The sequence below is a fragment of the Bradyrhizobium lablabi genome (assembly GCF_018131005.1).
In the GTDB taxonomy this organism is placed as follows: domain Bacteria; phylum Pseudomonadota; class Alphaproteobacteria; order Rhizobiales; family Xanthobacteraceae; genus Bradyrhizobium; species Bradyrhizobium lablabi_D.
On the sequence record NZ_JAFCJK010000007.1, the window covers coordinates 110,385 to 165,785 of the forward strand.

General features: G+C 63.2%; 58 protein-coding genes and 1 tRNA gene (1 of these 59 cut by a window edge). 22 read left to right on the forward strand and 37 right to left on the reverse strand.

Annotated elements, in window-relative coordinates; genetic code table 11:
• Positions 1 to 242 precede the first annotated feature (242 nt).
• Together JQ553_RS21940 and JQ553_RS21945 are read right to left on the reverse strand one after the other, a co-directional pair.
• Positions 243 to 830, reverse strand: coding sequence for a DUF177 domain-containing protein (locus JQ553_RS21940; protein ID WP_212502096.1), 588 nt, complete (start codon positions 828 to 830; stop codon positions 243 to 245).
• Complete coding sequence (locus JQ553_RS21945) at positions 827 to 1,378, reverse strand: ubiquinol-cytochrome C chaperone family protein (protein ID WP_212502097.1); 552 nt, start codon at positions 1,376 to 1,378, stop codon at positions 827 to 829. Before JQ553_RS21945 ends, JQ553_RS21940 begins: the two co-directional genes overlap by 4 nt.
• Before the next feature lie 122 nt (positions 1,379 to 1,500).
• On the opposite strand from JQ553_RS21945, the gene JQ553_RS21950 reads away from it, so the two are divergent.
• From JQ553_RS21950 to JQ553_RS21975, 6 genes are all read left to right on the forward strand, one after another.
• Positions 1,501 to 1,977, forward strand: a complete 477-nt coding sequence (locus JQ553_RS21950; protein WP_212502098.1) for an outer membrane protein assembly factor BamE — start codon at positions 1,501 to 1,503, stop codon at positions 1,975 to 1,977.
• Positions 1,978 to 2,179: 202 nt separating this feature from the next.
• Positions 2,180 to 2,911 (forward strand): sensor histidine kinase, encoded by a 732-nt coding sequence (locus JQ553_RS21955; protein WP_249144528.1) that lies wholly within the window; start codon positions 2,180 to 2,182, stop codon positions 2,909 to 2,911.
• Entirely contained in the window at positions 2,895 to 3,581 is a 687-nt protein-coding gene (locus tag JQ553_RS21960; RefSeq protein WP_212502100.1) for a response regulator transcription factor, read from the forward strand. Before JQ553_RS21955 ends, JQ553_RS21960 begins: the two co-directional genes overlap by 17 nt.
• 124 nt (positions 3,582 to 3,705) lie before the next feature.
• A complete protein-coding gene (locus tag JQ553_RS21965) occupies positions 3,706 to 4,131 on the forward strand; it encodes a response regulator transcription factor (RefSeq protein ID WP_283817278.1) in 426 nt (141 codons plus the stop codon).
• A gap of 302 nt (positions 4,132 to 4,433) precedes the next feature.
• Positions 4,434 to 5,465, forward strand: coding sequence for a hypothetical protein (locus JQ553_RS21970; RefSeq protein ID WP_212502102.1), 1,032 nt, complete (start codon positions 4,434 to 4,436; stop codon positions 5,463 to 5,465).
• A gap of 267 nt (positions 5,466 to 5,732) precedes the next feature.
• On the forward strand, positions 5,733 to 6,740 hold the full coding sequence (locus tag JQ553_RS21975) for a tripartite tricarboxylate transporter substrate binding protein (protein ID WP_212502103.1): 1,008 nt from the start codon (positions 5,733 to 5,735) through the stop codon (positions 6,738 to 6,740).
• Between the two features lie 15 nt (positions 6,741 to 6,755).
• Here JQ553_RS21975 and JQ553_RS21980 read toward each other — a convergent pair whose 3' ends face one another.
• The 15 genes from JQ553_RS21980 to JQ553_RS22050 all read right to left on the reverse strand — a co-directional run bounded on the left by JQ553_RS21980 (position 6,756) and on the right by JQ553_RS22050 (position 20,318).
• Entirely contained in the window at positions 6,756 to 8,303 is a 1,548-nt protein-coding gene (locus JQ553_RS21980) for a heme peroxidase family protein (RefSeq protein ID WP_212502104.1), read from the reverse strand.
• Between the two features lie 183 nt (positions 8,304 to 8,486).
• Positions 8,487 to 10,607, reverse strand: coding sequence for a sodium-translocating pyrophosphatase (locus JQ553_RS21985; protein ID WP_212502105.1), 2,121 nt, complete (start codon positions 10,605 to 10,607; stop codon positions 8,487 to 8,489).
• 219 nt (positions 10,608 to 10,826) lie between these two features.
• Positions 10,827 to 11,828 (reverse strand): thiamine-phosphate kinase, encoded by a 1,002-nt coding sequence (thiL, locus tag JQ553_RS21990; protein ID WP_212502106.1) that lies wholly within the window; start codon positions 11,826 to 11,828, stop codon positions 10,827 to 10,829.
• Positions 11,829 to 12,009: 181 nt separating this feature from the next.
• Positions 12,010 to 12,504, reverse strand: a complete 495-nt coding sequence (gene nusB, locus JQ553_RS21995; RefSeq protein ID WP_212502107.1) for a transcription antitermination factor NusB — start codon at positions 12,502 to 12,504, stop codon at positions 12,010 to 12,012.
• Between the two features lie 2 nt (positions 12,505 to 12,506).
• Entirely contained in the window at positions 12,507 to 12,998 is a 492-nt protein-coding gene (gene ribH / locus JQ553_RS22000; RefSeq protein ID WP_212502108.1) for a 6,7-dimethyl-8-ribityllumazine synthase, read from the reverse strand.
• A gap of 171 nt (positions 12,999 to 13,169) precedes the next feature.
• A complete protein-coding gene (locus JQ553_RS22005) occupies positions 13,170 to 13,778 on the reverse strand; it encodes a riboflavin synthase (RefSeq protein WP_212502109.1) in 609 nt (202 codons plus the stop codon).
• On the reverse strand, positions 13,778 to 14,929 hold the full coding sequence (gene ribD, locus JQ553_RS22010) for a bifunctional diaminohydroxyphosphoribosylaminopyrimidine deaminase/5-amino-6-(5-phosphoribosylamino)uracil reductase RibD (protein WP_212502110.1): 1,152 nt from the start codon (positions 14,927 to 14,929) through the stop codon (positions 13,778 to 13,780). Before ribD ends, JQ553_RS22005 begins: the two co-directional genes overlap by 1 nt.
• A complete protein-coding gene (nrdR, locus tag JQ553_RS22015; protein WP_212502111.1) occupies positions 14,926 to 15,408 on the reverse strand; it encodes a transcriptional regulator NrdR in 483 nt (160 codons plus the stop codon). The genes ribD and nrdR overlap by 4 nt, the downstream gene beginning before the upstream one ends.
• Before the next feature lie 100 nt (positions 15,409 to 15,508).
• Positions 15,509 to 16,807, reverse strand: a complete 1,299-nt coding sequence (glyA, locus tag JQ553_RS22020) for a serine hydroxymethyltransferase (RefSeq protein WP_212502112.1) — start codon at positions 16,805 to 16,807, stop codon at positions 15,509 to 15,511.
• Between the two features lie 226 nt (positions 16,808 to 17,033).
• Positions 17,034 to 17,390: a hypothetical protein gene (locus JQ553_RS22025; protein ID WP_212502113.1), complete on the reverse strand. Its 357-nt coding sequence runs from the start codon at positions 17,388 to 17,390 to the stop codon at positions 17,034 to 17,036.
• A 205-nt stretch (positions 17,391 to 17,595) separates the two neighbouring features.
• On the reverse strand, positions 17,596 to 18,033 hold the full coding sequence (locus JQ553_RS22030; protein WP_212502114.1) for a hypothetical protein: 438 nt from the start codon (positions 18,031 to 18,033) through the stop codon (positions 17,596 to 17,598).
• 248 nt (positions 18,034 to 18,281) lie between these two features.
• Positions 18,282 to 18,503, reverse strand: a complete 222-nt coding sequence (locus tag JQ553_RS22035; RefSeq protein WP_212502115.1) for a hypothetical protein — start codon at positions 18,501 to 18,503, stop codon at positions 18,282 to 18,284.
• 20 nt (positions 18,504 to 18,523) lie between these two features.
• Entirely contained in the window at positions 18,524 to 18,754 is a 231-nt protein-coding gene (locus tag JQ553_RS22040) for a hypothetical protein (protein ID WP_212502116.1), read from the reverse strand.
• 186 nt (positions 18,755 to 18,940) lie between these two features.
• Positions 18,941 to 19,459, reverse strand: coding sequence for a transcriptional regulator LdtR (gene ldtR, locus JQ553_RS22045; RefSeq protein WP_212502117.1), 519 nt, complete (start codon positions 19,457 to 19,459; stop codon positions 18,941 to 18,943).
• Positions 19,460 to 19,856: 397 nt separating this feature from the next.
• Entirely contained in the window at positions 19,857 to 20,318 is a 462-nt protein-coding gene (locus JQ553_RS22050) for a DUF6163 family protein (protein WP_212502118.1), read from the reverse strand.
• Between the two features lie 182 nt (positions 20,319 to 20,500).
• Here JQ553_RS22050 and hemB point away from each other — a divergent pair, with 182 nt between their 5' ends.
• The 3 genes from hemB (at position 20,501) to JQ553_RS22065 (ending at position 23,145) form a co-directional block, all read left to right on the forward strand.
• On the forward strand, positions 20,501 to 21,574 hold the full coding sequence (gene hemB, locus JQ553_RS22055; protein ID WP_212502119.1) for a porphobilinogen synthase: 1,074 nt from the start codon (positions 20,501 to 20,503) through the stop codon (positions 21,572 to 21,574).
• A 160-nt stretch (positions 21,575 to 21,734) separates the two neighbouring features.
• Positions 21,735 to 22,283, forward strand: a complete 549-nt coding sequence (locus JQ553_RS22060) for an RDD family protein (RefSeq protein ID WP_212502120.1) — start codon at positions 21,735 to 21,737, stop codon at positions 22,281 to 22,283.
• Between the two features lie 85 nt (positions 22,284 to 22,368).
• A complete protein-coding gene (locus tag JQ553_RS22065) occupies positions 22,369 to 23,145 on the forward strand; it encodes an arginyltransferase (RefSeq protein ID WP_212502121.1) in 777 nt (258 codons plus the stop codon).
• 55 nt (positions 23,146 to 23,200) lie between these two features.
• On the opposite strand, the gene JQ553_RS22070 is transcribed toward JQ553_RS22065, so the two are convergent.
• Positions 23,201 to 24,577 carry an Nramp family divalent metal transporter gene (locus JQ553_RS22070; RefSeq protein WP_212502122.1) on the reverse strand — a complete coding sequence of 459 codons (1,377 nt, stop codon included), beginning with the start codon at positions 24,575 to 24,577 and terminating at the stop codon, positions 23,201 to 23,203.
• Positions 24,578 to 24,729: 152 nt separating this feature from the next.
• Here JQ553_RS22070 and JQ553_RS22075 point away from each other — a divergent pair, with 152 nt between their 5' ends.
• Complete coding sequence (locus tag JQ553_RS22075) at positions 24,730 to 25,971, forward strand: MFS transporter (protein WP_212502123.1); 1,242 nt, start codon at positions 24,730 to 24,732, stop codon at positions 25,969 to 25,971.
• A gap of 19 nt (positions 25,972 to 25,990) precedes the next feature.
• Here JQ553_RS22075 and JQ553_RS22080 read toward each other — a convergent pair whose 3' ends face one another.
• Complete coding sequence (locus tag JQ553_RS22080) at positions 25,991 to 27,250, reverse strand: adenylate/guanylate cyclase domain-containing protein (RefSeq protein ID WP_212502124.1); 1,260 nt, start codon at positions 27,248 to 27,250, stop codon at positions 25,991 to 25,993.
• 150 nt (positions 27,251 to 27,400) lie between these two features.
• On the opposite strand from JQ553_RS22080, the gene JQ553_RS22085 reads away from it, so the two are divergent.
• Positions 27,401 to 28,558 (forward strand): MFS transporter, encoded by a 1,158-nt coding sequence (locus tag JQ553_RS22085; protein WP_212502125.1) that lies wholly within the window; start codon positions 27,401 to 27,403, stop codon positions 28,556 to 28,558.
• 50 nt (positions 28,559 to 28,608) lie between these two features.
• Positions 28,609 to 28,782, forward strand: a complete 174-nt coding sequence (locus JQ553_RS22090) for a hypothetical protein (RefSeq protein ID WP_212502126.1) — start codon at positions 28,609 to 28,611, stop codon at positions 28,780 to 28,782.
• Here the strand turns inward: JQ553_RS22090 and JQ553_RS22095 are convergent.
• Entirely contained in the window at positions 28,765 to 29,661 is an 897-nt protein-coding gene (locus tag JQ553_RS22095) for a DMT family transporter (protein WP_212502127.1), read from the reverse strand. The genes JQ553_RS22090 and JQ553_RS22095 overlap by 18 nt on opposite strands.
• Positions 29,662 to 29,742: 81 nt before the next feature.
• Here JQ553_RS22095 and JQ553_RS22100 point away from each other — a divergent pair, with 81 nt between their 5' ends.
• On the forward strand, positions 29,743 to 30,561 hold the full coding sequence (locus JQ553_RS22100; protein WP_212502128.1) for a helix-turn-helix domain-containing protein: 819 nt from the start codon (positions 29,743 to 29,745) through the stop codon (positions 30,559 to 30,561).
• Here JQ553_RS22100 and JQ553_RS22105 read toward each other — a convergent pair.
• From JQ553_RS22105 to parC, 4 genes are all read right to left on the reverse strand, one after another.
• The gene (locus JQ553_RS22105; protein WP_212502129.1) at positions 30,552 to 31,373 is read right to left on the reverse strand and encodes an N-acyl homoserine lactonase family protein; all 822 of its coding nucleotides are present in this window, start codon (positions 31,371 to 31,373) and stop codon (positions 30,552 to 30,554) included. The two genes, JQ553_RS22100 and JQ553_RS22105, sit on opposite strands and share 10 nt — an antisense overlap.
• A 29-nt stretch (positions 31,374 to 31,402) precedes the next feature.
• Entirely contained in the window at positions 31,403 to 32,353 is a 951-nt protein-coding gene (gene dmeF, locus JQ553_RS22110; RefSeq protein WP_212502130.1) for a CDF family Co(II)/Ni(II) efflux transporter DmeF, read from the reverse strand.
• A gap of 165 nt (positions 32,354 to 32,518) precedes the next feature.
• Entirely contained in the window at positions 32,519 to 33,469 is a 951-nt protein-coding gene (locus tag JQ553_RS22115) for a cation diffusion facilitator family transporter (protein WP_212502131.1), read from the reverse strand.
• A 124-nt stretch (positions 33,470 to 33,593) separates the two neighbouring features.
• Positions 33,594 to 35,849 carry a DNA topoisomerase IV subunit A gene (gene parC / locus JQ553_RS22120; RefSeq protein WP_212502132.1) on the reverse strand — a complete coding sequence of 752 codons (2,256 nt, stop codon included), beginning with the start codon at positions 35,847 to 35,849 and terminating at the stop codon, positions 33,594 to 33,596.
• A 293-nt stretch (positions 35,850 to 36,142) separates the two neighbouring features.
• On the opposite strand from parC, the gene JQ553_RS22125 reads away from it, so the two are divergent.
• Positions 36,143 to 36,853 (forward strand): methyltransferase domain-containing protein, encoded by a 711-nt coding sequence (locus JQ553_RS22125; protein WP_212502133.1) that lies wholly within the window; start codon positions 36,143 to 36,145, stop codon positions 36,851 to 36,853.
• 16 nt (positions 36,854 to 36,869) lie between these two features.
• On the opposite strand, the gene recO is transcribed toward JQ553_RS22125, so the two are convergent.
• The 9 genes from recO to rpoZ form a co-directional block, all read right to left on the reverse strand.
• Complete coding sequence (gene recO, locus JQ553_RS22130) at positions 36,870 to 37,619, reverse strand: DNA repair protein RecO (RefSeq protein WP_212502134.1); 750 nt, start codon at positions 37,617 to 37,619, stop codon at positions 36,870 to 36,872.
• A gap of 70 nt (positions 37,620 to 37,689) precedes the next feature.
• Positions 37,690 to 38,070, reverse strand: a complete 381-nt coding sequence (locus JQ553_RS22135; protein ID WP_212502135.1) for a hypothetical protein — start codon at positions 38,068 to 38,070, stop codon at positions 37,690 to 37,692.
• A 14-nt stretch (positions 38,071 to 38,084) separates the two neighbouring features.
• On the reverse strand, positions 38,085 to 39,008 hold the full coding sequence (era, locus tag JQ553_RS22140; RefSeq protein ID WP_212502136.1) for a GTPase Era: 924 nt from the start codon (positions 39,006 to 39,008) through the stop codon (positions 38,085 to 38,087).
• Positions 39,001 to 39,849, reverse strand: a complete 849-nt coding sequence (rnc, locus tag JQ553_RS22145) for a ribonuclease III (RefSeq protein ID WP_409363085.1) — start codon at positions 39,847 to 39,849, stop codon at positions 39,001 to 39,003. The genes era and rnc overlap by 8 nt, the downstream gene beginning before the upstream one ends.
• A complete protein-coding gene (lepB, locus tag JQ553_RS22150) occupies positions 39,819 to 40,577 on the reverse strand; it encodes a signal peptidase I (protein WP_212502138.1) in 759 nt (252 codons plus the stop codon). The genes rnc and lepB overlap by 31 nt, the downstream gene beginning before the upstream one ends.
• Before the next feature lie 286 nt (positions 40,578 to 40,863).
• A complete protein-coding gene (gene acpS / locus JQ553_RS22155; RefSeq protein ID WP_212502139.1) occupies positions 40,864 to 41,280 on the reverse strand; it encodes a holo-ACP synthase in 417 nt (138 codons plus the stop codon).
• Positions 41,277 to 42,050, reverse strand: coding sequence for a pyridoxine 5'-phosphate synthase (locus JQ553_RS22160; RefSeq protein ID WP_212502140.1), 774 nt, complete (start codon positions 42,048 to 42,050; stop codon positions 41,277 to 41,279). The genes acpS and JQ553_RS22160 overlap by 4 nt, the downstream gene beginning before the upstream one ends.
• Positions 42,051 to 42,152: 102 nt before the next feature.
• Positions 42,153 to 44,444, reverse strand: coding sequence for a bifunctional (p)ppGpp synthetase/guanosine-3',5'-bis(diphosphate) 3'-pyrophosphohydrolase (locus JQ553_RS22165; RefSeq protein ID WP_212502141.1), 2,292 nt, complete (start codon positions 44,442 to 44,444; stop codon positions 42,153 to 42,155).
• A gap of 220 nt (positions 44,445 to 44,664) precedes the next feature.
• Positions 44,665 to 45,057 carry a DNA-directed RNA polymerase subunit omega gene (rpoZ, locus tag JQ553_RS22170; protein ID WP_024512695.1) on the reverse strand — a complete coding sequence of 131 codons (393 nt, stop codon included), beginning with the start codon at positions 45,055 to 45,057 and terminating at the stop codon, positions 44,665 to 44,667.
• A 359-nt stretch (positions 45,058 to 45,416) separates the two neighbouring features.
• On the opposite strand from rpoZ, the gene JQ553_RS22175 reads away from it, so the two are divergent.
• Both JQ553_RS22175 and JQ553_RS22180 read left to right on the forward strand, forming a co-directional pair.
• A complete protein-coding gene (locus JQ553_RS22175) occupies positions 45,417 to 46,049 on the forward strand; it encodes an NYN domain-containing protein (protein ID WP_212502142.1) in 633 nt (210 codons plus the stop codon).
• Entirely contained in the window at positions 46,030 to 46,698 is a 669-nt protein-coding gene (locus JQ553_RS22180) for a uracil-DNA glycosylase (protein WP_212502143.1), read from the forward strand. The genes JQ553_RS22175 and JQ553_RS22180 overlap by 20 nt, the downstream gene beginning before the upstream one ends.
• 4 nt (positions 46,699 to 46,702) lie before the next feature.
• Here JQ553_RS22180 and JQ553_RS22185 read toward each other — a convergent pair whose 3' ends face one another.
• The 4 genes from JQ553_RS22185 to dapA form a co-directional block, all read right to left on the reverse strand.
• Positions 46,703 to 47,284, reverse strand: a complete 582-nt coding sequence (locus tag JQ553_RS22185; protein WP_212502144.1) for a peroxiredoxin — start codon at positions 47,282 to 47,284, stop codon at positions 46,703 to 46,705.
• A 102-nt stretch (positions 47,285 to 47,386) separates the two neighbouring features.
• Positions 47,387 to 47,863, reverse strand: coding sequence for an SsrA-binding protein SmpB (gene smpB, locus JQ553_RS22190; protein ID WP_212502145.1), 477 nt, complete (start codon positions 47,861 to 47,863; stop codon positions 47,387 to 47,389).
• A gap of 1 nt (position 47,864) precedes the next feature.
• Positions 47,865 to 48,281: a large conductance mechanosensitive channel protein MscL gene (gene mscL, locus JQ553_RS22195; protein WP_212502403.1), complete on the reverse strand. Its 417-nt coding sequence runs from the start codon at positions 48,279 to 48,281 to the stop codon at positions 47,865 to 47,867.
• 59 nt (positions 48,282 to 48,340) lie between these two features.
• Complete coding sequence (dapA, locus tag JQ553_RS22200; RefSeq protein ID WP_212502146.1) at positions 48,341 to 49,231, reverse strand: 4-hydroxy-tetrahydrodipicolinate synthase; 891 nt, start codon at positions 49,229 to 49,231, stop codon at positions 48,341 to 48,343.
• 282 nt (positions 49,232 to 49,513) lie between these two features.
• Between dapA and JQ553_RS22205 the strand changes: the two genes are divergently transcribed.
• The 6 genes from JQ553_RS22205 to JQ553_RS22230 form a co-directional block, all read left to right on the forward strand.
• Positions 49,514 to 51,745 carry a lytic transglycosylase domain-containing protein gene (locus tag JQ553_RS22205; protein WP_212502147.1) on the forward strand — a complete coding sequence of 744 codons (2,232 nt, stop codon included), beginning with the start codon at positions 49,514 to 49,516 and terminating at the stop codon, positions 51,743 to 51,745.
• Between the two features lie 258 nt (positions 51,746 to 52,003).
• A tRNA-Ser gene (locus tag JQ553_RS22210) sits at positions 52,004 to 52,097 on the forward strand.
• A 232-nt stretch (positions 52,098 to 52,329) separates the two neighbouring features.
• Positions 52,330 to 53,874: a DUF2235 domain-containing protein gene (locus tag JQ553_RS22215; RefSeq protein ID WP_212502148.1), complete on the forward strand. Its 1,545-nt coding sequence runs from the start codon at positions 52,330 to 52,332 to the stop codon at positions 53,872 to 53,874.
• A 384-nt stretch (positions 53,875 to 54,258) separates the two neighbouring features.
• Positions 54,259 to 54,462 carry a hypothetical protein gene (locus JQ553_RS22220; protein ID WP_212502422.1) on the forward strand — a complete coding sequence of 68 codons (204 nt, stop codon included), beginning with the start codon at positions 54,259 to 54,261 and terminating at the stop codon, positions 54,460 to 54,462.
• A 37-nt stretch (positions 54,463 to 54,499) separates the two neighbouring features.
• Entirely contained in the window at positions 54,500 to 54,691 is a 192-nt protein-coding gene (locus JQ553_RS22225) for a hypothetical protein (RefSeq protein WP_212502149.1), read from the forward strand.
• A 535-nt stretch (positions 54,692 to 55,226) separates the two neighbouring features.
• Positions 55,227 to 55,401 carry the 5' portion of a hypothetical protein gene (locus JQ553_RS22230; RefSeq protein ID WP_212502150.1) on the forward strand. It continues 41 nt past the right edge of the window, so 175 of the gene's 216 nt are visible here — the first part of the coding sequence; it begins with the start codon at positions 55,227 to 55,229; the stop codon falls past the right edge of the window.

The window sequence follows — 55,401 nt, forward strand, 5'->3', positions numbered from 1 at the left end:
CGCCGCTGTCAACGGCGCGCGGCGAGACGCCAACACGCATCCCGGCCGGGCCGCGACAATACCGTGTCCTCGGACCGACACAACCTCTCGGCCGCAAGCCGCCACATCAGGGAACGTCTGCAAAGACCGTCTCATCAATCCAGTAATACTATATATATTTCAGCGTCTTGCGCACATTCTTTGAAGCGGTGCCAGATAGGGTTCGCGGAGAGCTCTGGCCAGTCGTCCACTTCAATATCGGGCTACTTGCCTCCTCCCTTCGTGCCGCCGGGCTTTTCCCGCAGAGCTTCCAGGGCGGCAAACGGATGATCTTCCGGGTCACGTACTTCAACCATCGACTCAAAGACCGCTTCCGGCTTGCGCGGATACGGGTCGATTCCCAGAAACAGCGCGTCGGTGGCGAGGCGGCCGATGTCGATGAAGCCGTTCACGATCGGCTCTGGCGGGTCAAGTGTCTTCCCCCCTTCGCCCTCGGCATCGTCGATCAGATCGGCCATCTGCGGAATCTGCTCCGGCGGCGCGAAGATCAGGTCAATCGGCTCGTCGATGTCGTTCTCGATCGGATCGAGGGTGACGACGCAGGTCTGTCCAATCCGCGCCTTCACATGGCCTCCGACGTGGAAGCGCCCGTCGCGCCTCGGCGTCACGTTGAATGAGGCGTGCGCGGAGATGATCTCGCGGAGGCCCGCGATTTCGGCCATCGCCCGGCGCACGGCGGAGTCGGCCTCGATCTCACGATGCAGCCCGGTCTCCGGAATCTGCGCGACGTTCACGGGAACGCGCCAAGGATCGTGCGGAGGATCGCGCGGTGTGTCGGGCCGATCGGTCATGCGGTCGGGTCCGCTGTCAGAGGAATGGGAAAGCGCCACGCCCCGCCCCTCAACACGGCCGTGTCGATCCGGGCGAGCTCCGTGATTGCCCGCCTGGCGTAGGTGGCCAGTTCACGCGCTTTGTCGATGCTCTCACCATTGAGAATGTTCCGGCAGAAGGCGTGTGCCAGCGCCTCATGGCTATCGGTCAGGGCGAGGTCATAGGCGGCGGTGCGGCCATAGAACGCCTCGCCAAATGCCTGCATGCGCTTGGGAACCGCGAGGTCGCCGACCCCCATCTCCCGCAGATTGTCGTCCATATCGGCGCAGAAGCGGTCGAACAGGGCTTGCGACAGGTCCGAACCGGCCTCCGCGGATTTCAGCCTCTGCAGCACGAGCCACAGATGCATCAAGAGCAGGTCAAAACGGCCGCTGACCGTGTCCGGAACGCCCAAGTCCCGGTAAAACAACGGTTCTCGCGCCTGTGTCACGATCATGCCATAGATGATCTCAATGGTGCCGGGCGGGGCTGCCCGGGTTTTTCTGAAGCGGTTGAAGGGCCAAAGCATAGTGGGTTCCGCCTACGAGCCCGGTGCGGTCGCTTGTTGGAGGCTCGCCTGTATTGCAATCCATTGAGCTGCCGGGTACGTCAACGCCTCGCCCGATGCAAGGGGACGAATCAGTTCCGCCGATGACCGATACCAATCCAAGACGCCCGCGCACGGCCCCGTTGCGCGGCATGCTCTCGCGCTTTCGCGCGGTTGCAGCGGTCAGCCTCGTCTGTGCCGCGCTCGGCGCCTGCACCGGCGAGCAGTTCCAGAAGGGTTATATCCTGCCCCAGGGCGCGCTCGAGCAAATCCCGATCGGCGCGAGCCAGGACCAGGTGCTGATCGTGATGGGCACCCCCTCGACCGTCGCGACCCTGGATGGCGAGGTGTTCTACTACATCTCGCAGCGTTCGGAACGCCCGGTCGCGTTCATGAACCAGCGCGTGGTCGACCAGCGCGTGATCGCGATCTATTTCGACAAGAACCGCCAGGTGCGCCGCCTCGCAAATTACGGCCTGCAGGACGGCAAGATCTTCGACTTCGTCAGCCGCACCACCCCGACCTCGGGTCAGGAGATGTCCTACCTGACGCCGCTCTTCAAGCTCTTGAGCTTCAACTAGGCGCAGCGGGGACAGCCGCACAGAGCCGCACTGAAAGCACAGCCGGCATCCTTCAATTCCTCAACTCACCCGCATTGTACGCATTCCATCTGCGCGAGCTAAGTCATCTTCGCAGCACCACTAATCTCCGGCGTTGACGCGACGGCCTTTTTGATGCAACCTCAAGGTGCGTCATCCAAACAAGAATAATCGGTACTTGGCGATGCTGGGCGAACCGGCTTCGGCGTCAGTGCACGACGTCGGGCGAATGCAAATTCTGGAGCGCGAAATCCTTGCGATCGCCGACTACGAGAGACAGCGTCTCGGGCAGGAATTGCATGACGGGCTGTGCCAGTCGCTTACCGGCATCGCGGCGCTCACGGTGGTGCTGTCCCGCAGTCTGGCGGCGAACGCTGAACCAGGTCCCGCCGCAGCCGCCGCCGAGATTGTCCGGCTGCTGAACGAGACGATCGGCGAAGCGCGCGACCTCGCCCATGGTCTCTGCCCGGTCGGCCTGAACGGCGCGGGGCTGGTCGGCACCCTCGACTCTCTGGCACGCAATGTCAGCCGTGGGCAAGGCGCGTTCTGCTCGTTTGTGGGGGATAGGCGCTGTCCCGAACTTCGCCCGGAAACAACGGCACACCTCGTGCGCATCGCCCAGGAAGCCGTGCGCAATGCAATCACTCACGGCCGCGCCGGTGAAATCGAAATTCGTCTGGCATGCGCCGATGGCGCGGCATCGTTGAGCATCCGGGACAATGGCGTCGGCCTTCTCGGACAGCGTCGCGGCGACAGCGGCATTGGATTGCATACGATGGGTTACCGGGCGCGCGCGATTGGCGGTTCGCTTGAAATAGCGCCGCAGCCCGGACGCGGTGTCGTGGTCACATGCGCCTTTCCGCTGCCGTCGAGCGACAAATCGACGGAGGGCGCCAACAATGTCCGCGGTCCCTGATGAACCCTCGCGCACTGCCCCGAAGACGCTGCTCGTTGTCGACGACCATCCCCTGCTTCGTCGCGGACTGACAGCCCTGATCGAGTCGGAGCCTGGCCTCGCCGCCCATGGTGCAGTCGGCACACGGGTGGCTGCGCTCGAGGCAATTCGGAAAATGCCACCTGATCTGGTGATCGTTGATCTTGCGCTTGGCGACGAGGACGGTCTGGATCTCGTCAAGGAAATCAAGACCCGCTATCCCGATGTTCCATCACTGGTGCTCTCGGTACACGATGAGACGGTGTATGCCGAGCGCGCCCTCGGGGCCGGTGCGCTCGGTTACGTCACCAAGCAGCAACTGGATGAGACCGTATTGGCTGCCATTCACCAGGTCCTCGCCGGCGAAACGTACATGAGCGAGGCACTGCAGCGGCGATTGGCAAGGCAATATATCGGCGGCCGAACGCTCGAAGCAGCCTCGCCGGTCCACTCGCTCAGCGACCGCGAATTGCAGGTGTTTCGACTCGTGGGACAAGGCCGGACCACGCGTCAAATTGCGGGGATTCTGAGCCGGAGTGTGAAGACGATCGAATCCCACATCGCACACATCAAAAACAAGCTGGCGATCGAGTCCGCCGCCGAGCTCGCCCAGCGCGCCACCCAATGGGTCGAAGCCGGCCGCGTCGGCTGAAATTCTTTCGATTCGCCCAAGATGGGGTTTACCCTAACGCGAAGAAATCGCCCCGTCCTGATGACTTCCCGCCCGTTACAGCGCAGAGCCGATAGCGGGCCGCGTAAGCCGGGCAGGCTGGGAGATGTTGCGAAAGCGAATTGGACAATCAAGGCGGGGCCGGCGGCGTATTCTCATCGTGGACGATCACCCATTGATGCGACGCGGGCTTGCCGCGCTGATCAGTGCCGAACCTGACCTCATTGTCTGCGCAGAGGCGGCCACCCTGCAGGATGGTCTCGTCGCCATTGCAGTCACGCAGCCTGACCTTGTGATCGCCGATCTTTCGCTGATCCACGGCGACGGTTTGGAGTTGGTGAGAGAAGTCCGTTCCCGCCATCGCGATCTGCGAATCCTGGCGCTGAGCATGCACGATTCCCCGCTCTACGTCCGTCGCGCCTTTGCGGCCGGGGCCGACGGCTACCTCGCCAAACATCTGATGACCGAGACGCTGCTGCCGGCGATCAGAAGCGTGTTGCGCGGCGAAACATATGGGACACCCGAGGACTGAAGGCCTGTTAGCACCGGAGCGAAACCGCGCGGGTCGCCTCTATGGGGAAATCCCCTACGCGAAAATCAGGACGCACTCCCGATGCAGGTAAGCGGGCATCGAGGGCATCGTCGGTCCAGGCACTGGCGTCGACCCAAGGGAAGCGGCGAAGTCTGCGTGGGTAATGAGCGAGCCCGCGACATGGTCGTCGATACCTCCAAAGCAAACGTCAAGCGCCTCGCAACAGGGAAGCGGAAGCGACCCGGCGATCGAAACGACAGGCAACGCTTGCCGCGTGTCCTGTGTCATCGGGAGAAATACCAATGGTCGACACCTACACCATCTACCTCGTCAACAAGTCAGCCGACACGCAGCTGTTTTGGTGTTTCCTGGCGCCTCCCCAGGAGCTCGTCAACGACCCCAAGGTTTACGCCAACTCCAGCGCCAATCTGGCAGTCAGGCCGAATAGCGTCGCTTCAAATTATTTTCAGATACCCATTCAGTATCTGGTTGGCGCTGGAGCGAGCACCAACGCCGTCGGACTGAACGTTGTAGTCGTTTCCAACGTCATCAATGATGCGAACTTGCAGGATACGTGGGAGGCAAGCTACGCCAACTGGCCACCTAACGAAGGGCCGACAATGGCCAAGACCGGTGTGCAGGCTCCTGCAAATACCATCGCCATTGCGTCCAACCCGTACGATAAAGTGAACAACGAGAACAATGGCTGGTTTGCCAACCAGTCCTTTGGAATTCAATCCGAAGCAGGTTTCATCGGCATGACCTGGGATCCTGCACCCAACCAAACGAGAACGCTGACGCCCAAGCTCACATTTTATTTGGCTACCGGAGACTACAACAGCAACGCCCTCGCCAGCTGGAATGACGTTTCCAATGATGCACAGGCCGTCAACGCTCCGGGCGACTTTTCGTACAACAAATGCACGGTGACATACAGCGCGAGCGGAACCTGGTCGGTGACTCCAGGAGAACCCCCGACTCTTGCACTTGCTGAAGACCTCGACTGGTTCCTGTCAGATGCCCACAATGAATTGGTGGCGCTCGCCTACCTCAACAAAGGAAAGGGCGAGACTGACAAACTCGTCAGTGTGCACTGGGATTCGACTGCGTCCAGGGTTGAGGGGCCTGAGGTCTTCATTACCGGAACGATCACTGTCGCCACAGCCTTAACCGCAGCGTTTACGTATTTCTTCATCTCTGGCGTCAAATGCGATATCAGGAGCCGGCCAAGCGGAACGACGGTCAGGTTCAGCTACGATGGCAATCAGAGCGCCCAGCACATAAAGAGTCTCTTCACGGTCGGAGCTTCACTGATTTTTGGTGGAGCAAGATGAATTGATTTTGCTTGGGCGATCTCGAACCGCGTCCAGCTATCTGGCTCCGTGGGTCGGGCTTCTCCAGCCTCCAAGTAACCGAGTGTCTGGTTCGGCCGCGGTGTGGCACCTCTTGTGCTGCTCCGCGGAACCGGCGTGCTCAGCACACAACCCTTCCCTTCACGGATTTCGGACCCGCGGACGGACTGCGCCAAGTCGCCACTTGCCGGCGGCGCGAGGGCTCCCTACGCTTGCCCACAAAACAATTTGTGAGCAGGGGGTGAACGCGTGACCAGCAGACCATTTTCCCGCCGTGCCGTGTTGTCCGGCGCAGCCGCGCTGTCGACCGCAGCGGTCCTGCCACGCGCGAGCCTTGGCGCCGGCGACTGGCGGCCGACCGAAACTGTCCGAATCATCGTACCGGCGGCGGCCGGCGGCTCGACCGATGTGATGGGACGGCTGCTCGCGGCGCACCTGCAGCCGATCTGGGGGCAGTCGGTGGTCGTGGAAAACCGTTCCGGCGCCGGCGGCACCATCGGCACCGCGGAGGTCGTGCGCAACAAGGGCGATGGCCACACTATCCTGATCGGCAATCCCGGACCGAACGCGATCGCCTACAGTATCTTCAAAAACCTTACCTACAAGGCGGACCAGTTGCAGGCGGTCTCCAACATGATCCGGATCCCGAACATCGTGTCGGCGCACCCCTCGACCGGCATCAAATCGATCCCCGAGCTGATCGCCTATCTGAAGGCGAATCCGGACAAGCTGACTTATGGCTCATCGGGCACCGGACAGAGCCCTCACCTGACCGGCGCGTGGTTTCTGCAACTCACCGGCTTGAAGATGACACATGTGCCGTTCCGTGGCGCCGGGCCCGCGCTGCAGGCGGGACTCGCCGGCGACATCCAGGTCCTTTTCGACAATCTCTACCCGTCGCTGCCGCAGGTGCTCGACGGCAAGCTCAACGGCCTCTGCGTCACCACGCCCGAGCGCAGCGACTCCGCGCCGAGCCTGCCGACCATGCGCGAGGGCGCCCCTGAGCTTGCCAAGTTCGACGTATCGTCCTGGTTCGGCGTATTCCTGCCGAAGGCGACACCCGCGCCCGTCGTCGATGAGCTGAACCGGCAGATCAAGGCGATGCTCGATCGTGACGACATCAGGAAGAACATCGCCGGTATGGGTGCACGCCCCGACTACGGCTCGCCGCAGCAATTCTCCGATTTCGTCGATGCCGAGACGAAGAAATTCGCCGCCATCATCGAGAAGGAAGGCTTGCAGATGGAGGTGAAGTGATCCGGCTCGGCCAGACTAGCCCGTCGTGACCCCATCGATCGGGCTGATGTCGCCGACGAAACGCAGGAGGTCGCTCATCAGGAACGTGCCTGGTGTCTTCGCCGGCAGGGTCGGTCTCCAGGTTGGATCGCTCAGATAGGACTGGTTGTCGCCGGCAACGAGGCCAATGAAGACCTCCGCCACGATGCGCGCCCCGACGGGACCGAGCCGCTGGCCGCCGCGCTTCACTGCCGCTTCCTTCAAAATGTAATACCAGAGCGGCGTCTTGCGATCGAATCCGTGGGCGGCCGCGACAGCTCCATCGATTCCGGTCGCGATCTCCGCCGGGGTGAGCGCAGCAATCCCCATCACGCGCGCCACGTCCTGTCCTGACGGCAATCCTAGATTCACGCCCCGCTGCAGATTGCGCAGCGGCAAACTGCCGCCACCGCCCGGCAGGTCGTGCAATTGCGGAATGAGGAACGGATCGATCTTGCGCGAATGGTTGAACAGGAAGTTCGGCGTCGGCCCGACCGGAGGATCCAACTCATAGAATCGGCTCCAGTCGATAATCCAGTCTGTCGGCAACGTCGCGGCGTTGGGCGGCAGCCCCTGCGAAGGCGGCAACGTCGCGGCATCCTGACCGAGAATGATGCCCGAGAGGCCGGAGAACGCAAACTCGAGCTTCAGCGTCGCGGGCGTGAGCCCACCAAGCGTAAAGACGCGATTGTGGCTGTAGGCTTCGCGGACCATGCTGTGGCCAAGGCGGTAAGCCGCCGCCGAGAATTCGACCGGCATGTAGGGCACCTTCTGGAAGCGGTAGAACTTTCGCCCTTCGTGCAGGATCTTCGCCACGATCCCGGCTTCGGTGATGCGCTCGACAAAATCGTGCAGCACCATCCACTGATAGTGCCAGGTGACCTGCTTGCGCGCTTCGGAGAAAAGCCTGTCCGCCGCGGGCGGGTTCGCGCCATCAGCCAGACGGTCGACCATCTTGTTGTGGAATTTAAGGAACGCGAGATGGGTTTGTGCAACCAGCAGGTTCTCGTCGTTGCGGTGATCGCCGATCAGCGCGCGTCCCTGCGAATTCCGCGTCAAGTCATTGAGCAGGTCGCCCGCGGCGCGCGGCGTGGCTGCAGTCTTGCCGATCAGGAACTTCGGCCCCGGCTGGGTCACATTGTTGGGATCACGAGCGTAGAGTTGCGGACTGCCGTCCGGTCCAAGGCCGTAGACGCTGTCGAGATCGAGCCGCGGCGTACGGAAGTTCGTCGTGGCGTGCGGATCTTCCTGCTTCTCCGCGATTGACGTCAAATCGAGCGTGATGTCGTGGTCGACGAATTGACCGAGATATGTGAAGCCGGAAGGAACATTCGGATTGTCACCTGCCGCGTCGTTTGGCTGAGCGTCGCGCATTGCGTCTGCCAGCGCCCGCAGCGCCGCTTCCGGCGGCGCGAAGGCCGGAAGATCGAACATCCTGCCAAACAAGCCGGGATCGGCGTTGTCGCTGAAAGGTCTCAGTCCGGCCTTCGTCGGATGCCGCCCTGCTCTGCCGTGCCTCGGATTTATATTCGCAATCTGGGTCATGCCTGCCTCCGTGAGCGAGAAGTCGCACTGGTCACGCACGGGGTACGTTCTATTTGGACTGCAATCTGTGATTGATCACACAGTCAGCCGCGACATAACGTCAGGCTGCGACATATCGACGGGCCAACGCAAAAGCCCCGCGGCGGTGCCGCGGGGCTCTTAGTTTTCGTGATCCGCCTTGGTTCAGTGCGCCAGGATCGCCAGCAGCAGCAGCGCCACGATATTTGTGATCTTGATCATTGGGTTTACCGCCGGGCCCGCCGTATCCTTGTAGGGATCGCCGACGGTGTCGCCGGTCACCGCGGACTTGTGGGCATCGGAGCCCTTGCCGCCATAGTGGCCGTCCTCGATGTACTTCTTGGCGTTGTCCCAGGCGCCGCCGCCCGAGGTCATGGAGATCGCGACGAACAGGCCGGTGACGATGACGCCGAGCAACATGGCACCGACCGCGGAGAACGCCGCCGACTTCCCGGCCGCGCCACCACCCGCGATCGCGTAGATCAGGAAATAGACCACGATCGGCGACAGCACCGGCAACAGCGAGGGGATGATCATCTCTTTGATCGCCGCCTTCGTGAGCAGGTCGACGGCCTTGCCATAGTCTGGTTTATCGGTGCCCTGCATGATGCCGGGCTTCTCGCGGAACTGGCGGCGCACCTCCTCGACGATCGCGCCGGCCGCGCGTCCCACCGCGGTCATGCCCATCGCACCGAACAGGTACGGCAGCAGGCCACCGAACAACAGGCCCACCACCACGTACGGATTGTTGAGCGAGAAGTCCGGATTGACGCCCTTGAAATAGGCGTGCGCGTTGCTGTCGCTGATGAAAAATTTGAGGTCCTGGTTATAGGCCGCAAACAGCACCAGCGCGCCGAGACCGGCGGAGCCGATCGCGTAACCTTTGGTCACCGCCTTGGTGGTGTTGCCGACCGCGTCGAGCGCGTCGGTCGACTTGCGCACCTCTTTCGGCAGGCCCGCCATTTCGGCGATGCCACCGGCGTTGTCGGTAACCGGCCCGAAGGCGTCGAGCGCCACGATCATGCCGGCCAAGGCCAGCATGGTGGCAGTCGCGATCGCGATACCGAACAGGCCGGCCAGGCTGTAGGTGACGAGGATGCCGGCGATGATGACGAGCGCTGGCAGCGCGGTCGCCTCCATCGACACCGCCAGACCCTGGATCACGTTGGTGCCGTGACCGGTGACCGAGGCCGAAGCAATCGACTTCACCGGGCGATAATCGGTGCCGGTGTAGTACTCCGTGATCCAGATGATCAACCCGGTGACCACGAGGCCGACCACGCCGCACCAGAACAGCGCCATGCCGGTGTAGTCGACGCCGTCGAGCTTGCCGAAGCCGATCAGCCAGTTGATCGCGGCCGCGACGCCGACCAGCGACAGCACGCCGGTGGCGATCAGGCCCTTGTACAGCGCGCCCATGATCGACTGGTTGGCGCCGAGCTTGACGAAGAAAGTGCCGATGATCGAGGTGATGATGCAGATGCCGCCGATCGCCAGCGGCAGCGTCATCATGTTCTCCAGGATCGGCGTCTTGGCGAAGAAGATCGCGGCGAGCACCATGGTGGCGACCGCGGTCACCGCATAGGTCTCGAACAGGTCGGCAGCCATGCCCGCGCAATCCCCGACATTGTCGCCGACGTTATCGGCGATGGTCGCCGGGTTGCGCGGATCGTCCTCGGGAATGCCGGCCTCGACCTTGCCGACGAGGTCGCCGCCGACATCGGCTCCCTTAGTGAAGATGCCGCCGCCGAGACGGGCGAAGATCGAGATCAGCGAGGCGCCGAAACCGAGCGCCACCATCGCATCGACCACGGTGCGGCTATCCGCCGCGAGCCCCAGGAACTTGACCAGTACCATGAAGTAGATGGTGACGCCGAGCAGCGCGAGACCGGCGACCAGCAGGCCGGTGATCGCGCCAGCCTTGAAAGCGAGTTCGAGCCCGCCGGCGAGCGAGGTGGTCGCCGCCTGCGCGGTGCGGACGTTGGCGCGCACCGAGACGTTCATGCCGATGAAGCCCGCCGCGCCCGACAGCACGGCGCCGATCGCAAACCCGATCGCGACCGGCATGCCTAGCAAGTAGGCGAGCAGGACGAAGATCACGATACCGACCATGCCGATCGTGGTGTACTGGCGGCGCAGATAGGCCTGCGCGCCCTCGCGCACGGCCCCCGCGATCTCCTGCATGCGCGGACTTCCCGCATCCGCGTTCAAAACCGACGACGTCGCCCAGATCGCGTAGACGATGGAAAGCGCCCCGCAGAGCACAATCACCCATAATGCTGTCATTGAATGTTGCCTCAGATCCTTGATGTAACCCCCGCGCCTTTTGTTGCCACGGATGCGGCCGGCGCTTGTTTCTCGAGCGCCATCCCTCCCCAAAAAGGGCTGGCCTCAAATCGGGCGCGACCTTGCCAAAATCGTTACTTCTGCGCAACGCTGCCAAAGTCAAAAAACGCCGATATCGGCTGGTATTTACAAGGGAAGTCGACCGTTTCAGCCGGATTTCTAGAAATGGCTGTAGGACAGCCGCGTCAACGGCAGTTCCCTGCCCTGTGCATCGAGGAAACTCGGCGGCGATGAGCCGGCGATGAACCCACCGATCGCCGTCACGGCGACCCCGGCCCGGCGGGCGGCCTCCGTAAAGGCGGTCATGCGATCGCCCGGTATCGCGCATAGCAGTTCGTAGTCATCGCCGCCTGTAATCAGGGCTTCGATGCCGATTACCTTGCGCGCCAGCAGCGTGGTAGCCGGCTGCGACAGCGGAACGCTCTGGACGTCGATGATCGCCGACACGCTGGAGGCCGCGCAGAGCTTGGCGAGATCGCCGGCAAGCCCGTCCGAAACATCCATCGCGGCACTTGCGTGTTCGCGCACCGCGAGCGCGAGCGCGTTGCGCGGCTGCGGCACCCGGTAGCGGGCAGCGAGCGCCTCACGTGCGCCCGCGTCGGCGACCAGCGCACCGGCAGCGGCCCCGCCCTTGATCACGTCGAGCCCGAGCGCGGCATCGCCGATCGTGCCGGTGACAACCACGCGGTCGCCCCGATGGGCGCCGGCGCGATGGATCATCCGGCCCGACGGCACACGCCCGAACGCCGTGATCGAGATCATCAACGGGCCCGGTGTCGACACGGTATCGCCGCCGAGCAGCGGACAGCCGTAATGCGCGGCATCCTCCCCCAGAGCCTGCGCGAACGGCTTGAGCCATGCCTCGTCAACTTCGCGCAGCGCCAGCGTCAGCACGAAGCCCGCGGGCACGGCACCTTTGGCGGCGATGTCGGACAGGTTGACCCGCAGCGCCTTGAGCGCAATCGTATCGGGTGGATCATCGGAAAGAAAATGTACGCCCTCGACGATCGCATCCGTCGTGACCACGATATCCTCGCCGGCTCCCTTCAGCGCGGCGGCGTCGTCGTCGAGGCCGAAGGCGCCCGCGTCGGTCGCGAGCGGCTTGAAGTAGCGGGCGATGAGGGAGTCTTCGCCCGAAGTCCGCTTTTCTTCCTGGGTCACGACAGCAGTCCCGTCATCCTGAGGTGCGAGCCTTTGCGAGCCTCGAAGGATGCACGGCCGAGGTGCATCCGCGTCGCCACGCCGTTGTCCTTCGAGGCCTCCGCTTCGCTACGGCACCTCCAGCGACAACGGCAAAGCCGTTGCGCGGGATGACGGCTACGGCAACAGTCATCGCCGTGATTCACCCACGGACAAACTCATCGGCGCGGAACTGGCGCGCAATCTGGTCGAGCACGGCGTTCACCATGCCGGTCTCGTCCTTCTCGACAAAGGCATGCGCGACGTCGACATATTCGGACACCACCACGCGGCCCGGCACGTCCTTGCGGTGCTCGAGTTCGTAAGAGCCCGCGCGCAACACTGCGCGCAGGATCGCGTCGATCCGCTTGAGTGGCCAGCCCTTGGACAAGGCGTCGTCGATCAGCGGATCGAGCTTCGCCTGGTCGCGCACCACGCCTGAGACGACATCACGAAAGAACGCGGCCTCTGCCGGCAGATACTTCTCCCCCTCGACCTCATTGCCGAGCCAATGGCTTTCGAACTCGGCGAAAATGTCGTTCAATCCCGCACCGGCGATATCCATTTGGTATAACGCCTGAACGGCCGCGAGCCGCGCCGCGCCGCGCCGGTTGGCTTTCCTTTCGGGCGCTTTCGCCGGCTTCTTGTTCTCTGCCATGATCAGGCCTTTGCCAGCCGGCGCTTGATGCGCAGCATCGCGAGCGCCGCACGCGCGGCATCGCCGCCCTTGTTCAGTTCGCTGGCGCGCGCCCGCGCCCACGCCTGCGCCTCGGTGTTGACCGTGAGGATGCCGTTGCCGAGCGGAAACTTCCGGCTCACGGCCAGATCCATCAGCCCGCGCGAGGATTCCATCGAAACAATCTCGAAATGGATGGTCTCGCCACGCACGACGCAGCCGAGCGCGACCGCCGCGTCAAACGCCCTGCCCGTGGCTTCGGCCGCATCGATCGCGATCGCAATCGCCGCCGGAATTTCCAGCGCACCGGGCACCGTAATCACGTCATGGGTCACGCCGGCCGCCTTCAGCTCAGCAATCGCGCCTTCCAGCAGCGCATCCTGGATGTCGTCATAAAACCGCGCCTCGACGATCAGCACGCGTGCGCCTGAAATGTCGGTCTGGTCCTTCAAGGGTGCGCGCCGTGCGTCAGCCATTCAATCTATCCATTCGATCGGTGTCTCGTCCTGAGGAGCGGCCGTCGGCCGCATTTCGAAGGATGGGACGGTTCCGGCCCTCGTGGTTCGAGATGGCGCGAGCGCCTCCTCTCCATGAGGGTGTCGGGTCGGCGTTTTAGGCGCGACAGCCCCCAAAGCCAAGGCCACTTTCTACTTCATCTCCGACAGCCGCGCCGCATAGCGGGCCATCAAATCGACCTCGATATTGACCTCGCTGCCGGCTCGCCAGCCGCTCAAGGTTGTCACATTGAGTGTGTGCGGAATGATCAGAACCGAAAAGGTGATGTCGTCGACCGTGTTCACGGTCAGCGACACGCCATCAAGCGTCACGGAGCCCTTGGCCGCGATGAAGCGCGCGAGCTCCCGAGTGGTCTTGAGCTCGAAACGCGCCATGTCGGGCAGGTCGTCGCGCCTGACGATGGTGGCGATCCCGTCGGCGTGCCCGGCGACGATATGACCGCCAAGCTCGTCGCCGATTTTCAGCGCACGCTCGAGATTGAGCCGGGTTCCAGCAATCCAGTGCTTCGCCGTGGTCATGCCAAGCGTCTCTGCCGCGGCATCGACGTCGAACCAAGACTTGCCGTCTGCAACGCCCGAGGCAACCACGGTGAGGCAGACGCCGTTGCAGGCGATCGAGGCGCCGTCGGCGATGGTGGCCCGGTCGTAACGGCAGGCGATCCGCATCCGGTGCAACTGCCCCAGCGCCACCGGCGTCAGGCTGGTGATTTCGCCTACATCGGTGACTATCCCGGTGAACATTACGTGCGCTCGTAAATCGTCAAACTGTCCTTGGCGAGGTCCTCGCTAGCACGAAGCCTGAACGCCTGCGACTGCGTGATTGCGGTCAGCGGCAATGCGTCGAGCGCGGGCACGCCGTCGGCGCCGATCGTATCAGACCCGCGCAGCAGCCGGATTTCGTCGACGAGGCCCGCAGTGACAAAAGACGACGCGACCAGCGCCCCACCCTCGACCATCAGCCGCGTGATCCCCTTCTCCGCCAGCGCACGCAACAGTGCCGGCAGATCGAGCCCCGGCGGATTGGTCGTCGCCTGAAGGCGTATCACCTGCGCACCGGCGGCGCCGAGCTTCATCGCGGCAGCAGCTTCTGCAAAGTCCGACGTCATCACCCACAGCGGCGTCTCGCGCGCCGAATGCACCAGTCGGCTGCTTCCCGGTATCCGTAACGCGCGGTCAAGCACCACCCGCACCGGCGAGCGCCCCGTCATGCCCGGCAGGCGGCAGGTCAGCATCGGATCATCCGCCGTGACTGTCCCGATCCCGACCAGGATCGCATCGCACTGTGCCCGCATCAGATGGACCCGCTTCCGCGCGGACTCGCCAGTGATTGCGACGGGCTTATGGCCGGCGGCTCCGATCTTGTCGTCCGCGGACACCGCAAGCTTCAGGATCACATGCGGGCGGTTGTCCCGGATTCGGCGAAAATGTCCGGCGTGGTCGCGCGCTGCTTCCGCAGCGCATAGCCCGACATCCACCGCAATCCCGGCGGCGCGCAGCTTGTTGTGTCCCTTCCCGGCCACCGCCGGATTGGGATCCTCGATGGCCGACACCACGCGCGCAAGGCCCGCCGCGATCACGGCGTCGGCACAGGGCGGCGAGCGGCCGAAATGCGAACAGGGTTCGAGCGTCACATAGAGCGTGGCGCCGCGCGCGGCCTCGCCGGCGCGCCGAAGCGCTTCGACCTCGGCATGCGGGCGTCCACCGGGTTGCGTCCAGCCGCGGCCGACGATCACGCCATCCTTGACGATGACGGCGCCCACCGCCGGATTGGGCCAGGTGCGGCCCAGCCCGCGCCGGCCGAGCGAAAGCGCGAGCTGCATGAAGCGTAGATCGGCGGCCTTCGCCTCCGTTGATTTTTGCGCAAGCTGATTTTCCAGGATTCGGAAGATCATTTGCGTAACGTCGCGACCCGCGGATCCTCTTCGCCGGTCAGCTCGTCGAGCACGGCTTCGAAGTCCTTGGCTTCGCGGAAATTGCGGTAGACCGAGGCGAAGCGGACATAGGCGACGTCGTCGAGCTGGCGCAGATGCTCCATGACGATCTCGCCGATCGCCTCCGAGGACACTTCGGCCTCGCCCCCGCTTTCGAGCTCGCGCACGATCGCGGACACCATCTTCTCCAGCCGCTCGGAATCCACCGGGCGCTTGCGCAACGATATCTGCAGCGAGCGCACCAGCTTGTCGCGGTCGAACGGCACCCGGCGACCGTTGCGTTTGATGACGGTGAGTTCGCGGAGCTGCACCCGCTCGAATGTCGTGAATCGGAAATTGCAGGCGATGCAGACGCGACGCCTGCGGATCACGGCCGAGTCCTCCGTCGGACGCGAGTCCTTCACCTGCGTATCAAGACTGTTGCAGCTCGGACAACGCATCCAACGGGACCTTTACTTCCTATTTGCGCATGATCTCCGCGCAAACGCTTGCGTTTGTCGCGAGGCAAAACCTGTGTCGACTTTCCCGGATCGCGCGACGTTACTGATAGATCGGGAAGCGATCGGTCAGGGCCTTCACGCGTTCCTTGATCGCCGCCTCCACCAGCGGCGCCTTGCCGTCCGGCGACTGCGCGAGCGCGTTCAGCACCTCGGCGATCATGCCGCCGACCTGCTTGAACTCGGCGACGCCGAAGCCGCGCGTCGTCGCGGCCGGGGTGCCCAGGCGGAGACCCGACGTAACGAACGGGGTTTCGGGATCGAACGGAATACCGTTCTTGTTGCAGGTGATGGCGGCGCGCACCAGCGCCTTCTCGGAGATGTTGCCCTTCAGGCCCTTCGGGCGAAGATCGACCAACATCAGATGGTTGTCGGTGCCGCCCGAGACGATGTCGAGGCCGTGGCCGCGCAGCGTCTCCGCAAGCGCCCTGGCATTCTCGACGATGTTCTTCGCGTAGACCTTGAACTCCGGCCGCAGCGCCTCGGCGAACGCGACGGCCTTCGCCGCGATCACATGCATCAGCGGACCGCCTTGCAGGCCCGGGAAGATCGCCGAGTTCAGCTTCTTGGTCAGCGTCTCGTCATTCCACAGGATCAACCCGCCGCGCGGGCCGCGCAGCGACTTGTGGGTGGTGGTGGTGGTGACGTGAGCATGCGGCACCGGCGAAGCGTGCACGCCGCCCGCGACGAGGCCCGCGAAATGCGCCATGTCGACCATGAGATACGCGCCGATGGAGTCGGCGATCTCGCGGAAGCGCTTGAAGTCCCAGGGCCGCGAATAGGCCGAACCGCCGGCGATGATCAGTTTCGGCTTCACCTGCTCGGCTTGCTTCGCCACTGCGTCCATATCGATGAGCTGGTCCTCGCGACGCACCGTGTAATGCGCGGCCTTGAACCACTTGCCGGACATGTTGACGGGCGAGCCATGGGTGAGATGGCCGCCCGCGGCAAGATCGAGCCCCATGAATGTGTCGCCGGGCTGCAGCAGTGCCAGGAAAACCGCCTGGTTCATCTGGCTGCCGGAATTCGCCTGGACGTTGGCGAACTGCGCACCGAACAGCTTCTTGGCGCGCTCGATCGCCAGCGTCTCGGCGACGTCGACCCACTCGCAACCGCCATAGTAGCGCGCGCCCGGATAGCCTTCGGCGTATTTGTTGGTCATCACCGAGCCCTGCGCCTCGAGCACCGCGCGGCTGACGATGTTCTCCGAGGCAATCAACTCGATCTCGTGGCGCTGCCGGCCGAGTTCGCCCTTGATCGCGGCCGCGATGTCCGGATCGGCTTCGGCAAGGCTCGCCGTGAAGAAGGAGTCGGGCGCGGAAGCGGCTTTGGGCGAGGTCATCGGCGAAATATCTCCACCGCCGCAAGCCCTTACGGTGAGGATGCGGGCGGTCACGAGTGGCGGTCGAAGCGGTCCGTAAGATTTACCACATCGCCCCCTTCAGGCCAAGCGATTGCGGTCCGCGGACATCAATTATGCCAGATATGGTGGGGATGCCTGAAATTTCGAGAGCTGGCGGCCTTCTGCCCGGCTGAGGACGGGGTACCCCCAGACGTGCGTCAAAACCCTAGTTCTGCTTTTTAACGCACGAGGCCTGGCAACTTTCGAGCTGGTCGAAACACGCGTCGAATTGCTTCTTGTCCGGCTTGGGCGGCGAGCATGCCCCGAAGCGATCCCTGCAACTGGCGCGACAAGTATCGGTCTTCCGGCCTGGCGCCTCCGTGGCGAGTTCGCTCGAACAGGAGCTCGCGAAAGGCACATTGCTCCATGCCCACTTGAATTCGCGCCCATCCATATCGACGCATTTCTTGACGGCGCCCGGTGATGGAGCGGTGGCAGGCTTGTCATCGGCAGCCGCCACGCTGCCAAGTGTGATGATGCTAAAACAGATCAGGAAGAATGAAAGCTTGCGGGCCCAGGTCATGGATCAATCCTGAAAACCGAAATTGGCCGGGATCCTACCCTATCCTAGAGTGTCTTTCTGATCTTGATTTACCCCGTCCAGTCCTTCGCGCAAAAATATTCCGCTTCCGCCGTGATCACGAAGACCTGCTATTTGACCGCAAGAGATTGTTGCGTATGTGCGCGAGGAAGGCACGCAGTGCACATCGCCCGAATGGCGCAATTGCTCAATAATCGAGCCGACCCCACCAGCAATTGTCGGCCGGCTCAGCCGGCGGTTCTGTCTTCTCGCCCGGCGAGCCGAGATCCCATTTTGTCGCCAGGTCAAAACAAAACAGCGTCAGTCCGCCGCTTGTCCAGTCGTAAACCTTCTTGACCCGGTACATCGTGCCGCTTGGTCCGAAGCGGCTACAGGCGTTGGTGAATGTGCCGGTCCCCGGTGCGACGTTGTCCGGCAGTGGATGGCGGTCGACAAAGTGCAGCGCCGCCGGCAGGCCATCCACGGCCCGCGCGCGTTCCAGTTCCTTTGTGTTCTCCAGATCGAAGCAGGCCAGCGTTTGGACCTGCAACGTGATGGAGTCGCCGACTTGGGGCTGCTTCGCCGCATGGGCCGGCGTGATGGCAATCGCCGCAAAAGCTGCAAGCAGCAGAGATGATGGTTTCATGGCTGCGGGCTCCCTGTCACGCCTTTCAGCCCTTCGGCCTTCGCGCGTCTCCGACCTTGCGTCTGCAGGCGCGTTTGCGGGGATTTTATCCTTCGCCTCGAATACGACGCCATTGCCGTCATCCACCCGCCGGCTATTGCGGGCAAGCGACGACTTGTCCGCAGAAGCATCCACGAAGGCGGACGCAGTCCCTGCGCCAAACTGGCGCATGGATTGCCTCGCTTGCAATGACGCAGAAACCCGTCCCCTTAAAGCCCCGTGTAGCCAGCCTTCACGTGATCCGTGCTGCCATCGAGCTGGCGCAGATAGGCCAGTCCACACACCGTCAGGCGGTGCGTATCTGTCTCGCCGGCCTCGAACAGCGTGCGCACATACTCGGTGACCTTGTTCCGTGCCTCCTCGCTTGCAGCAGTCGTGCGATTGAGCAGCAGATCATAGGTCTGCATGATGCGATCGATAGCGGCTTCCATTGAAGTCTCCGGATGGGCGCTTACGCGAGGACAAGAGTCTCGGCCTCGTATTTCGCAATCGCCTTGTTGGCGAGACGGAGCCTGTTCAACTCGCCGCGCTGAACCAGCTTGACGATGATGCCGAGCAGGCGCTCGTTGGTGACAAAGGTATCAGGGATGGCGCCGGATTTGCGGAGGTAATTGGAGGCAATCGCATAGGCATCCCCGACCAGCTCGACATTCGTCACCTGCAGTCCGCGCTCGACCAGCATGTACCGCGTCTCCGTTGGCTGAGCGATAAGTCGCCGGGCGCGCTTTGGTTCCCGCGCTGAAACATTTTTTTCGCAAGTGCAAAAACGGCAAAGCGCACCGGCCGGGCACGGCCGATGCGCCTTTGGAGGGTGGCTGCCGGTCTTTTTTCAACCGCCGGCTTGGCCGCTTGGCAAAGGGAAAAAGGATCAGAGCCGATACAGGATCTGGTCGGTCCAGAACCGTTCGAGACGGTGCAGTGACTTGTTCAGGCTCGCGAACTCCTCGTTCGAGATGCCGCCTACCTGCTCGACCGTCTTCACGTGCTTCTGATAGAGCGCGTCGACGATGCGACGGACTTCCTGGCCCTGCGCGGTGAGGCGGATGCGGACCGAACGGCGATCAACACGCGAGCGCTGATGATCGAGGAAGCCGAGCTCGACGAGCTTCTTCAGATTGTAGGAGACGTTGGAGCCGAGATAGTAGCCGCGGGTGCGCAGCTCTCCGGCGGTGAGCTCTTTGTCGCCGATATTGTAGAGCAGCAGCGCCTGCACCGAGTTGATGTCGGCGCGGCCACGGCGGTCGAACTCATCCTTGATGACGTCAAGGAGGCGGCGATGCAACCGCTCCACCAAAGTCAGCGCTTCCAGATAGAGCGGCTGCACCGGCGACTGGCCGGCAGCGCGATCAGCGGCTTCCACCGCCGTTGTCGCAACGGCTTTCATCATGACACTTCCCCTGTAGTCGTTTTTGCCGACTTATTCGACGAAACTTGTGTCCCGCCTGATAGCTTCAACTTAAGGGGGCCGTTTGAAGATCAGCTTAAATAAGACAATAAAGAGATCATGAATTTAAGACAGTGAATCGCGGATTAAGCCCATGGATCAAGGACTTTTGGCAACTCTTCATTGACGGTGAGAGGCGTGTGTTCACGCTTCGTCTGCACGCGCTGTCGCATTCGGACACAGCTTCGTTTGAATTCGAAACGTCCGCGTAACACAGGTGACGGAACCCTTTACGGTCACCGAATCGTTAGCAAAGAATTCTCGGAAAATTCGACGGGAATGACGCGACGCAGCGTGCAGTGCCGGCGTTGCGCGCCGTGGGCACCTCGCCGTCGGCGCTCTATGGCGGCCGTTCGCGCGCCGCCATCCAGGCGAGTGCAAGATAAGCCGCGAGCATCGCCGCCTCGAGCGCGACCACCGTGAGGCTCCCGCCATAGATTCCCGGAAACATCAACTCGATAACCGCCATCGATACTACCGTGGTGAGCCACACCACCGCGCCCCAGGGGGTCGCGAGCCACAGGCCGACGGCAGCGACAAGCTCGATGACAGCGAAATAAATCGTTGCGGTCTGCCAGGCCATCGACTGGTTCTCGAACGCCTCCTCCTCGCCACCGACGAAGCCCGTCACCTGGGCCCAGTGATAGAGGCCCTTGGCAATCGACACGACGGCCATGATGCGCAGGAAGATGACGAGACGGCGCGTCCAGACGTTCTGATCCGGCTCGATACGATCGTAAGAGACTCCGCCGGTCGGGATGGCATTGTCCCGCGCCTGATCGCGCGCAGAGCTGTCAGACACGGGAAGCGCCCCGCGGTGGCGGCAAAGAGAGGTTCATGGCCGTAGTCATGGCCTGCCGGAGGAGCAAAATCAATTGCCGTTGCAGTAAATCCAGCACGCGGTGACGGCGCCCCCTGACAGGTGATAGAATTGGAATTAGAATTATATGAAGTGAAGTCCGCCTACCGTCGAGGAGAGAGACAATGGCGATAAAATTCGGGCGCCCGATCGAAATGCGCGACGCCCCGCGGCGCCAGACCGAGCGACAGGCTCCCCTCGCCTCGCCGTCTCTCGACCTTGCGGTGCGCCTGCGCCGGAACCGCAAGTCGGAATGGGCCCGCCGGCTGGTGCGCGAGAATGTGCTGACGACCGACGACCTGATCTGGCCAATGTTCGTGGTTGACGGCCACAACGTCCGCACGCCGGTGGCCTCGATGCCCGGCGTCGACCGCCTCACCGTCGACCAGATCGTACGCGACGCCGAGCGCGCGGCCAGACTCGACATCCCCTGTATCGCGCTGTTCCCCTTCACCGAACCGTCGCTGCGCGACGAGCAAGGTTCCGAAGCGCTCAACCCGGAGAACCTCGTTTGCCAGTCGGTGCGCGCGATCAAGAAGGAATTTCCGGATATCGGCGTGCTCTGCGATGTCGCGCTCGATCCCTTCACAAGCCACGGCCATGACGGATTGATCGCCGACGGCAGGATTCTCAACGACGAGACGGTCGCAGTGCTGGTCAAGCAGGCACTCACCCAGGCCGAGGCCGGCTGCGACGTAATTGCGCCGTCGGACATGATGGACGGCCGCGTCGCTGCGATCCGCGAGGCGCTCGACGACAACGGCTTTGCCGATGTGCAGATCATGTCATACGCCGCGAAATATGCCTCCGCCTTCTACGGCCCGTTCCGCGACGCGATCGGCTCCGCCAAGACCCTGACCGGCGACAAGCGCACCTATCAGATGGACAGCGCCAATTCCGACGAAGCGCTCCGCGAGGTCGAGCTCGACATCGCCGAGGGCGCGGACATGATCATGGTGAAGCCCGGGATGCCCTATCTCGACATCGTTCGCCGCGTGAAGGATACCTTTGCGATGCCGACCTTCGTCTATCAGGTGTCCGGCGAGTACGCGATGATTGCGGGCGCGGGCGCGAACGGCTGGATCGACGGCGAGCGCGCGATGATGGAGAGCCTCATCGGGTTCAAGCGTGCCGGCGCGGACGGCATCCTCACCTATTTCGCACCCAAGGCGGCGGAGAAGATCAAGGCAGAGCGCTGATCCGCGTGAAAATGGCGTGTGGAATACTCTGTTCGCCACTCCTATCCGCCATCCGCCACATTTTTCACGGAAAATTTCGACTCTATTGGTGACTGCACGGGCTTGGAACGTGTTCCGCTGATTCCCATCTCCTTCAGGACATTCATTCGGAGCATTGAGCATGTCTTACAGCGGTTCGGGCCAGGACGGCGGCGTCTGGCGCAGCGGCGGCGGCGTTCCGCCCCACGCGTTCGATCCGTGGATGCAACCGGAACTGTTTCGCGGCGTGTTGACGCGGCGTGTATTTGCATTCCTGATCGACCTGGTGGTGCTTTCGGTTCCGGTGATTCTCGCCGTGATCTTCATTTTTGTTTTCGGGTTGGTCACCTTCTTCCTGGGCTGGTGGCTGTTCGGCCTGATTACGCCGGCCTCGATCATCTGGGCGGTCGTCTATTACGGCTCCTCGATCGGCGGCCCGCATTCGGGCACCATCGGCATGCGTATGATGGATCTCGAGTTGCGAACCTGGTACGGCGCGCCGGGCTATTTCGTGCTCGGCGCAGCGCATGCCGTGCTGTTCTGGGCGACCATTTCGTTCCTGTCGCCGCTGGTTCTGCTGGTCGGACTGTTCAACGGCCGGCGGAGGCTGCTGCACGACATGGTTCTCGGAACCGTTGTCATCAACAGTTCGGTCCGTACCCAGGTGACGCCGGCCGCGCGGGCCTATTAGTCCCGCCTAAACCAATTGACCGTTAGCCTCCGGGGGGCGATGCTAACTTGGCTGCCTGTCTTGTTTTGGAGCCTTACGATCTGACGTGACCCAGCACTCGCGTGATACCCCCCAGTTTTACCTCACGGCGCCTTCGCCCTGCCCCTATCTGCCGGGCCGGCATGAGCGCAAGGTCTTCACGCATCTGGTCGGCGACAAGGCCGGCGACCTCAACGACCTCCTGACCCATGGCGGCTTCCGCCGCAGTCAGTCCATCGCCTACAGGCCGGCCTGCGACCAGTGCCGCGCCTGCGTCTCGGTCCGCGTGATCGCCAATGAGTTTCGTCCCTCGCGCAATTTCCGCAAAGTGCTGGCCCGTAACGCCGACATCATCGGCGAGCAGCGCAACGCGGTGCCGACCTCGGAACAATATTCGGTGTTCCGTGCCTATCTCGACCGGCGTCACCGCAACGGCGGCATGGCCGACATGACGGTACTCGACTACGCGATGATGGTGGAGGACAGCCATGTCGAGACCCGCATCATCGAGTACCGCAAGCGTAACATCGATAGCGGCATCACCGGCCGCGGCAACGAATTGCTCGCGGTGGCGCTGACCGACGTGCTGAGCGATGGGCTGTCGATGGTCTACTCGTTCTTTGATCCGTCTGAGGAAAGTCGCTCGCTCGGGACCTTCATGATCCTCGATCACATCGTTCGCGCCCGCCGGCAAGGTCTGCCCTACGTCTATCTCGGCTATTGGATCGAGGGTTCCAAGAAGATGGACTACAAGGGCCGCTTCCTGCCGCAGCAGCGGCTCGCGCCAAGCGGCTGGTTGCGCGTCGACGCCACCGGCGAGGCACTCGCGGAGCCGCAGGACTGAAGCGGCAAAGGGCGAGCGGCCAATCGCGCGTTCCACCTTTCGCTGTTCGCCTTGCTCATCCGACAAACGTGTCGAACAGCAGCTTGACGTTCAGGATCACGATCACGCCGGCGACGATCCACGCGGCCGCTGCCACCGGCGCCGGGATCGCGAACGCGCCCATCTTCCGCTTGTCGGAAACGAAGCGCACCAGCGGAATCACGGCGAACGGCAGCTGCATCGACAGCACGACCTGGCTGAACACCAGAAGCTGTGACGTTCCGCTTTCGCCGTACAGCGCGGTGACGATGATGACCGGGACGATCGCGACGCCACGCGTCAGCAGTCGTTGCGCCCAGTTGGGCAGCCGCAGGTCGAGAAAGCCCTGCATCACGATCTGGCCGGCCAGTGTCGCCGTCACCGTCGAGTTGAGGCCGGACGCAAGCAGCGCGACCGCAAACAGCGTCGAGGCGATGCCGAGCCCGAGTAGCGGCGACAGCAGTTCGAATGCCTGGGTGATTTCGGCGACATTGGAATAACCGCTCTTGTAGAAGGTCGCCGCCGCGACGATCAGGATCGCGGCATTGATGAACAGCGCCAGCATCAGCGCGATGGTGGAGTCGGTGGTCGCCCATTTGATCGCATCGCGCCGCCCCTCCTCGGTGCGCGGATAGGCGCGCGTCTGCACGATCGACGAGTGCAGATAGAGATTGTGCGGCATCACGGTAGCGCCGATGATGCCGATCGCGATGTAGAGCATCTCGGGATTGCTCACGATCTCGCGTGATGGCACGAAGCCGGCGAGCACCTCGGCAACCGGCGGGGCGGCGGCAGCGATCTGCACGACGAAGCACACCGCGATCACGATCAAGAGCGCGATCACAAAGGCTTCAAGGAAGCGGAAGCCGCGGTTCATCAGAAGCAGCAATAGAAAGGCGTCGAGGGCCGCGATCAAGGCGCCACCGATCAGGGGGATGCCGAACAGCAGCTTCAGCGCGATCGCGGTGCCGATCACCTCGGCCAGATCGCAAGCGATGATCGCGGCTTCGCAGGCAAGCCACAGCAGGAGGTTGACGGGGCGCGAATAGGTCGCGCGGCAGGCCTGCGCAAGGTCGCGGTCGGTGGCGATGCCGAGCCGTGCCGCGAGCGCCTGCAGCAGGATTGCCATCAGGTTCGAGAGCAGGATGACCGAGAGCAGCGTGTAGCCGAACTTCGAACCGCCCGCGAGGTCGGTCGCCCAATTGCCCGGATCCATGTAGCCGACGGAAACCAGGTAGCCGGGGCCGGCGAAGGCCAGCAGCCGGCGCCACCACAGGCCACCACTGGGCACCGCGACGGTCGCGTTCACCTCGGGCAGGCTCAGGGCATGCCCCGCGTCGCCCCGCCAGCCAGCGGGGTCCGGCAGGGTCCTCGCCAGAGGTGCGGAGGACAATTCAGGCGAACGAGCATCCATCCGGCAAATGATGGCCGAACTCGCTTCTTAATGCAACTCATTTGCAACTGCATCTAGCCTGCTCGCGAAACCGTGTCGTCGGGAAGCGGGTGGGTTTGGACGGAACGGGGCGGCACATTCGAAGGGAGATTTGGAATTCAGGGAATTATGCAATGCGCGCCGATACGCCTCGCCTGCCTGGAACTTTCAACCGCCTTGCCTGGTCGAACCTCGCGGCCCAATCGGCCGAGCAGATCGCGCTCGCGGCCGCGCCGATCGTCGCCGTGCTGCTGCTTGGCGTCGGCGAAGGCCAAACTGGTCTCTTGCAGACCGCGCTGACCCTCCCCTTCATCCTGTTCGCGATCCCGGCCGGCCTGCTCGCCGACCGCGTGTCGCGGCGCTGGGTGATGGCGGGTTCGGAGGCGCTACGGGCGGCGGCACTTGCGGCAATTCTGCTGTTGCTCTGGCTGGGCCTGATGACACTGCCGTTGCTCGCTCTGCTCGGCTTCATTGCGGTCTGTGGCACGGTCGCCTACAGCGTCGCCGCGCCGGCGCTGGTTCCATCGCTGGTCACAGCACAACAATTGCCGGCGGCGAACGCCCGCATCGAGCTCGCGCGCACCGTCGCCTTTGCCAGCGGCCCTGCGCTCGGCGGCGTGCTGGTCGGCTGGGTCGGCGCGGCACCTGCGTTCGGCTTCGCGGCCGCCCTTTCGGCGATCGCGGTGGTGCTGCTCGCCGGCATCTACGAGCCGGCACGCCAGCCGACGCCAAAGCGCCATCCGCTTCAGGAGATCAAGGAAGGCGCTGCCTTCGTGCTGCATCACGCGCTGCTGCGGCCGGTGTTCATCACCCAGTTCATCTTCAACACAGCGTCATTCCTGCTGCTCGCCGTGTTTGTGCCCTATGCCGTCCGCCATCTCGGGCTCTCGGCGACCGGCGTCGGCACGACCCTGGCGATGTACGGCGTCGGCATGGTGGTCGGCGCACTGTTCGCAACCCGGGTGATGGGTCGGCTCGCCTTCGGCACCGTGATCGGGCTCGGCCCGGTGACCGGCTTCGTCGCCGCGGCCGTGATGGCGCTGACGACCTGGCTTCCGACGCCTCTGCTCGCGGGCTTGAGCTTCTTCCTGCTCGGCGTCGGCCCGATCCTGTGGGTGATCTCGACCACAACGCTGCGCCAGTCGGTGACCCCGCCCTCGCTGCTCGGCCGCGTCTCGGCGATCAACATCATGAGTTACGGTGCCCGTCCGCTGGGCTCCGCACTCGGCGCCATCGTCGGCGGTTTCTACAGCGCCGAAGCCTGCCTCTACCTCGCGGTCGCGATCTTTGCGGCGCAGGCGCTGGTGATCCTGCTGTCGCCGGCGGTGTCCCTGACGCGGCAACCCGATATGATCGGCGAGCCAGCAAGCTGCTAGAGAAATTCCGTGAGAAAGCTCAGCTCGCCAGATACCGCTCATACTTGCCGGCGACCACCTCGTCGCCGGCGACGTCGGGATCCAGCGTGTAGAGGTCCTGGGCGTGGCCAATGCCGCGCAGCACGAAACGGCCGGTGGACACCAGATAGTTCCGGCCGGCGGCATCGAGGCCGGTGCGGAACGCGGTCGATGTCAACAATTCCCGGTCGACCGAACTGCACATCGAGGCAATGCGGCTCACCTCGTTGACGGCGGGTCCGACAACCGTGAAGTCGAGCCGATCCTCGCTTCCAATGTTGCCATAAAAGACCTGACCGACATGAAGCCCGACATAGGCGGTCGTGATCGGCCGCCCCTGGCTGGCGCGGCGCGCGTTGAGTGCTGTGATGTTGCGGCGAAAGCGATGCTCGGCGCGCAACGCCGCCCGCTTGGCTCTAGGGGTATTGTCGTCGCTGAACATGGCCAGTACTCCGTCGCCGATCAGCTTCAGAACCTCGCCGCCGGCGTCGTGGATGGCATCGATCGAGGCCTGCGCGTAGTCGTTGAGGAACGGGATGATCTCGTCAGGCCCGATGCTTTCGCTGATCGCAGTCGAGCCGCGCACGTCGGAGTACCACAACACGGCCTTGATCTTCTCGGTGACGCCGCGGGTGATGCGCCCACGCATCACCTGCTCCGCCGTCTCGCGGCCGAGATAGACCCGGCCGAGCGTCCGCGCGATTTCAACTTGCGCCGCCGATTTCACCGCAAGCCCTAGTACGGGCACCAGGTCGCGCAGCGCAGCCATGTGATTCTGGTCAAACCCGTTGGAATGGCGGGTGGTCCAGTAGGAGTAGAAGCAGTCCATCTCTCCGATCGTGCCAGCCTCGCCGAAGCGGTGCACGAAGGCCACGAAGTGCTTGTGGCCCTTGTCCGCAAGCTCGTTGATCATGGAGAAGTCGAGCGAGGCGCAGTCGGCGAGATCGATCGCCATCTCGTCATGGCCACTTTCGAGCATGTGGTAGAAAGTCGACCGCCGCCAGTTTTGGTTGGCATCCCCCGTGCTGGTCGAACCGTATTCGAAGGCGTCGGCCTCATTGGTCTCGCCGTCGTTCCAGCGGAAGCCGCGTCCCTCGAAGATCGGATGCAGTGTGTCGATAAACACGAGCCCGCGCGACAACGGCATGCCGGCGGCCCGGCAGCGCTCGCAGAATCCCCGCAACAGGTCGTTTTCGGGCATGCCCGTGAGACCCTGGCTGACCAGCCAGTTCGTCAGGCGCAAACGGTGCGTCAGTTCCATGCGTGGATTATGCCGGGCAACTCTCGTAAGAGGAAGGCTGCTGATCGCATGCCAAGCGCTCCTTGACGACAGCTTTGTGACGGACACAATGCAACGTCGAAAATGCAAGACCGGACGGTGACCCGCCGGCAAAAGGATAACAGCGGCGAAATGAGCGCCCGGCAGCTTCCGATCATCCTGGCGCTCGGCACCACACAGACGCTCGCCTGGGCTTCGAGCTACTACCTGCCGGCCATTCTCGCGGACCCTATCGCCCGGGACCTCGGCATTTCCTCAAACTGGATCTTCGCCGCCTTCTCCGGCTCGCTGGTGATATCCGCGCTGCTCGGGCCGCGCATCGGACGACAGATCGATCTGGTCGGCGGACGCTCGGTGCTGTCGATTTCCAGCCTGGCGATCGCCGGCGGATTGGTGCTGCTCGGATTGTCCACGTCGATCCCGGTACTGACTGCCGCGTGGCTGCTGCTCGGCGTCGGCATGGGCTACGGCCTTTACGATGCCGCGTTCGGCGCGCTCGGCCGCCTCTATGGCGAAGCTGCGCGCCGCCCCATCACCGGCATCACGCTGATCGCGGGCTTTGCTTCGACCGTCGGCTGGCCACTGACCGCGCTCGGGCTCGCCCATATCGGCTGGCGCGACACCTGCTTTGCCTGGGCCGCCGCCAACATCCTCATCGGTCTGCCAATCAATTGGCTGATGCTGCCACCCATTGCCGGCGCCAAGGCAGTGGTGGCCAATGCGGTGAAGCCGCACGTGCCAATCGACCGTCCGATGATCCTGCTGGCGTTCACCTTCGCGGCCGCATGGACCGTCACGGGCGCAATGGCCGCGCATTTTCCGCGCATCCTGGAGGCAGTCGGCGCCACGCATCTGGAGGCGATCGCGGCCGGCGCGCTGATCGGACCGGCGCAGGTCATCGCCCGCATCGTTGAAGCCGGCCTGCTTAGCCGCTACCACCCGCTGGTCTCGACGCGACTCGCCTGCCTGACCCACCCGATCGGCGCGGCCATCGTCGGCGTGATCGGTGGCGGCGCCGCGAGCGTATTCGCGGTGTTCCACGGCGCGGGCAACGGCATCCTCACGATTTCGCGCGGCACCCTGCCGCTGTCGATCTTCGGCGCGCAGAACTACGCCTACCGCCTCGGCATCATCGGTGCACCGGCGCGGATGGCACAGGCCGCCGCGCCGCTCGCCTTCGGGCTTCTGATCGACATGATCGGTGGCCGTGTACTGATAGTCTCGTCGGCGCTCAGCCTAGCCGCCTTCGCCGCGCTGTTCCTGCTCAACACCAGGCGAGCCGAAGAATAGGCCGCCGATTCCGGCTTCCCTTGTCACCGGCTTTCGCGCACAACCTTATCATGGACGCCATCCGACGCTTCTTGCAATGGGCGATCATGCCGCCGCAAGCCTATGCGGTCTATCTGATTGCCCTGGTTCTGGTCTTCACGTTGTCGTTCTACGCCGGCACGCTGAAGCCGACGCGCACTCAGGCTCCGCCGCCCGCGATGGCCCCATCAGCGCCGCGTGGCTGATGAGGTCTGCTTCGGCTCCGACGTCGCGATCCAGATTCCGGCGAACACCGCGATCAGGCCGACCACCAGGTTGGGTGTGATCGGTTCGCCGACCAGTTGGGTCGCGAGCACCGCCGCGGCGACCGGATTGACCGTCATGGTATTGGCTACCCGCGTCGGTGATGCCCGTTCCAGCGCCAGCACCCACAGGATGAAGGCGAGCGCCCCACCGGCAATTCCGAGATAGATCCCTGCGATCCACTGCGATGTACCGAAATCGCGGAGCGCAGCGGCGCTGCCGGTCATGGCCCCCACGACAATGAGCGCAAGAGCTCCCGTGCCCATGCCAACGGTAAGGAAGCCGAGCGCACTCGAACGGCGGATGAGCGGCCGGGACCACACATTGTAAAATGCCATGCACAGGACGGCCGCGATCATGATCAGCTCGCCGCGCCACGCGCCTGACGGCGCTGACGCCAGCCCGGAAGCAAGCGCAGCACCAACACCGAGCACCGCGATCGAGACACCTATCGATTTGCGCTTCGTCAACGGCTCTATGCCGAGCACGGCGCCGACCAACATGGTCGAGAGCGGCAGCGTCGCCAGCGCAAGGCTGGCACGCGCCGCGGTCGTGTAGGAGATCGCGATGTTGTAGAGCACAAAGAACACACCGAAGAAGGCAAAGCCGAGCGCCGCGACCGCCGGCAAATCCTCCCGCTGCGGCCACTTTGCGCGCACCAGGACGGCCACGGGCAGAACGCAGAGAAAGCCGATGGCCCAGCGCAAGATGGCGAGCGTGATCGGATCGGCATTGCCCGCCAGGTAACGTGTGATTGCCGCCGCGGTGCCGCCGAGGCTGCTCGAGACCAGCGCGATCGCAACGCCAATCCACTCGCCCAATCCGCGCTCCCAATGCCTTCCGGTTCCGATTGTGGCATCTTGCTCCACGACATCGTTTCGGCAACTACCTGGCAGGTATTCATGTCGCAGCACGATTTCGCGGCCAGCCTCCGCCGGTGGCGGCAGCGGCGGGGCTTTTCGCAGCTCGAGCTTGCGGGGCGTGCAGGCATCTCGCAGCGCCATCTCAGCTTCCTCGAGCTTGGACGCGCCGCGCCAAGCCGTGACATGGTGATGAGACTGGCCACCACGCTCGACGTCCCGTTGCGGCAACAAAATGCGCTCCTGGTCGCTGCCGGCTTCGCGCCGGTCTGGCGGCAGACTGATCTCGCCGCTCCCGAGCTCAACCACATCCGTGATGCGCTGGATTTCATGCTGGCGCAGCAGGAGCCGTTTCCCGCGGTCGCGGTCGATCGGCATTGGAATCTCCTGCTGGCCAATTCAGGCGCCACCCGCATGGTCGAATTCCTCGTTGGCCCGCTGGCGCCAGGCACGTCGGTCAATCTCGCCGATGCGCTGGTCGCGCCCGATGTGTTACGGCCATATCTCACCAACTGGACCGAGGTCGCAGGCTTCTTCGTCCGCAGCGTCGAAGCCGATGCCGCCGCAGACGGCACCGCCGCGACGGCGAAACTGCTTGAACGCCTGCGCGCCTATGACGGCGTCGAGGCGGCGATCGGCGCGCCACCTTCGATCTCACCACCCGGCCCTGTTCTGCCCATGCAATTCCGAAAGGGCAATGTCCGGCTGCAGCTCTTCACCACCATCGCGACGCTGGGAATCCCTCAGGACATCACGCTGCAAGAGCTGCGCATCGAGAGCTTCTTTCCGATGGACGACGAGACCATGAGGGTTTTCCGGGGCTGGTCAGAAGGCAGCGACGCAAACGCGATTCAGTCGTAAAAGTCCGGCGACATCTTCAAGCCGTCGCGCTGTGCCTTGTCATGGTTGATCCAGAGCTGCGCGTTCTCTCTTGTCAGTGTATCCGCGATCTTCTGCATCGAGGCCAGCGTCTGGTCCTTGCTGACGTTCATGGTTGGCACGCCGCGATTGTCCCAGTTGCCCTTGAAATGGACGGCATCGCCGGTCAGCAGGATCGCGCCTGTCTTCGGCAACTTCACGAGCAGCGATTGGTGGCCGGGGGTATGGCCGGGCGTCGACAGGATGGTGACGCTGCCGTCACCGAAAACGTCGCGGTCTCCCTCGAGCTTCGTGACGGGATGCTCCGCCTTGAAACGCGGCGCGTTGTTGGCGCCGGGCCACTCATATTCCGCCTTCTGCACATACAGCATCGCGGCCGGAAACATCTCGACATTGCCGATGTGGTCGGGATGGGTATGCGAGACTGCCATCGCCTTGACATCGGATGGCTTCAACCCAAGTTGATCGAGCTGCGCGGCGAGCGTCTTCGGCCGCCGCCATGCGATCGCCTTCGGGTCAGCGGGTGCAAGACCGTCTGGTAGCGCCGCGACCGCGTCAGGGAGGCCAGTGTCCCACAGAAACCAGCCTTGCGCGTGCTTGATCAGATAGCAATTGTCGACGAAGTCCATCGACTTGCCTTCGTTTACGCCGGGCGACCAGCGTGAAATGTCACCCGCCACTCCCTCGCCGCAGTTGAGGATGTAGAGCCTCTCGACTCCCGAGGGACCGGCGTTCGTGCGCGGCGCCGCGCACAAGACGATCAGCAATGCCGCAAGATAGATTACCTTCTTCATGCCGCCCTCCCGTTGATCGACTCAAGGCCTCAGTGCGCGTCAGCGTGATTCGGGCATGCCTCGACTTCAACCGTGATGTGGCTCAGACCACGCAGGCCGCCGAGCCGCCGCTTGTACATCGTCGGCGGTAGCGGGTGATCCGACACGACCGAGATGACAGCGGCGCGGTGGCCGGGGCCGACCTGCCATAGATGCAGATCGGTGACGCGATCGCCCTCGGTCTCGATCCTCTCGCGGACGGTGGCTTCGAGATCTTCATCTGCACTGACATCGAGCAGCACCGAGCCGGCCGCCCGGACGAGGCCATAGGCCCAACTCGCGATCACCAGACTGCCGATGATCCCAACCAGCGGATCGGCCCAGACCCAATGCGCGTACATCGCGACCAACAGCGCGCCGATCGCGAGGATCGAGGTCGCGGCGTCGGCCAGCACATGGACATAAGCCGCGCGCAGATTGTTGTCGCGGTGGTGATGAAGTTTGTGATTGTGATCGTGGCCATGATGATGGTGATGGTGATCGTGATCGTCGCGCAACAGCCATGCGCTGGTGAGGTTGACGGCAAGACCGAGGGCCGCAACCGCGATCGCCTCGCTGTATGCGATCGATACCGGATGCATGAGCCGATCAAAACTCTCCCAGGCCACCTGGATCGCGATCATGGCCAGGATGATGGCGCTTGCGAACGCGGCGAGATCGCCGAACTTGCCGGTGCCGAACGAGAAGCGCGCATTGCTTGCCTGCCGACGCGCGAACAGATAGGCGAGCCCGGCGATGCCGAGCGCGGCCGCGTGGGTTGCCATGTGCCAGCCGTCGGCCAGCAGCGCCATCGATCCGGACAGCCAACCCCCAACGATCTCGCCGACCATCATCAGAGCAGTCAGGCCGACCACGATCCAGGTGCGGCGCTCATTATGGGCATGTTCGGTACCAAGGAACACGTGCTCGTGGGTCCATTGATCGATCGAATGCGTGTGCATGGACGGGCTCCGAGTGCGTTGGCCAAGTTCAATTCAATTATAACTCGCGCCCACGGAATTGACCCAACCAGTTTCGCATGCGTGGCCAGCACGCTGGCTGATGGTGCAATTCGCCGTGATCGCAACGGCGGCTTGCGGCCTCACGCGCCCGTCCCTGCGCCGATGCTACACCATCTCCGCGGGCGCCAGCCGGCAAGTCTCGCTGCTGATCTCGATCTGCAGCGTCGCATGATGGATGCTGAACCGGTGCGACAGCTCGGCGCAGACCCGATGCAGGAACGCATCGTCATGGCCGCCAGGGCACACCAGATGCGCGGTCAGCGCGGTCTCGCTGGTGCTCATGGCCCAGACATGCAGGTCGTGAACCTCGGTCACGCCCTCGAGCGCGGCGAGGTAGTCCCTCACTTCTCTGAGCTCGATGCCCTTCGGCACGGCGTCGAGCGCGAGATTGACGCTGTCGCGCATCAGCCCCCAGCCGCTCGCCAGCACGACCGCGGCGATCACGAGGCTGATCGCGGGGTCGATCCACTGCCAGCCGGTCGCCATGATCAGCAGCGCCGCCGCGACGACACCGAGCGAGACGCCTGCGTCGGCGGCCATATGGAGGTACGCGCCACGGACATTGAGGTCGCTGTCGCGCCCGCGCATGAAGAGCAGCGCCGTGCCGCCATTGATGAGAACGCCGAGCGCCGCCACCCAGACCACGGTCCAGCTCGCAACCTCCGCCGGCTCGCGAAGGCGATTGACCGCCTCGACCGCGATTCCGCCAACGGCGATCAGCAGCAGGGCGGCATTTGCCAGGGCTGCGAGGATCGACGCGCGGCGGTACCCGTAGGTGTGCGTATCGGTCGGCCGCCTGCCCGCAAGCCAAGCCCCGCCCCAGGCCAGGAGCAGCGCGATCACGTCGGAGAGATTGTGGACCGCGTCGGACACCAGCGCCAATGAGTTGGCGGTATAGCCGAAAATCAACTCGGCGACGACGAAGGCCGCGTTCAGCGAGGCGCCGATCGCGAACGCCGCGCCGTAACTGTCGGGCGCATGGCTATGCCCGGCGTGATCGTGGCCGTGGGAATGACCATGCGCGTGGGAATGGTCGTGATGGTGATGATGCGCCATGCGCGAAGCCGCCTTCGCCCGATCAATCTCGTCGGCGCCACTTATAGCGCGGCGAAATATGGATACAATTACAGGCGCCTCGTCCGGTGACCCGAGGAGCTGCACCTGACGACCCTTGCCGCCGCTATTCCACGCCGCGGTTGAACTTGTTCGATTTCGGCAGGCCGTGCGCGAGGCGCCCCGCGTCGGCCCGATTGCCGCGCCAGTCAGACAGCTCCTTCATGGTCATGCTGTGATCGCGGCCCGCCGAATCCTTCCAGGTCAGGCCGGTCTTTGAATCGAACACCGCGACGTCGGACAGCGATCCCCCGGAATATTTCTGCAAGCGCACGCCGCGGCCACGCGCCATCTCCGGCACCTGATCGATGCCGAACAGCACCATCTTGTGGTTGGTGCCGATCACGGCAACGGTATCGCCGGTCACAGTCGCGATCGCGCGAGCCTCGTTCGGCATCTCGACATTGAGCACTTGCTTGCCCTTGCGGGTGTTGCCGACGCAGTCCTCTTCCTTGACGATGAACCCCTGGCCTTCGCTGCTCGCGATCAGGAACTTGCGCTCGCCCTTGTTGACGAACAGCGAGACGATCGCGGCGTCCTGATCGAGGTCGATGAATATCCGGATCGGCTCGCCATGGCCGCGGCCGCCCGGCAGCTTCGCCACGTCGAGCGAGTAGAATTTGCCGTTGGTCGCAAACAGGAGCAGCTTTGAGGTCGTCTCGGCAAAGAAGGCATGATCGAGCTTGTCGTCGGTCTTGAAGGCAAGGCCCGAGAGATCTTCGACATGGCCCTTCAGTGTGCGAACCCAGCCCTTCTCGGAGATCACGATCGTTACCGGCTCGCGCTCTACGAAGGCCTCCTCGATCGTGGCCAGGTCATGCTCGGGCGCATCGGCAAAGGTGGTGCGGCGCTTTCCGAGCGGCGTCTTCGGCCCGAAGAGGTCGCGGACCTTGGTCACCTGCTCGCCGACCTTGGCCCATTGCTGGGCTTCCGAGCCGAGCAGCCCCTCGACCCCCTTCAACTCCTTGCGCAGATCCTTGTCCTCGGTGCGGATCTCCATCTCGTCCAGCCTGCGCAAGTTGCGCAGGCGCATATTCAGGATCGCCTCCGCCTGGATGTCGGTGAGTTTGAACGTCTTCATCAAGACCGGCTTCGGCTCGTCCTCGGTGCGGATGATCTTGATCACCTTGTCGAGGTTCAGATACGCGATCAGCTGGCCGCCGAGCACTTCCAGCCGATGCTCGATTTGCGTCTTGCGGAAGTTGGTGCGGCGGATCAGCACGTCGCGCAGATGGTCGAGCCATTCGCGCAAGGCTTCGGCAAGACCGACCACCTTCGGGATCCGGCCCTTGACCAGCACGTTGAGGTTCAGCGAGATCTTGCTTTCCAGCTCGGTCAGCCGGAACAGCGACTCCATCATCAATTCGGGGTCGACCGCGCGCGACTTCGGCTCGATGACGAGGCGGACATCGTCGGCGGACTCATCGCGGACCTCGCCGACCAGCGGCAACTTCTTCTGGTCCAAAAGCTCGGCAATCTTCTCGACCAGCCGCGACTTCTGCACAAGCCATGGAATTTCGGAGACCACGACCACCCAGGTGCCGCGGGCGCCCTCTTCCTTTTCCCAGCGCGCGCGGGTGCGGAATGAGCCGCGACCGGTGGTGTAGGCTTCGATGATCGCTTCCTTGGAATCGATGACGATACCGCCGGTCGGGAAGTCCGGTCCCTTGACCCATCTCAACAGCGCCTTCGACTTGGCGTCGGGCTTGTCGATCAGGTGCAGCGCGGCATCGCAGAGTTCCGCGACGTTGTGCGGTGGGATCGAGGTCGCCATGCCGACCGCGATGCCCTGTGCGCCGTTGGCGAGCAGATTCGGGAAGCCGCCGGGTAGCACCACCGGCTCTTTCGACTGACCGTCGTAGTTGGCGCGGAATTCGACGCCATCCTCGTCGATGCCGTCGAGAAGCAGCCGCGCGACCTCGGTCATGCGCGCTTCGGTATAACGGTAGGCGGCCGGATTATCGCCGTCGATATTGCCGAAATTGCCCTGGCCGTCGACCAGCGGATAGCGCGAGGAGAAATCCTGTGCGAGGCGCACCATGGCATCGTAGATCGCCTGGTCGCCGTGCGGGTGGAACGAGCCCATCACGTCGCCGACGATCTTGGCGGACTTCTTGAACGCCGTGCCAGGATCGAGCCGCAGCAGCCGCATGCCGTAGAGGATGCGCCGGTGCACCGGCTTCAGCCCGTCGCGGGCATCCGGCAAGGCACGATGCATGATGGTCGAGAGCGCGTAAGCGAGGTAGCGCTCTTCCAGCGCGTCACGCAGCGGCACCTCGTGGATTTCAGCCGGCTTTTCCGGCGGTAATTGTCGTTTTCCCATGGGGAGGCGTTAAACCTTGGCGGTGAATCGGGCAAGCCGCGAATCAAAGCGAGGCGATTTGGCCCACTAAACACCTCAAAAGAAAGCGAATTCATGGGTCGTGCAGCGAGTAGTTTCGGGGCGTCCGGCGCGATTTGCCAACAGCATCACAACCGCGACGCCTTGTCCTGGACCGAGATGCAATGGTATGCGCAGACGGCAGCGCCCACGCGCCTGCTCAACCAGGAGTTCCCGTGATGGCAAACAGGATGCTTCGGCTATCCTCAAGCGATCTTAAGCATCGCTTGTGGCGGATGGCGATTAGTGCAACGCCGATTCCGGTTTTAGCCCGTGCGCGGGAGTCGAGCTTCTGGCAGAAACATTGGCGTGAGACGATATCCGACGCCGAATTTCCCGGCTATGCGCAGGCGACGGACCTCAAGAAGTGGTTCGCCCAACAGGTCGCAAGCCTTGCGCCGGGTTCGGTCCTTGAGTTCGGCTGCAATGTCGGCGCCAATCTCCGCGAGATCGGGGTCCTATGTCCGGCAACCCAGCTCTACGGGATCGAATTGAACGAGCGCGCAATTGCGTGGAGCAAGGCGAATGGCGTGGCCCCGACAGCCAGGTTCGTTTGCGGCTCAATGGGCGATGCCGAGGCACTGATGCAAGGCATCGGCGTCGATCAGGTCGACGTAGTCTTCACCTCTGCGGCGGCGATGCACTGTGACGATGCGATTTTCGCGTCGGCCAAAGCGGCGGCCCTCAAGGTGGCGCGGCGCGCAATCGTTCACATGGAATTCAACGCCTGGTCACCGGCGGACCTACAGAATGCCCGCAACTGGCGAAGCTCGTTTCTCAGCGACAGGTGGATCCGGGACTATCCGGGAGAGTACTCCGGCCATCACCGGGTTGAGCGCATCGAGACGATCGGCGTTCCGCTCGCAATCAATTACGTCGACAGCATCGGCCGACTCCTGGTCTCGGACGTGAACGGCCTCGTCGTCGTGCACCTCAAGCCAGGCTAACCTGAAGCCGCCCGGTCTAGGTGCTGGCCGCTTGCGTCCGTCGCCTTGTCACCGCGTTGATAAACCCGTCGCGAGCGTCGGAGTGTCCCTGCCCGCGCGGCTCCAGCACGTGGCGGAGCAGGAATAGCCCCGTGATCCGGAAACCATCCCGCAGGTCCTGATCCGACCAGGCATTCGCGCCGCCCTCGCCCTCGCGCAGGAAGGCAGGCAGCGGCAGCAGCCGGTCGCGCCAGGGTTCGCCCGCAGCGCGGGACACCGCGCCGCCGGATTTCGGCGAAATGTAGATCAAGTCGGTCGTCGCCCCCGTTGCGGCGCAGTTCTCCAGGTCGAGCCCAAACCCGAGTTCGGTCAGCATTGCAAGCTCGAACCTGATCAGATGCACCGCAGCGATGCCGGCGTCCTCGAAATCGTCGAGGGTCCCCAGCAGCATCTCGTAGATGTCCTCATGCGGATCGCGCTCCGGCAGCAGCCGCGCCAGCGCAGCCAGGTGCGTCACGCCGTAGACCGCGTGTGACGAGGCAAGCAGCGCCGCCGCTCGGAGCCGCGTGCCCTCCAGCGTGTACATACCGAGATGCTCGTCGAGCCGCGCCCGCCACCCCGCTGTAACGCTGTTGCCGGGCTGCAGCAACGGCCGCATCCGCGAGCCGGCGCCGCCGCGAACCAGGCCAAGATGCCGTCCATGCTCACGCGTCAGGAGTTCGACGATGGCTGAGGATTCGCCATGCCGCCGCACGCCCAGCACGATGCCTTCGTCGGTCCATTCCATTGTGGCAATATAGCGTCACACGGCCCGGCGCAGAAGCTTTGCGGGCCAACTGCCGCAAGCGCTCCTGCTTTTACGAGTTGAACCAGCCCTGAGCGTCGCCGGTAAAGGAGAAGTAAAGCCCGGCCGTGGTCAGGATGCACGAGACGATTTCAATGCCGCTGTCGAGTTCCAGGCCACGTTCCAAGATCACCTGCCCGAGCGAGACCGCCGACAGCACGAGCGCCGCCGCGAGCGCCCAGCGCGGCCAGTTCTTGCGTCGGCGGGCGGCGAGCCTGACGAAATACATCAACAGCAGAATCATGCCGCCCGATATCAGGGTCGCCACCATGATCATCTGCTCGCTCATCTCGCCGGTCGGCGTGCGATCCTGAAACGCCACCGACAGCGCGTCCAGCGTCAGCGAGAGATAGAGCAGCACTTCAAACCACAGCACGTTTCTGGGAACGTTCATTGCGCACGCGAGCCTTATTCCTTGGGGAATTCCAGTCCCATTTCCCTGTAGCGGTCGGGATCGTCGCCCCAGTTCTCGCGCACCTTGACGAACAGGAACAGATGCACAGGCACGCCCATGATCTCGGCGATCTCCTTGCGCGAATCTGCGCCGATTGCCTTGATTGTAGCACCGCCCTTGCCGAGCACGATCTTGCGCTGGCTTTCGCGCTCGACAAAAATCGTTTGCTCGATCCGGATCGAGCCGTCCTTGCGATCGGTCCAGCTATCGGTCTCGACCGTCGATTGATACGGTAGTTCCTGATGCAGGTGGCCGTAAATCTTCTCCCGCGTGATCTCGGCCGCCAGATGCCGCATCGGAGCATCCGACATCTGGTCCTCGGGATAAAGGAACGGCCCCTCCGGCACCATCTTCGCGAGCGTCGCGCGCAAATCGGCGACGCCGTCGCCCGACAACGCGGAGATCATGAAGGTGTGCTCGAAATGCATGCGCTCGTTGGCGGTCTGAGCCAGCGCCAACAGTTTTTCGCGCGGCACCAGGTCGATCTTGTTCAACACCAGGATCTTCGGATGCGACACGGACTCCAGCTTCGCCAGGATCGCGTTGGCCTCCTCGTCGAGGCCGGACCGGGCATCGAACAGCACGCAGACGAGGTCGGCGTCATGGGCGCCGCTCCAGGCGGTCGACACCATGGCGCGGTCGAGCCGGCGCTTCGGCGCAAAAATGCCGGGCGTGTCGACCAGGATGATCTGTGCATTGCCTTCGATCACGATGCCGCGGATCAGCGCACGTGTGGTCTGCACCTTGCGCGAAACGATAGTGACCTTGGAGCCGACCAGCGCATTGACCAGCGTCGACTTGCCGACATTGGGGGCGCCGATCAGCGCGACGAAACCGCAGCGCGTCGCGGCCGCCTGCTCGTTCGTCTCGTCAGTCATTGCTGCCGACACCTTCACGCGCGATCATGGCCGATGCCGCCGCCTTCTCGGCCGCGCGCTTGTTGCCGCCGAGACCTTCAGCCGGCGCCAGTCCCGGCAGTTCGACGGCGACGCGGAATTGCGGATCGTGATGTGGGCCGGTGCGCTCGATCTCGCGATAGACCGGTGTCGGCAGTCCCTTGCCCTGCGCCCACTCCTGCAGCACCGTCTTCGGGTCGCGCAGCGGGCGCCTGAGCTTGCGCATCCGCTCGGTCCAGTTGCGCTCGACGAATTGCCGGGCCGCCTCGTGCCCGCCATCGAGATAGATCGCGCCGATCACCGCCTCGCAGATGTCGCCGAGCACGGATTTGCGCAGCCGCGCCCCCTCGACCGCCTTCACCATGCCAAGCTTGATGTCGTCGAGCAGCCCGAGCGACTTGGCGACGTCGGCGCAGCTCTCCTTGCGCACGAGATCGGCGAGCCGCTTCGACAATTCGCCCTCGTCGGCGTTCGGGAACGCACGGAACAGCATGTCGGAGACAATCAGCCCGAGGACGTGATCGCCGAGGAATTCCAGCCGCTGGTAGCTGTCGGCGCGGTTGCGAGCCGCGGGCTTCAGCGCGGAGACGTGGGTGAACGCGGTGGTGAGCAACGCGGGATCGGAGAATTTGTAGCCAATGCGGGCCTCGGTCCCGGCAATGGCGGCCTTCTCCTCAGCCGCCCTGGCGGCCTTGCTGCGCCGCTTCCTGGGCGCGGCGCGGGCGCTGGCGTCAGGCTTCTCGCTCGGCTCGCCAAGCGTCGGTTGGTCCTTGATGGCGGGCGTCTCGTCGTTCATCGCACGATGGTGAATAGGCGATGCCATCGCACCGCGAACGGCCACCGCCAGAACATCCAGGCGTGCTCGCCCTCAGCGATCGAGAAAAAGATCATCTGGGCTCGTCCAATGATGTTCTCGAACGGAACGTAGCCGACCTGTGTCAGGAACCGGCTGTCAGTGGAATTGTCGCGGTTGTCGCCCATCATGAAGAAATGCCCGGGCGGAACGGTGTAGACGATGGTGTTATCCATATAGCCGTTGTCGGTGCAGTCGAGCGTCTCATAGCTGACGCCGTTGGGCAGCGTCTCCTTCCAGCGTTTGACGCGAGCCGTCGCATCCGAGCCGCAAGGATCCTCGCCAATGAAATCGCTCAACCGCTCGCGCTCGACCGGCTTGTCGTTGATGTAAAGCAACCCGTTCCTGACCTCTATACGGTCGCCCGGCAACCCGATCACGCGCTTGATATAGTCGGTGGAGTCGTCTCGTGGCAGACGAAACACCAAGATATCGCCGCGGTTCGGCTCGGAGCCGAAGATGCGGCCCGAGAGCAGATTGGGCGAGAATGGAATGGAGTAATGGCTATAGCCGTACGAATATTTCGAAACGAAGAGATAGTCGCCGACCAGCAGCGTTGCCTTCATCGATCCCGAGGGGATGTTGAAGGGCTGGAACAGGAAAGTTCGAATCACGAGCGCGATTAGAAGAGCGTGGATGATGACACGGATGGTTTCACCCAAGCCACTCTCAGATTTGGTCCCGGTGGTCACGCTCATTGCTTTCCCAATTCCCGCAGGCCCGACGCCCGCGCGGTGGCAGAACGTTTTCTTCACGCGAAGCGTTCGGCCCTCGCGCGAGGAAAATGGCCTTGATTCTGATCTTGAGGGCAAATCCCGGCGCAAACCCGAATTCGCGTCTCGCTCGATGTTAACCTAGCGGCGCTTTTAGACGGTTGTTCGCGGGTGCGCAATCAATCGCCGTAAAAAAACTTCTTAATTCATTGAAATGTCAATGATTTTCAGTTTTGTAGGGATCTGCAGGCAGGTCGCACGCTACGCCGCATCATTTGCCGGGGGCAACCGCCGAAATTATGACGAAAGCCTGCGCCAGCGGCCAATCGTCGGTGATCGAGAGATCGATCCGCGCCTCCATGCCATCGGGCGTCAGTTCCTTCAATCGCGTCAGCGCCCCGCCGGTCAACTGCATGGTCGGCCGGCCACCCGGCAGGTTCACCACCCCCATGTCCTTCCACCACACGCCCTGACGGATGCCGGTGCCGAGCGCCTTGGAACAGGCCTCCTTCGCCGCAAAGCGCTTGGCGTAGGTGGCGACCACCATCCTCTCGCTGTTGGCGCGGAGCATCGCCTTCGCCCGCTCCGTATCGGTATAGATGCGCTCGAGAAACCGCTCGCCGTGCCGCTCGATCACCTTGGCGATCCGCGTGATGTCGATCAGGTCCGAGCCGATGCCGATGATCATGTGCCGACCGCGCCTTCCGCCTTTGCGCGGCCACGGTCCATCGCCTCCCGCATGGTGCGCACGGTTTCGGCGATGCCGACGAACAGCGCCTCACCCATCATGAAGTAGCCGATGTTGAGCTCGCGGATCTCCGGCAGCGTCGCGATCGTTTCTGCCGTCGCATAGTCGAGTCCATGTCCGGCATGGACTTCAAGCCCGGCGGCATGGGCCAATCTCGCGCCCTCGACGATGCGTTTCCACTCGGCCTCCGCCTTGTCCTTGTGGCCGTCGACCACCGCGTCGCACCAGCCGCCGGTATGGAGCTCGATCACCGGCGCCTTCAGCTTCGCCGCCGTCTCGATCTGCCGGGGATCGGCGGCGATGAACAGCGACACCCGAATGCCGGCATCGCCCAGTCGGGCGATGAACGGCGCCAGCACGTTGTGGAGGCCTGCCACGTCGAGGCCACCTTCGGTGGTGAGTTCCTGACGTCGCTCCGGCACCAGGCACACCGCATGCGGCTTTGTGGCGAGCGAAATCCGCAGCATGTCGTCGGTCGCCGCCATCTCGAAATTCAGGGGCTTCGAAATCTCGGCCTTCAGCCGCGCCATGTCCTCGTCGCGGATGTGGCGGCGATCCTCCCGCAGATGCGCGGTGATGCCGTCGGCGCCGGCCGCAATCGCGGCAAGCGCCAGACGCACCGGATCGGGCCGCACACCGGCCCGCGCGTTGCGCAGGGTCGCGACATGATCGACATTGACGCCGAGGCGAAGCGGAGGAGCCTTGAACATTCTTCTGACCTGCCAATCCAAGCCGTCAAGCGCGGGCTTGACCCGCCCATCAATCATTCTTGAAAATTGGGTTGCCGGGTCAAGCCCGGCAATGACGAGAATCTACCCATTGACGCGCTCGACCCGTGCGACCACGGCCTTGGCACGCAGCTGGGCGATGATGGCGCTGAGATGCTTGAGATCATAGACCTCGAGATCGATGGTCAGTTCCGTGAAGTCCGGTGAGCGGCGCGACATATGGATATTGTCGATATTGCCGTCATGCTCGGCGATCACGGTCGCGATCTGGGCGAGGCTGCCGGGCTCGTTGACATTGTGGACCAGGATGCGTGCAGGAAAACGTTGCGGCATCGTCTCGTCGATGTCCCAGCGCACGTCGAGCCAGCGCTCCGGCTCCTCCTCAAAGTCCTTCAGCGCCGGCGACTGGATCGGATAGATCGTGATTCCCTCACCCGGCGTCACGATGCCGACGATGCGATCGCCCGGCACTGCGCCGCCATTGGGCGCGAATTTCACCGGCAGGTCGGAATTGATGCCGCGCACGGGGATCACCGAGGCGGCGCGCGCCGGATGCGGCTGCGACTGGGTCTTCAGCTTGGCGGCGAGGCCCTTCGTCGTGCCATAGCGCACCAGCCGCTCCTCCTTGTAGTCGGGATACATCGCCCGCGCGACGTCAGAGGCCTTTATTTCGCCGCGCCCGACCGAGGCCATCACGTCCTCGATCGAGGTGCGCGCCAGCCGCGGCAGCGCGCCCTTCAGCTTGTCGTCCGCATATTCGATCTTGGCGCGGGCAAACAGGCGGTCGACGATGCGGCGGCCCAGGCCGGCATACTGGTCACGCACCGCGTTGCGAGTGGCGCGCCGGATCGCCGCGCGGGCCTTGCCGGTGACTGCAAGCGCCTCCCAGGCCGAAGGCGGCGCCGACTGCGCCTTCGAGGTCAGGACCTCGACCTCATCGCCGTTCTGCAGTTCGGACGACAGCGGAGCGAACTTGCCGTTGATCTTGCATCCGACCGCGCTGTTACCGACGTCGGTATGCACCGCATAAGCGAAATCGATCACGTTGGCCTGGCGCGGCAGCGCGATCAGCTTGCCCTTCGGCGTGAAGCAGAACACCTGATCATGGAACAGTTCGAGCTTGGTGTGCTCCAGAAATTCTTCCGGGTTGGCGCTGTCGGACAGGATCCCGATCGTGTGGCGCAGCCAGGCGAACGCATTGGATTCGTGCTTCAGCCGCTCGTTCGGCGAGCCCATCCCTTCCTTGTAGAAGGCGTGCGCCGCGATGCCGAATTCGGCTATCTGGTTCATGTCCTCGGTGCGGATCTGCAGCTCGACGCGCTGTTTACCGGGGCCGATCACGGTGGTGTGAATCGAGCGGTAGTCGTTCTGCTTGGGTGTCGAGATGTAGTCCTTGAACCGGCCCGGCACGACCGGCCAGGTCGTGTGGACGACACCGAGCGCGCGGTAGCAGGCGCCGACGTCGTCGAGGATGACACGGAAGCCGTAGATGTCCGACAATTGCTCGAAGCCGATCGACTTGCGCTCCATCTTGTTCCAGATCGAAAACGGCTGTTTGCGGCGACCGAACACGCGCGCCGTGATGCCGTTCTTCAGCAGGTTCTTCGAGAGCTGGGTTTCGATCTCTCCGATCAGGTTGCGGTTGCGGTCGGCCAGCGTATCGAGGCGCTGCTTGACCACCGCATAGGCCTCCGGGTCGAGCACGAAGAAGGAAAGGTCCTCCAGCTCCTCGCGCATTTCCTGCATGCCCATGCGGCCGGCAAGCGGCGCGTAGATGTCGAGCGTCTCCTCGGCGATGCGGCGGCGCGAAGCCGGCGGCACGAATTCCAGCGTGCGCATGTTGTGCAGACGGTCGGCAAGCTTGATCAGAAGCACGCGGACGTCGTCGGCGATCGCCAGCAGGAGCTTGCGCAAATTCTCGGCCTGCTTGGCCTCGCGCGAGACGAGCTCGAGCCGTTTCAGCTTGGTCAGGCCCTCGACCAGGGCCCCGATCTCATGGCCGAAAATATGATCGATCTCCGCACGCGTCGCCTCGGTGTCCTCGATCGTATCGTGCAGCAGGGCCGCAACGATCGTAGCGTCGTCGAGCTTGAGGTTGGTGAGGATCGCCGCGACCTCGAGCGGGTGCGAGAAATAGGGATCGCCTGAAGCGCGGGTCTGCGCGCCATGCGCCTTCATGGCGTAGACGTAGGCGCGGTTGAGCAAATCCTCGTTGGTATCCGGATTGTAGGAACGGACGCGCTCGACAAGGTCGTACTGCCGCATCATCCGCGCCCGCGGCTTCGCCGGCTTCTCCGCTGGGGATGACGCCGGCGCCACCGCGACCGTTTCGGTCGCAGCCTGCATCTGGCTGGAACTGCGGCGCCGATACGCCATTGCCTCAATGCCCTCCGTGCGGGCCGGAACCGGCCATCCCTTCACAATCTAGTGCGCTTTCGATGCAAGCTGCACCCCTGCGCGGGGCACCGGACCGTTCAATTTCCCGCGTCCCCCTAGGACGCATCGTAACCGCAAAATTGTCAACAAAAGCAAAGGCCCGGAACGATGTCCGGGCCTTGAATCAATTTCTGCTGGGAGCGTAGCCGCAAATCCCGGGTCACTCGTCTTCCTCGGGCTGCTCTTCCGGCGGCGCCAAGCCTTCGAGCCCCTTGAGCAGCTCTTCCTCGGTCATGCGTTCGACCGCAACCTCGGTGTCGTCGGCATCGACGCTGGCACCCGCGGAACCAATCAGTGGCACCGTGTCGGGTTCGGGCTCGTCCACCTCGACGAACTTTTGCAAGGAATGCACGAGTTCCTCGCGCAGGTCTTCCGGCGAAATCGTGGAGTCGGCGATCTCGCGCAGCGACACGACCGGATTCTTGTCGTTGTCGCGATCAACCGTGAGTTGCGAGCCTGAAGAGATCATGCGGGCGCGGTGCGCGGCCAACAGAACGAGGTCGAAGCGGTTGTCGACCTTATCAATGCAATCTTCAACGGTGACGCGAGCCATTTCGAGGCGCTCCGTGGTAGAAGGGACCAAATATGCTGGTTATGAGGGTTAGTTATAGCGGCCGCAGGCCTTTCGCAAGGCAAAATTTGTGATTTGCCTTCCAGGCAGGCTCTGCTACCCCCCTGCGCCAGGGCCAGTAAGGCCGGAGTGTCTGACGACATGTCCTCGTTGCTGTCTCGGACAGGTAAATCTCTGCATTGCGATGTCAAAAGTCTAGGCTTTTTGCCCTCGCGTCACCATAATTGCGGTGGTGACTGTCGTGGGGAAGATTCACCGAACTTTAGGCAGCACGGCTGGAAATTGCGCGCGGTCTGTCGCCGCTGCGCTAAGAACGCTAACAACCACACGAGAACACTTTGATGTCGTCACCAGTTTCCAACAAGATCGCGCTCTTCATCGACGGAGCCAATCTTTACGCAACCGCAAAAACGCTCGGCTTCGACATCGACTACAAGCGCCTTCTCAAGGAATTCCAGGGCCGCGGCACGCTGCTGCGCGCGTTCTATTACACGGCGATCATCGAGGACCAGGAGTATTCGTCGATCCGTCCGCTGATCGATTGGCTCGACTACAACGGCTACACCGTCGTCACCAAGGCGACCAAGGAATTCATCGATGCGAGCGGCCGCCGCAAGGTGAAGGGCAACATGGACATCGAGCTCGCCGTCGACGCCATGGAGCTCGCCGAGCACATCGACCAGATGATCCTGTTCTCCGGCGACGGCGACTTCCGCTCTCTGGTGGAGGCCGTGCAGCGCCGCGGCGTTCGCGTCACCGTGATCTCCACCATCGCCAGCCAGCCGCCAATGATCGCCGACGAGTTGCGCCGCCAGGCCGATGTTTTCACGGACCTTGTGGAGCTGCAATCCAAGCTTGGCCGCGATCCCTCCGAGCGACCGGCCCCGCGCGAGCCGCGCCATCACTCCCCGCAATTTCTCCAGCGCGCGACCACCATGGCGCCCCGGGGGGGCGATGACGATTTCGACGAGTAGCCTCGTCCCCGCAGCCGCCAGACCCGATCGCAATTGCCCGCTCTGCCCAAGGTTGGCTGATTTCCGCGCTCAGGCGCGCGCGAGAGAGCCGGACTGGTTCAATTCGCCGGTGGATTCGTTTGGCGACGCCAATGCGCGGCTTTTGATCGTTGGGCTCGCGCCAGGACTTCAAGGCGCCAATCGCACCGGCCGTCCTTTCACCGGCGACTATGCGGGCGACCTCCTCTATGCCACCCTGCTGGAATACGGCTTTGCCAGCGGCACCTATCGGGCGCGGCCCGACGATGGATTGCAGCTGGTCGATTGCCGGATCAGCAATGCGGTGCGTTGCGTGCCGCCGCAGAACAAGCCGCTGCCGGCGGAGATCAACACCTGCCGGCAGTTCCTGGGCGCCACCATTGCCTCCATGCCGAAGCTCAGTGCAATGGTCCTGCTCGGCCGGATCGCGCACGAATCAACTTTGAAGGCGCTCGGCCTTCGCCTCGCAGCCGCGCCCTTTGCGCACGGTGCCGTGCATATGGCGAACAGCGGGATCAAGCTCTACGACAGCTATCACTGCTCGCGCTACAATACGAACACGGGCGTGCTCACGGCCGACATGTTCCGCAATGTGTTCGCGACCGTGCGCAAGGATCTCAATAGAGCGTGATGCGCTAGGTTTTCTGTGGATGGGTCTTCAGCCATTCCAGCACGTCGCCGGCGTTCCTGTCGGGCGGAAACACGGGATAGAACAAATGCGTGATCCGCGCGTCGTCGATGATCAGCGCAAGCCGCTTGATCAACGTCTGACCTGCGACCGACATCGTCGGCAGGTTTAGCGCACGCGTGAGTTGTAGCGCCTCGTCGGACAGCACCGGAAACGGCAGATGCAGCCGCGAGGCCATTTCGGTCTGGTAGGCATTGCTCTGCGTCGACAGGCCGAACACGTGGTTCACGCCGGCCGCCTTGAGCTCGGAGAACAGGTCGCGAAACGAGCAGGTCTGCGGGGTGCAGCCGCGCGCGCCCGGGATCAGATCCCAATCGTCGACCAGCCCGATCTTGCCGGGCTCGCCGGTTCGCGGATAGGCGAATAGCACGGTGCGGCCCTCGAGCGTCGCCAGCGCCACCGATGTATCATTGGTCGCGCGCAGCGAGACGTTCGGGATCGTCATGCCGGCCAGGTGCGCCGCACCACCATCGTCGACCGGGGCCGGAATCTTGCTCCAGTCGACGTCGAGGAGATTCGGTTGGGCCATGTCACGCTCCTTGATGATGCGAATAGCGAGTGGCGAATAGCGACTGGAAGAGCCGGGATGAACCCGTTCTGCTGCTCCGCTCACAGCTCGCCATTCGCCCTCTCATCCTCGCGCCCGCATCAGGCGGCCCTTCTCGCGGCCCCAGTCGCGCTTCTTCACCGTCTCGCGCTTGTCGTGGAGCTTCTTGCCCTTGGCGACAGCGAGCAGCAGCTTGGCACGGCCGCGCTCGTTGAAGTAGAGCTTGAGCGGAATGAGCGTCATGCCCTCGCGGTCGACGGCGCCCAGCAATTTGTTGATCTGCTTGCGATGCAGCAAGAGCTTCCGCGGCCGCTTCGGCTCGTGATTGAAGCGGTTAGCCTGCAGATATTCCGGAATGTTGGCGTTGATCAGCCAGAGCTCGCCGTTCTTGGAATCCGCATAGGATTCCGCGATCGTGCTCTTGCCGCTGCGGATCGACTTCACCTCGGTGCCCGTCAGCGAGATGCCGGCCTCTATCGTATCCTCGATCGCATAGTTGAAGCGGGCCTTGCGGTTCTCGGCGACAACCTTGATGGGGCGTTCGTTCTTTTCGGCAGCCACTTTAGCTCTTCTTGAGGAGGTCTCGGATTTCCGTCAGAAGCTCGGCCTCGCGGGTCGGCTTCGGAGGTGTCGCGGGCGCGACCTCTTCCTTGCGCTTGAACTGGTTCATGGCGCGAATGACCATGAACAGCACGAAGGCGACGATCAGGAAGTTGAGCGTCAGCGTCAGGAAGTTGCCCCAGGCCAGCACGGCGCCCTGCTTCTTGGCGTCGGCGAGGTTGCTGGCGGTCACCGACTTCGCGAGCGGCGTAAAGTAGTTGGAGAAGTCGAGACCACCGGTGATCGCGCCGATGACGGGCATGATGATGTCGCCGACGAGCGAGGTCACGATGCCGCCGAAGGCCGCGCCGATGATGACGCCGACCGCGAGATCGACGACGTTGCCCTTCATCGCGAATTCGCGAAACTCCTTCAGCATGCCCATTCCCCTCTCTTCGAGGTTCCGCACCGGATCGTTCATGGCAGTCACCGGCAGGCTCAGTTGATCAGGCCGGCATGAACCATGGCGCTGCGCACGGCAGCGCGCGTTGACTCGGCGACGGGCACCATGGGCAGGCGCAGCTTCTCGTCCATCTTGCCGAGCAGCGACATCGCGTATTTGATCGGCGCCGGATTGCTCTCGATGAAGAGGTTGGTGTGCAGCGGCATCAACTTGTCGTGGATCCGCAACGCCGCGGTCACGTCGCCCTTCTGCCAGGCGGCCTGGAATTCCGAGCACAGCCGCGGCGCGACGTTCGAGGTCACCGAGATGCAACCATGGCCGCCATGCGCCATATAGCCGAGGATCGTCGCGTCCTCGCCGGACAGTTGATTGAAGTCCTCGCCCATCGCCGCGCGCTGCTGCGAGACCCGCACCATGCTGGCGGTTGCGTCCTTGACGCCGGCGATGTTCTTCAGTTCGAACAGCCGCTTCATGGTGTCGACCGACATGTCGATCACCGAACGCGGCGGGATATTGTAGATGATGATCGGAATGCCGATCGCATCGTTGATCGCCTTGAAGTGCTGGTACATGCCTTCCTGGGTCGGCTTGTTGTAATAGGGCGTCACGATCAGCACCGCTTGCGCGCCCGCTTTCTCGGCATGCTCGGACAGTTCAATCGCCTCCTTGGTGGAGTTCGAGCCGGCGCCGGCGATCACGGGCACCCTGCCCTTGGCCTCCTCGATGCACCACTCGACCACTTTCTTGTGCTCGTCATGGCTGAGCGTCGGGCTCTCGCCGGTCGTGCCGACCGGCACAAGGCCATGCGTGCCTTCGGCGATCTGCCAGTTCACGAGGCTGCGGAAGGCCGCTTCGTCGACCGAGCCGTTCTTGAAGGGCGTGACCAAGGCGGTGAAAGAACCCCGGAATTTTGTCTTGGCTGCCATGGATTTCCTCCAAACGCTTTGGGCTTGCGGCTTGGCTGCCGGGCTCGGATTTGACGCGTTTCTCGCCGGAGCCAATAACCGGCCCATGCGAAAACGCCATGAAAGACGATTCATATCGGGTCTGGCAGGCGGGTGAAAGGCCGCGCCGTAGCCATCCAGCCGCGATTTTGCCGTGGTGCTGGCGCAAACAGCCGCACCAGCGACGTTTTTTAGCATTTTGTCCACATATTCAATCGAATAAGGCTCGAGCGATCCAATGATTCGCCGCCGCAGAGGACTTCCGTGATCCGTTCCGCCCGCGCAGCCGCATTGCGAACCACGGTGCTGGCGACGAGCCTGGCGCTGTCTGGTCTCGCAACGGACGCTTGGGCTGACGCCAAAGTTCCATTACCGAAGCCAAGGCCGATTGCCCGTGGCGTGGTTCCCAAAACGGCCCCTGCGTCCGCGGCCGCCGGCAGGACCGTACCGGCAGCCGCGGCGAAGGCTGCGCCGACCGTGGCGACAGCGCCGGCCACCCCTGCCGCGCCCGCATTGGTCCCGGCAACCCGCCAGCATGCGGTGCCGGCTGTGCGCAAGCCGGTCACCCCGGCGGCAGTGGCCGCGACCTCGTCGACCTCGCAAGAGGACAAGAGCGCGCTCGAAAATGTCATCGAGCTCCTGCGCAAGCGCAGACCGGCAGACGCCACGCAGGTCGAAGCCTCGATCTCCGATCCGGTCGCGCGCAAGCTCGCCGAATGGCTGATCCTGCGCAGCGATGACAACGGCGCATCCGTCGAGCGCTATCGCGCATTCCTCAATGCCAATCCGAGTTGGCCATCGCAGATTTTCCTGCGCCGCCGGATCGAGGCCGCGCTATGGGACGACCGCCGCGATGATTCCGCGGTCTGGTCCTGGTTTGAAAATGAATCGCCAGTTTCCGCCAAGGGCCGCTTCGCGCTGGCGAAGGCGATGATCGCACGCGGCGATCGCGCCAATGCCGAGCGGCTTGTGCGCGAAGCCTGGCGCACCGACCCGATGAGCGAGGACACCGAGACGGCTGCTCTCGATCTGTTCGGATCCTTTCTCACCGGCGGCGACCACAAGGCGCGCATGGACACGATGCTCTACGGCACCGAGCAGGAAGCCGCAGGGATGCGCGCGGCAAAACGCCTGGGCTCGGGCTATGTGGCGCTGGCAAAAGCGCGCATCGCCGCCAACCGCAAGGCATCGAACCTGCGCGCGCTGCTCGAAGCGGTGCCGCGCGAGTTGTCTGGCGACACCAGCTATCTCTTCGCCAAAATCCAGCTGCTGCGCCGCGAGGAAAAATTCGCGGAAGCCGCGCAATCGATGGTGGGCGCGCCGAAGGAGGCCGCGCGCCTCTTCAATGTCGACGAATGGTGGATCGAGCGCAGGCTGCTGGCACGCAAGATGATCGACGCCGGCGAATACCGCACCGCCTATCTGATCGCGCGCGATGCCGCCCTGCCCGCGCGCGACATCTACAAGACCGAGCAGGAATTCACCGCGGGCTGGATCGCGCTGCGTTTCCTCAACGATCCCGCATTGGCCGCGCAGCATTTCGCGCGGATCGGCGTCGGCAGCGCCAACCCCACGGCGCTGGCGCGTGCCGGCTACTGGCAGGGCCGCGCGGCCGAAGCTGCCGGCCGCAGCCAGGAGGCGCGTGCCGCCTACGCGCGCGCCGCCGAGCAGTCGACGAGCTATTATGGCCAGCTCGCACGCGCCAAGCTCGGCTTGCCGCAGATCGAGCTCAACGGCGTGCCCCGCGGCCGCGGCGCCGAACGGCTGGAGATCGTGCGCGCGGTGGCGCTATTGTACGAACTCGACGAGCGTGAGCTTGCGATCCCGATCTTCGGCGACATGGGCGACAATGGTGACCCGGAGGCACTCGCCGGACTTGGCGAATTGACTGCGCGCCATGGCGATGCGCGCGGCATGCTGCTGATGGGTAAGGCCGCGCTCAATCGCGGCCTGCCGTTCGATCACTATGCCTATCCCGTCAATGGCATTCCGTCATTCAGACAGGTCGGGCCGGAGGTCGAGCAGAGCATCGTCTACGCCATCGCGCGCCAGGAGAGCGCATTCAACCCCGCAGTGGTGTCGCCGGCGCAGGCCTACGGCCTGATGCAGGTGACGCCTGAAGCCGGCCGCTACGTCTGCAAGCGCGCCGGCATCGGCTTCGACCTCAACCGCATGAAGACCGATCCGATCTACAACGCGACGCTCGGGGCGGCTGAGCTCGGCGGCCTGCTCGAGGACTATCGCGGCTCCTACATCCTAACCTTCGCCGCCTACAATGCCGGCCGCGGCAGCGTGAAGAAGTGGATCGAGCGCTACGGCGATCCGCGCGATCCGAAGGTCGACGCCGTCGACTGGGTCGAGCTCATTCCGTTCTCGGAGACGCGGAACTACGTGCAGCGGATCATGGAGAACCTGCAGGTCTACCGTGCCCGCTTCGGCGGCGGCACCAGGCTTCACATCGAGGCCGACCTGCGCCGAGGCGCCAGCGTGGAATGAGCCGCGGCTCACGTTTTTTCAACCGTGGTCCGACCGGGCTCGCCTGATTAGACCAAAATTCGATGCAAGCCATTGTCAGGAAAGCAGTTTCTTGTCGAGGAGCTGATCGGGGCGACCGATTGCGGTCAAAAACCACCATAATATAATGAGTGTGGTCTCTTGCCGGCCGACTTGGCGGCCCGGCCGCCTCAAATCACCAACCGCATTTTGAATCTGCCGCTTGCGGCTCAGCGCCCTCTCGGGCATATCGGCGGCATTGGAGACGTGGCCGAGTGGCTGAAGGCGGCGGTTTGCTAAACCGTTATAGGCTTGTAAAGGCCTATCGAGGGTTCGAATCCCTCCGTCTCCGCCAATCAATCTTTTCAATGACTTAGGGCGAAGATTCGCCCCGCGGACGTCCCCGCGGGTTCCGCGGATGGCGCCAATCCTGGCGGTTTGCGTCGGCACAAAAGTCGGCACAGTGCGTTTCGCTTCCGTTCGCGCTACGATCCGCGACTGCATGGCCCCGAAATATCATCCCACACTGCTATCCAGAGGCGACCGCAAGGCGCTGGCAAAAACGCCAGAAGTCGTCGAGACCTCTGGTGGCTAAGAACATCGTCGTCTTTTCCGATGGTACTGGCCAGGATGGCGGCGCGCGCCCCGAGCAGCGCATTAGTAACATCTACAAGATGTACCGCATCTCGCGAGATCACGCTGAGACGGCGATCGATCCAACACAGCAAGTCGCTTTTTATGACGCGGGACTGGGGACAGACATAGGCGCCACCGCGATCACTGCGCCGATTCGCTTCGTGCAAAAATTGCTCGGCTCTGTTGCCGGCGCGGGCATCAAACGCAACATCGCTGACTGCTACGAGTTCATCGTCAATCACTATGAAGAAGGCGACAGGATATTTCTGTTTGGCTTCAGTCGCGGTGCCTACACGGTGCGGAGCTTGGCTAACTTGCTGATGCTCTGCGGTGTGCCAACGAAGACACCCGGCGGGCCGCTGATGCGGTATCGCAAAGCCGTCAGAGACATCGCCTGGGAGGCTGTCGATACCGTGCTGGAACACGGCGCCGGCCACCCCCGCGAGGAATTCGAGGCAGAAAGACTCGAGCTGGCTCGACGCTTTCAGGATAAATATGGGTCAGGCGACGGCTCCAACTCCAACGCGGCTCCCTACTTCATTGGCGTGTTTGACACTGTTGCGGCGCTCGGCGCGCGCGGACCGAGGCGGCGTCTGATCCAGATTGGATTGACATTCGCTGTGGCCTCTGCGGCATTCTTCGCGTCCCTGGTACCCGCGGCGATAATTGGTGCAGCTGCAGTCATCTACTCGGGCGCCGGCCTGCTCTGGGGCTTCATCGTACCCGCCTGGTTCGTGACCCAGATTGCAATGCTGGTTGCCATCATCTGGTTTTGGAGAGAACAGCGCGCCGCCACCCGCAAGACTATCTACGACTTTCCCAACAAAGGAGATCCTCCGCGCTCTCATTACGCCGAATGGAAGGGCGAGAATTTCGACCGGCTGCTGAGCAAGCACGTCCACTTTGCTCGCGCGGCGAATGCGATCGATGAGACCCGCAAGGACTTCAGGCGTGTCGCCTGGGGCGGCACCGAGAAGCCGATCAACGAACCTCCTCCGGGGATCGAGCGGCTCATCCAACTATGGTTCGCCGGCAACCATTCTGACGTGGGCGGATCGTACCCAGAAACAGAGTCACGGCTTTCCGACGCTGCACTGGCGTGGATGTTGGAGCAAGCGATCGGAGTTCCGGAGGGACTAAACACGGGGCCCATCTACGTCGATGGCGTCAAAATGCCGGGCACCGGCAATGCAGGCTCCGCACTCAACATTTATCCGCGAGCGGACGGCGCTCAACATTGCGAGGTCGCCGGCATGCGCGATACGCTTGATGGCTACGCCGTTAAACTGCCCAAATGGAAATGGCTCCAAAGCCATATTGCTCGTTTGAATTGGGAGGTCGAGGTGCGCAGCATCACCCACGATGCTCCCGTCCATCCCACCGTGGCAAACCGCTTTGAACTTCCAGAAGTCACCCAGTGCGCTGTCACGGGCCCCTACCGGCCCGAAGCTCTTCGACTGCACGATACATTCAAGCGGTTCTACTCGGGCAGTTGATCTTCAAGATCCTGAATCCCGGCTGGCCAGATGGCAAAAACCATTTGCGCCGTCGGGCAAATCAGTGGTCTACAAGTGATCGGCGACGGGCTCCCACGAGGAGCATAGTGCATGCCTGACCGATCGAGCGAATTGGTCGCGATATCGAAACTGAACGGCGACTTTCGGAGGAACTACGGGAAACTTATCGGAGCCTTTCTCTATCTGCGTTCAATCAGTGCCACGCGTGGTCGCTCCTTCGCTTGGCTAAGCATGGTCCTGGCAGCCGGCACATGCGCGCTGCCATTCTTCCAGAGATATGGCCTGTCTTGGCTTTGCGGACATTAGCTGACGATCGAGGCGACTTTAGCCGCTCGCGTTGCACGTCGCTGGAGTGCATTGACCATGGACAATTACCGCACCACCACACTGTTCTTGATCGCCGTGGTGTTCGCCGCAGCGGTCGCGGGCGCGTTCGTCGCCACACTTCTAAACGTCGACACGCGCGTCGTCAGTAACGACGTCCCGGCGGGAACGACGGGGTTGGCTCGCCCCCATCCGCCACTTGATCGAGCTCCGGGGCAACCCATAGAGACGCCGCGCCAATGAGTGCAGCGTTGCCGCTTGTCTTCGAGGCGGAGGCGCCATGAAATTGTTGACGGAATACATTGAGCACGCGCTGCGGTTCGAACGTCTGGCTGCGGAGGAGCGCGACCCATCTGTCAAGGCACAGTTTCTCGAGCAGGCGAAGGAGTACCGGAAGCTGGCGGCTGAGCGCGCCGAGCGCTACGGTCTTCCGCCGCCGAGTCCTTCGCCATTCCCAGACGATGAACGTTAGTTGTGATCTGACAAACCCCTCAGCGGCCGAGCCGCTTCTCGACACGGTTGCGGCTATTGCCGGGTCGGTGTGCGAGCAACGCCCCGGCTCCTGGGATTTGGGGTTCTCGGGAGCCGGGGCCGGGAGTGTAGCTTGGAAGCTGCCGCCCGAACCCACGACGGGCGGCATCAAGGAATTTGCGCCGAGTCATCGACCCACGACAATAACGCATGTGAATCGCAATGCGGTACGGTTCAGCAATTGGAGATCGCAGTAAAAGGCCCCAGCTCATGGGGGCAAGGGGGTGTTTCCGAGAGCTGGGGTAAGGTCGCATCATAGCCGCCCATACTGGACGCAGGCGGCAATTGCCAACTTTTATTCCGACCGTCCGGTTCCTAGTCTCTGGCGGTTCAGAAACAAGTGCTTCATACTATTTTTCGGCTGCCCAATGCGCTGGGGACACGCGATGTCATGACCCAACGCCAGGCGCATGTTCACCGATCATTAATTCGCGATGTGGACACCTGAAAGCCCCACCAACGCGAGGCCGAGGCTCATGGACCGGACAGCCCTGCTAGAACAATTAAAGGAAGCCGAACGGAACATATCCGAAAGCGCGTCCAGGCTCGCGCGACAGGAGGCGCAGATCGTCGAGTTGGACCGAGAGGGCCGCGAGTCGCAGCGGGCAAAGATCGTTCTCGCTACCTTGAAAGAATTGCTTGCGCAGCATT

Bases quoted from the DNA above. Each gene is read 5' to 3' on its own strand.
- JQ553_RS21940 (WP_212502096.1), bottom strand. From the start codon at position 830: ATGACCGATCGGCCCGACACACCGCGCGATCCTCCGCACGATCCTTGG.
- JQ553_RS21945 (WP_212502097.1), bottom strand. From the start codon at position 1,378: ATGCTTTGGCCCTTCAACCGCTTCAGAAAAACCCGGGCAGCCCCGCCC.
- JQ553_RS21950 (WP_212502098.1), top strand. From the start codon at position 1,501: ATGACCGATACCAATCCAAGACGCCCGCGCACGGCCCCGTTGCGCGGC.
- JQ553_RS21955 (WP_249144528.1), top strand. From the start codon at position 2,180: ATGCTGGGCGAACCGGCTTCGGCGTCAGTGCACGACGTCGGGCGAATG.
- JQ553_RS21960 (WP_212502100.1), top strand. From the start codon at position 2,895: ATGTCCGCGGTCCCTGATGAACCCTCGCGCACTGCCCCGAAGACGCTG.
- JQ553_RS21965 (WP_283817278.1), top strand. From the start codon at position 3,706: ATGTTGCGAAAGCGAATTGGACAATCAAGGCGGGGCCGGCGGCGTATT.
- JQ553_RS21970 (WP_212502102.1), top strand. From the start codon at position 4,434: ATGGTCGACACCTACACCATCTACCTCGTCAACAAGTCAGCCGACACG.
- JQ553_RS21980 (WP_212502104.1), bottom strand. From the start codon at position 8,303: ATGACCCAGATTGCGAATATAAATCCGAGGCACGGCAGAGCAGGGCGG.
- JQ553_RS21985 (WP_212502105.1), bottom strand. From the start codon at position 10,607: ATGACAGCATTATGGGTGATTGTGCTCTGCGGGGCGCTTTCCATCGTC.
- nusB (WP_212502107.1), bottom strand. From the start codon at position 12,504: ATGGCAGAGAACAAGAAGCCGGCGAAAGCGCCCGAAAGGAAAGCCAAC.
- ribH (WP_212502108.1), bottom strand. From the start codon at position 12,998: ATGGCTGACGCACGGCGCGCACCCTTGAAGGACCAGACCGACATTTCA.
- JQ553_RS22005 (WP_212502109.1), bottom strand. From the start codon at position 13,778: ATGTTCACCGGGATAGTCACCGATGTAGGCGAAATCACCAGCCTGACG.
- ribD (WP_212502110.1), bottom strand. From the start codon at position 14,929: ATGATCTTCCGAATCCTGGAAAATCAGCTTGCGCAAAAATCAACGGAG.
- nrdR (WP_212502111.1), bottom strand. From the start codon at position 15,408: ATGCGTTGTCCGAGCTGCAACAGTCTTGATACGCAGGTGAAGGACTCG.
- glyA (WP_212502112.1), bottom strand. From the start codon at position 16,807: ATGACCTCGCCCAAAGCCGCTTCCGCGCCCGACTCCTTCTTCACGGCG.
- JQ553_RS22025 (WP_212502113.1), bottom strand. From the start codon at position 17,390: ATGACCTGGGCCCGCAAGCTTTCATTCTTCCTGATCTGTTTTAGCATC.
- JQ553_RS22030 (WP_212502114.1), bottom strand. From the start codon at position 18,033: ATGAAACCATCATCTCTGCTGCTTGCAGCTTTTGCGGCGATTGCCATC.
- JQ553_RS22035 (WP_212502115.1), bottom strand. From the start codon at position 18,503: ATGGAAGCCGCTATCGATCGCATCATGCAGACCTATGATCTGCTGCTC.
- JQ553_RS22040 (WP_212502116.1), bottom strand. From the start codon at position 18,754: ATGCTGGTCGAGCGCGGACTGCAGGTGACGAATGTCGAGCTGGTCGGG.
- ldtR (WP_212502117.1), bottom strand. From the start codon at position 19,459: ATGATGAAAGCCGTTGCGACAACGGCGGTGGAAGCCGCTGATCGCGCT.
- hemB (WP_212502119.1), top strand. From the start codon at position 20,501: ATGGCGATAAAATTCGGGCGCCCGATCGAAATGCGCGACGCCCCGCGG.
- JQ553_RS22060 (WP_212502120.1), top strand. From the start codon at position 21,735: ATGTCTTACAGCGGTTCGGGCCAGGACGGCGGCGTCTGGCGCAGCGGC.
- JQ553_RS22070 (WP_212502122.1), bottom strand. From the start codon at position 24,577: ATGGATGCTCGTTCGCCTGAATTGTCCTCCGCACCTCTGGCGAGGACC.
- JQ553_RS22075 (WP_212502123.1), top strand. From the start codon at position 24,730: ATGCGCGCCGATACGCCTCGCCTGCCTGGAACTTTCAACCGCCTTGCC.
- JQ553_RS22080 (WP_212502124.1), bottom strand. From the start codon at position 27,250: ATGGAACTGACGCACCGTTTGCGCCTGACGAACTGGCTGGTCAGCCAG.
- JQ553_RS22085 (WP_212502125.1), top strand. From the start codon at position 27,401: ATGAGCGCCCGGCAGCTTCCGATCATCCTGGCGCTCGGCACCACACAG.
- JQ553_RS22090 (WP_212502126.1), top strand. From the start codon at position 28,609: ATGGACGCCATCCGACGCTTCTTGCAATGGGCGATCATGCCGCCGCAA.
- JQ553_RS22100 (WP_212502128.1), top strand. From the start codon at position 29,743: ATGTCGCAGCACGATTTCGCGGCCAGCCTCCGCCGGTGGCGGCAGCGG.
- JQ553_RS22105 (WP_212502129.1), bottom strand. From the start codon at position 31,373: ATGAAGAAGGTAATCTATCTTGCGGCATTGCTGATCGTCTTGTGCGCG.
- dmeF (WP_212502130.1), bottom strand. From the start codon at position 32,353: ATGCACACGCATTCGATCGATCAATGGACCCACGAGCACGTGTTCCTT.
- JQ553_RS22115 (WP_212502131.1), bottom strand. From the start codon at position 33,469: ATGGCGCATCATCACCATCACGACCATTCCCACGCGCATGGTCATTCC.
- parC (WP_212502132.1), bottom strand. From the start codon at position 35,849: ATGGGAAAACGACAATTACCGCCGGAAAAGCCGGCTGAAATCCACGAG.
- JQ553_RS22125 (WP_212502133.1), top strand. From the start codon at position 36,143: ATGGCGATTAGTGCAACGCCGATTCCGGTTTTAGCCCGTGCGCGGGAG.
- recO (WP_212502134.1), bottom strand. From the start codon at position 37,619: ATGGAATGGACCGACGAAGGCATCGTGCTGGGCGTGCGGCGGCATGGC.
- JQ553_RS22135 (WP_212502135.1), bottom strand. From the start codon at position 38,070: ATGAACGTTCCCAGAAACGTGCTGTGGTTTGAAGTGCTGCTCTATCTC.
- era (WP_212502136.1), bottom strand. From the start codon at position 39,008: ATGACTGACGAGACGAACGAGCAGGCGGCCGCGACGCGCTGCGGTTTC.
- rnc (WP_409363085.1), bottom strand. From the start codon at position 39,849: ATGGCATCGCCTATTCACCATCGTGCGATGAACGACGAGACGCCCGCC.
- lepB (WP_212502138.1), bottom strand. From the start codon at position 40,577: ATGAGCGTGACCACCGGGACCAAATCTGAGAGTGGCTTGGGTGAAACC.
- acpS (WP_212502139.1), bottom strand. From the start codon at position 41,280: ATGATCATCGGCATCGGCTCGGACCTGATCGACATCACGCGGATCGCC.
- JQ553_RS22160 (WP_212502140.1), bottom strand. From the start codon at position 42,050: ATGTTCAAGGCTCCTCCGCTTCGCCTCGGCGTCAATGTCGATCATGTC.
- JQ553_RS22165 (WP_212502141.1), bottom strand. From the start codon at position 44,444: ATGGCGTATCGGCGCCGCAGTTCCAGCCAGATGCAGGCTGCGACCGAA.
- rpoZ (WP_024512695.1), bottom strand. From the start codon at position 45,057: ATGGCTCGCGTCACCGTTGAAGATTGCATTGATAAGGTCGACAACCGC.
- JQ553_RS22175 (WP_212502142.1), top strand. From the start codon at position 45,417: ATGTCGTCACCAGTTTCCAACAAGATCGCGCTCTTCATCGACGGAGCC.
- JQ553_RS22180 (WP_212502143.1), top strand. From the start codon at position 46,030: ATGACGATTTCGACGAGTAGCCTCGTCCCCGCAGCCGCCAGACCCGAT.
- JQ553_RS22185 (WP_212502144.1), bottom strand. From the start codon at position 47,284: ATGGCCCAACCGAATCTCCTCGACGTCGACTGGAGCAAGATTCCGGCC.
- mscL (WP_212502403.1), bottom strand. From the start codon at position 48,281: ATGCTGAAGGAGTTTCGCGAATTCGCGATGAAGGGCAACGTCGTCGAT.
- dapA (WP_212502146.1), bottom strand. From the start codon at position 49,231: ATGGCAGCCAAGACAAAATTCCGGGGTTCTTTCACCGCCTTGGTCACG.
- JQ553_RS22220 (WP_212502422.1), top strand. From the start codon at position 54,259: ATGGACAATTACCGCACCACCACACTGTTCTTGATCGCCGTGGTGTTC.
- JQ553_RS22225 (WP_212502149.1), top strand. From the start codon at position 54,500: ATGAAATTGTTGACGGAATACATTGAGCACGCGCTGCGGTTCGAACGT.